Genomic DNA, 47,153 nt, shown 5'->3' on the forward strand with positions numbered 1-47,153 from the left:
ATAAATCATAGACTACTTATTCAAGCCTTAGCTCTTAAAGTTGGTTTGAATACCAAAGAAGAACACCTCGGATTACAAAGAGCCTTAGATTATGCAGATAAAGTTTCAAAAGACGGATTACAAGGTATAAAAAATAAACTAATAGAAAATAAAATTCCACTGAATATTGCTAATCAAATACTAATTGAAATTGAATGTTTTTCTAACCTTTTAGCTCAATATGAGGATTTACAAAATCAAATAAGTCAAATTGAAAAGTTCTTTAATTACTGTCTCACTTCTACAAAGGCGACAGCCGATTTGAAATTTATCCTCTCTTATTTACCAAAAAATGTTCAATCCAACATCAAAATTGATTTAACATTAGCAAGAGGGGCAGATTATTATACAGGCTATATATTAGAGGGTTTGGTTGTTGACTCTGAAATCGGAGCAATTTTAGGTGGTGGACGATACAATAATTTAGTTTCTGCTGTCGGCAATTTAAATGAACCAGGAGTTGGCTTAGCCTTTGGTTTAGAAAGATTATTATCTGTATTGAAAAGCCTAGATTATATTGACAAAAATATATTACTGCCTCATAAAATATTATTAGCTGATGCCAACGAAGAGTTCCATCCTAAGATTTTTCATATCGCTCGTGAATTAAGAAAATACTATGATGTTGACATTTATTATAATCACACTCAATTTGAAGATATAATCCATTTTGCTCAGGAAAATAAGCATCAAATAATTATAGAGCTTATTGGGGACCGTCCATTCATTCACTCTGTTATAGAGAATGAGACATTTAAGTTGGAAGTAACAGGTATTTTAAATAGTTTAGATTTTATATAATGATTCTCGACCTTGCTTTATATATGAGTATTACTTTAATAATTTCACGTATCAAATAATTTGAATTTTCTCTAAAATAAAAATGTACATTACTAAAAAAATTTAATTTAGTAATGTACATTTCTATTATATGCGCAACATTATATTCGGGTAGTAATGTACAATTCCCTATTTTTAATGTTACAAAGTAGCCAGCTAGAATTTACGACTTGCTCCGCCTCCAGCAGATGAACCACCTCCAAATCCACCAAAGCCGCCTCCACCTGAGCCTCGGCTGCCAAAGCCACCGCCAAAGCCTCCTGGATAGCCTCCTCTGCCACCTGAGCGTGGTCCTCTTCCACCACCATTAGAAATAATGGAGTAAAAAACAAGGACAATGACAACAAGGACAATAATCATCCATGTTGGCATTTCTTCCTCTTCAGCTGAATTTGTAGGAGTCTCCCCCTCCCAATTGTACTCCTCTGCAACAATTTGAAATACTTCAGCATATGTTGCTTTAAAGGCTTGATCAATATTACCAGCACTTGCATTAGGATAAAACGCTGTATCTAATATCCGTCCAAGTTTCCCATCTGGTAATGCTCCTTCAAGTCCCTGACCAACAGCAATTACGACATCATTATTGCCTTCACCCTGACCAAATGTTGCTAATAATAATACACCGTTATTTTTTTGTGCATTACCAATTCCCCATGAACGAATCATTTTAGTCGCATACATTTTTGGGTCCTGTCCATGAATAGATTCCACAGTGATCACCATTATTTCGGCACCTGTCCCTTTGTCTAGCTGCTCTGAATAATGATTAAGCTCCTCTTTTACTGAAGTGGATAATACATTAGCAAAATCGTGAATATACGTATTTTTCATGGGGGTTGGCATTGCTGCATCTGCCATTCTAATCAATACAAGAAATGAGAAACAAACAATTGCAAATTGCACAATAAAACGTTTCATTATTGCTTACCTGAATTACTAAAATCAATAGATGGTGCCTTTTCAGAACCTGCTGTAGCTTTAAAATATTCCTTCTGCTCAAACCCAAACATTCCTGCAATTAAATTTCCTGGGAAACGTTTTACATTTTTATTAAAAGTTTGAACCTCATTATTGTAGTCCTCACGAGCGACTGCTAGCCGGTTTTCTGTTCCAGCTAATTCATCCATTAATTGTCGAAAATTAGCGTCTGCCTTTAAGTTTGGATAATTTTCTACCACAACAAGCAATCGACTAAGTGCGCCATTCAGTGCATCATTTGCAACCGCCTGTTCCTCTGGACTACGTGCATTTCCCATTTGTGAGCGTGCCTCCGAAATACTAGCAATAATATCTTGCTCATGCTTAGCGTACCCTTTTACTGATTCCACTAAGTTTGGAATTAAATCATAGCGACGCTGAAGCTGGTTTTCAACCTGGGCCCATTTTGAATCCACACTCTCTTCCGCTGTAACAAGGCTGTTGTATTTAGGGATAAATAGTAAAGCTAATAGCACTAAAATAATAATGATAATGCCAATAGGTCCAAGAACTTTTTTCAAATGGTATTCCCTCCTTTACACACTTACTTTTCCTTACCTCTAATGTGCTGCAAAAAAACATCTCTATTCTACATATATGCAAATGGAGTTATAGCGTATGAAATATATCTAATTAGACATACTAAATACTGCAACAAAATAACATTTAGGAGGCGTTTTTTTTGTCACAATCATTTCACAATGAATCAGCTAACCAACCATCATTCAACCAACAACAAAGCCTAAATCATGGTGGACATGAAGTTATGGACATGCATGAAACACTTGGCGAAATCATTGCTGGTATGAATCAATCCATTATTCTACGTCCACATGTTAAGGACCCTGAGTTACTTAGTATTTTGGATCGCCAATATAACTTCACTTTAGGGATGTATAACACTATTGTGGAATCTTTTAAAACTGGACATGATCCATCTGTTCCAACTGGACGTTACCAAATGGAGACAGGCAATAACTTTACTTATGGATTAAATCCTGGGCAACCTAAAAAACCAATGCAAAATGCAAATGAAATGAATGATGAAACAATTTCAGGCTTCTTATTAGGTGCTCAAAAAGGTACAGCCAAATGTATGACAGCTGCTGCGACTGAGACTACAAACCCTGTTGTTCGCCGTGTTGTTGCAGATAGTATTCCCAACTGTATTGAAATGGCATACGAATTATCTATTTACCAAAATAAGCATGGCTACTATCAAGTACCTCAATATTCGCAGCAGGATATGCGTACAATACTCGATTCATTCGGTACAACTACAAATCCTCTTCATTAACAAAAAAGCAGTCTCACATGTGATCTAAATCACCGGAGACTGCTTTGCTTTGTGGTTATAAAACTTTTCCTAAAAATGCTTTTGTTCGTTCATTTTGAGGATTTCCGAAAATTTCCGCCGGTGCTCCTTCTTCTACAATATAGCCACCATCCATAAAGACCACACGATCGCCTACCTCACGTGCAAAGCCCATTTCATGTGTAACGACAATCATTGTCATTCCTTCAGCTGCTAGATTCTTCATTACATCTAACACCTCTTTTACCATTTCTGGATCAAGTGCTGACGTCGGTTCATCAAAAAGAATGGCTTTTGGTTTCATTGCTAAAGCGCGAGCAATAGCTACCCGTTGCTGCTGACCACCTGAAAGCTGTTCAGGGTAGTTATATGCTTTACTATCTAAACCAACCTTCTTAAGAAGCTCATGTCCTAATGCTTCTGCATCGGCACGACTCATCTTACGAATTTGCATTGGTGCCATTGTCACATTATCAATAACCGTCATATGCGGGAATAAATTGAATTGTTGAAACACCATGCCCACTTCTGCACGTATTGCATTTATATTTGTTTTAGGATCATTAATCTTCACATTTTCAATATAAATGGCACCATCTGTCACTTCTTCGAGCATATTAATACAGCGTAAAAAGGTACTTTTCCCTGAACCAGATGGTCCTATTACACAAACCACCTGTTTTTCTTGTATTTCATAATCAATACCTTTTAATACTTCCAGCTTGCCAAAATATTTGTGTAAATTCTGAATTTTAATCATCGTGCTTCCCGCCCTTCTGCCTTACGAGGGACATAACTATTACTGAATCGCTTCTCGATAAATGCCACAATTTTTGTTACACCATACGTTAAAACTAAATATAATAATGCTGCAACAATGTATGGCTCCCAGAATCGGAAGCTAGCTCCTGCTACTACTTTACTTGCATATAAAATATCTGGAGCTGCAATAACGGTTACTAGAGAGGAATCCTTTAATAGCGCAATGAATTCATTCCCTAACGGTGGAATCATTCGTCTAAATGCCTGTGGTAAAATGACTTTTCTCATCGCTTGGTTATGTGTTAAGCCAAGTGATCGAGCTGCCTCCATTTGACCTTTCGCAATACTTTGAATGCCGGCACGGAAGATTTCTGCATTATAGGCCGCACAGTTTAATATAAGTGCCGTGATCCCTGACACCATATAGCCTAAAGAGTGTCCAAAAATCGTAGGTATTACGGCTAAATGAATTAATAAAATTTGCACTAGCATTGGTGTTCCACGGAATAAATCAACATAAAGCTTACACGGCCAATAAATCCATTTTTTCGTTGATAATTTTCCGAGCCCTAAAAATAATCCTAAAAAAATACCACCAAAATAACCACTGAGTGTCAAAATTAGTGTTACGCCAATACCACGTATAAACATATCTCGGTAGTTCCAGACTATGTCCCAGCGTAAGTCAAAGATGTCCATCCGAAAACCCCATTTCCCCTAAAAAGTTACGAAAAATATGAAGACGCTAGCATAAGGCTATGCTAGGGGCACCATTCATTCTTTTCTTACTTAAAGTCTGAGCCAGTAATCTCTTTTAATTTACCGTTCTCTTTAATCTTTTGTAGACCCTCATTTAATAGGTTTAAGAGCTCTTTATTTCCTTTTTGAACCATGAAGCCATAATATTCTTTATCAAATGCATCATCTTCTATTACTTTTAGTTTTTGATCTGGGTGTGCTTTGATATATTCGTAAACTACTGCATTATCACCAATCGCAGCATCTACATTGCCATTTAGCATTTCTTGGATAGCAACTGGTTGATTTTCAAATGCCATAATATTTGTACTTGCATCACCCTGTAGCTTTTTCGCTGCTAAATGACCAGTCGCATTAATTTGAACTGAAACTTTTTTATCTTTGAGCTCTGCTAATGATTTAATCTTTGAATCCTCTTTTACAACGATTAATAATTGAGATTCATAGTATGGCTCAGTAAAATCGAATGATTGTTTACGTTCTTCTGTAATTGTAATTCCGGATGCCCCAATATCTGTTTCACCATTTTTAATTGTTTGGAATACAGGCTCCCAGCCAATATTTTGCCATTCTACCTCAAAGTTCATTTCATCAGCAATAGCCTGCAAAATATCGACATCAATCCCTACTATATTCCCTTTATCGTCAATCGATTCAAACGGAGCGAAAGTAGCCTCTGTACCTACCTTATAAACTTTTTTACCGCTTCCGCCATCCTCTGCCGGTGCACTACCTGATGATTTATCTTCCTTCGCGCCACATCCTGCTAGAGCTAGCATTAGTGCTGCCACGAGCATAAGTAACATAGATACTCTTTTTTTCATAGCATTTCCCCCTAAAATAAGTTTTTCCGAAATACGACTTCATTTTTCACAATTCGGAAATGTTAGACTATTAGGTCAATTATAGTAACATTATTGCTAATAGACAATAACTTTTCGTATAAAAGTAATTATTTTTTCATAAAAATTTATTTCCATGTGTTTTTTTAGCAAAAAACGGTATGAATAATCGAAAATAGCATTAAAAATGAATATTTATACATCAACTAATCATGCCAAAATTAGATAGTTTTGGGCAAAAAAAAAAGAATCCCCTCAGATAGGATTCTTTTTTTTCGACTAGATGGCTAGTCCTCACGTACAGTATGTCCACTAAAAAATAATTTGGAGTTGTTGCTTTTTTGAAGGTTTGAATGGAACAAATACGGGAATAATGCCAATTAGGGCAGTATTTCCACTATTTTCCCTTCTTTCTCCACTAAGCAGGCTGCTAAACTACTTATTAGGAGAATCGAGCTATAAAAGGTAATAAAATAATCAATAAAATGGCGCCCTCGGAGGGAATCGAACCCCCAGTGCAAGAACCGGAATCTTACGTGTTATCCATTACACCACGAGGGCATTAAACACAAAAAAAAAGTACTCACTCTAGGCTTTATGAAAAGCATGATGTAGATAATCCTCATTTTTTGAAGCATACCCGCAAAATAGTGTACCGTACTTTAATCTATGACCTTAACTATTATACAAACGTATTGCCAACAATTCAACTATAGAATGCAAAAAACAATTTATTTTTTTATTTCACTTTAGCAGGGTTAATATTTGACCTTCCCTGACTATAATGTGTATGATAGGGATACAGCTGAAATACAACGGAAGTTTTCAGCAAGAGTATTCGAATTTAGTTTTATTAAGGAGGATTTAACATGAATTTAATTCCTACAGTTATTGAACAAACAAGCCGTGGTGAACGTGCATATGACATCTATTCACGACTACTAAAAGACCGCATCATCCTTTTAGGAAGTGCGATTGATGACAACGTGGCTAACTCAATTGTAGCTCAGCTTCTATTCCTACAAGCTGAAGATCCAGATAAAGATATCTCACTTTATATTAACTCACCAGGTGGATCAATCACTGCTGGTATGGCCATCTATGACACAATGCAAATTATTAAGCCACAAGTACAAACAATCTGTATTGGTATGGCTGCATCTATGGGAGCATTCCTACTTGCGGCAGGTGAGCCTGGTAAACGATTCGCTTTACCAAATGCAGAAGTAATGATTCACCAACCATTAGGTGGCGCACAAGGTCAAGCAACTGAGATTGAAATCGCTGCTAAACGTATTTTATTCCTACGTGAAAAATTAAATGGTATCTTATCAGAACGCACTGGGCAACCGCTTGAAGTCATTTCAAGAGATACAGATCGTGATAACTTCATGACAGCTGAACGTGCAAAAGAATATGGCTTAATCGACCATATTATGGACCGTAGCGACCGTAAATAACAAAGTACAGACATCTCAGATTTAGTTCTGAGATGTCTTTCTTTATTTTGACGCTCTATCCATCACTTTTACATTTTCATCCGTCACTTTGACATTTCTATCCGTCACATTAGCTCCGCTATCCACCACTTTCGTTAAATAGAGCATAAAAAAACTGCCCAATTATTGGACAGTCTTTAAATTTAATCTTCTTTTTCGATTAACTCTGCCAATGCTGTAACCGCTTGCTCAGCATCGTTGCCTTCACTGCTTAACACTACTTCTGTTCCTTTGGCAATAGCTAAGCTCATTACACCCATAATGGATTTAGCATTAACTTTTTTCTCATCCTTCTCAAGAAAGATATCTGCACTAAAGCGATTTGCTTCTTGAACAAATAATGCTGCTTGTCTAGCCTGTAGTCCTAATTTTAATTTGACTTGGACTCTTCTCTCGGTCATTCTCAAAACTCCCCTTTACTACCGTTCATCTTATTAGTTTTATCTTACCTTACTTACTAGCAAAAGAACAATATGTGTTTACGCATCACATTCATACCTGAAAAGTATGAAAACTTAACCACCAATCTTTTCTCCACGTCTTAATGCATCCGCTATTTCGTCGATTTTCCGTAAACGATGATTGACACCTGATTTACTAACCGTTCCGCTTGATACCATTTCACCCAGTTCTTTTAGGGTGACATCTTGATATTCTACTCGTAAACGTGCAATTTCTCGAAGCTTTTCTGGTAATTGATCTAGGCCAATGGAATTTTCAATAAATCGAATATTTTCAACCTGACGCAATGCAGCACCTATTGTTTTATTTAAGTTTGCTGTCTCACAATTAACAATACGGTTAACGCTATTCCGCATATCTCGCAATATACGGACATCCTCAAATTTCATCATTGCCTGATGTGCTCCTACAATATTAAGAAAATCAGAAATCTTTTCTGCCTCTTTTAAATAGGTCACAAAGCCCTTTTTCCGTTCTATTGTTTTAGCATTTAGATCAAATTCATTCATAACATCCATTAAAGCCTCGCCATGCTCTTTATATAACGAATAAATTTCTAAATGGTAGGCTGACGTTTCTGGATTATTAACAGAGCCGCCTGCTAAAAATGCACCTCGTAAATATGCTCTTTTTTGACCACTCTTTTTAATAAGCTTTGGAGAAATCGTATGATTGAATTGAAAGTCGTCTGAGATGATTTCTAAATCAATTAGTAGCTCGCGCGCACCATCTCTTACACGGCAAATATATACGTTATTTTTTTTCAAACGCATTTTTTTTCGAACAAGTAACTCTACATTATATGGATACAACTTTTTCATAATCGTATAGAGTCTTCTTGCAATTGCAGCGTTTTCAGTTTGTACGTCTAAGCTTAACTGTTTATTCGCAAAGGATAATGAACCATTCATACGAATTAGGGCAGATACTTCTGCTTTCATACAATGATTGTCCGCTTCTATTTGCGTTAATTCTTTTTTTGTTTCAGAAGCAAAAGACATATCACGTGCCCCCCTTTCAACTTCAGTTCTATGTATATGCCATCTTATCATATACAATAAGCGCTTTATGATTGTATTTTTGGATTGTTTACTTTTTGTTTATAAATATTTGCGTATTCTACAAGCCATTTAGCAACATTTGTCGCATTATGACGAACCGTCCCATCTGATCGAATTGTGGCAATATCTCGCTTAATAACCTCTAACCCCATACTTTCAAGCTTTGCCACATCAAATGTTACAGGTTCCGCACATTCTTCCTTATAAAGCTCCTGTACAGGATGTGGTAATTTCTCTTCATTTACTAAAATAGAATCGATAAAGGAAGCGCCAACATGTTCGTAAATTGCTTTTACATGATCTCCTGCTGTATAGGAAATGGTTTCACCTTTTTGAGTCATTAAATTACAAACATAAATTTTTCTTCCTTTAGCTCTTACAACAGCTTCACCAATTTCTTTGACAAGCAGGTTAGGTATAATACTCGTATATAAGCTACCAGGACCAATTAAAATATAATCCGCACGCTGGATTGCTCGTATTGCCTCTGGTAACGGTTTCACATTTTCAGGCACTAGAAAAACACGACTAATGCGTTTTGTAGCCGTTGGAATTTTAGATTCACCTTCGATTGTAGAACCGTCCTCAAGCTCTGCATGTAAATTAATTTTTTTATTGGCAGCTGGTATAACACGACCATGGACCTTTAACACTTTTCCCATTTCACTAATGGCATGGTTAAAATCACCTGTAATCTCTGTTAAAGCAGTGAGCATTAAATTGCCTAATGAATGCCCTCGTAAATCTTGTGATGCCGAAAAGCGATATTGAAACATTTGCTCTACAAGTGGCTCAACATCCGATAATGCAGCAATAACATTTCGGACATCGCCGGGTGGTGGTATATCATAATCATCCCGTAAGCGCCCTGAAGAGCCACCATCATCCGCTACTGTTACAATAGCAGTAATATCGAATGGATGATGCTTCAGCCCCCTTAGTAATGTAGAAAGCCCTGTACCACCACCTATAACAACTAGCTTAGTGTGCCTTTTCCCCATTCACTCAATCCTTTCTTCGATTGATGTCACGATGCGTTATAACCGTATTCTCTTTTCCACTTAGATATGCCCCAAAATACTCTGCTAATGTTACCGAGCGATGCTGTCCACCCGTACAACCAAAGGCAATAACAAGCTGTGATTTTCCTTCTTGTCTATATAGAGGTATCATAAATTCAAATAAATCCTTCAATTTTTGAATAAGCGTTTGTGTATCCTCAAGCGCTAAAACATAAGAGGATACCTCCGTCTGTAATCCCGTCTTAGGACGCAGCTCTTCAACATAATAGGGATTTTTTAAAAAACGCACGTCAAACACTAAATCTGCATCTATTGGCATACCATGTTTAAATCCAAAGGACATAATATTAACCGAAAAAACATGATCTGAATCACTCGCAAACTCTTTGGCGATTTTTTCACGTAGTTCCTTAGGCTTCATAGTAGACGTATTATAGACAAAATTAGCCCGCCCTTTCACTTCAGAGAGCAAAATACGCTCTTGTTGAATACCATCTAATGGTAAGCCATTGACAGCTAATGGGTGCGAACGTCTTGTCTCTTTATAGCGTCTAACTAATGTTGCATCATCTGCATCCAAGAACAATATGCGTACAACAATATTCCCTTCTTTTTGTATATGGTCAAGAGCACCAATAAGAGAATCAAAAAAGTCACCGCCCCGCATATCCATAACAGCTGCAATACGTGTAGTATTTTTTCCCGAATCCCTAAGGAGGGTTAAAAAAGTTGTAAGTAACGCCGGTGGTAAATTATCAATACAGTAATACCCTAAATCCTCAAAGCTTTGAATAGCTACTGTTTTTCCAGCTCCAGACATTCCTGTAATAATAACCAATTCATGTGTTCTTTGTTGGCCTTCAACCACCACTGTCATGCAGCTCCTTTTATTGTTCTTTTGATATTTGTATTTTTTCATGCAATAATTCAAAATCAGTCGTATATTCAAATGTTCCATACTGAATGCCTGATTGTGAGATAGCAAATTGTAAATTTGTCCGATCACCTTCAGCCATTGGCAAATGGTTTAAATCCTCTACTGGGTGCCATGCAAGCTTGCCTTCTCTCGTTTCATCAAAAGGTATACCTTCTATATCCTTGGCAACAAACGTATAAAGCATCCATTCATCAACGACTGCATTATTTTCTTTAATAACCATTGTATAAACACCTTTTAAATGCGCATTTAATGGTGTGACATTTGTTTCCTCCTGAAACTCACGTACAGCAGCCTCATAGATGGATTCGCCGCACTCCATTTTTCCACCTGGAGCTACGTACCAGCCGCGTCTAGGCTTTTGAAGTAATAATACTTGACCGTCTTTAACGGCAATTAAGTTTGCAATTCTTTGCATAGGCACACCTCTAATCACTTTGCATTCTATCCTTCATTATAGCAAGACCCAACAATATTTGTCCTCCATTCAGAACTTTAGTGCCTGGCAATTTTCACTTTAATCGTATTATTAGTAATCATGAGTTTGTCATCATCCATGAATCTAAAAGAGCTGGCTCACAATTATTAATATCCTAACATAACAAAAATAGGTTGCCCCACCATATTAGGCGGAGACAACCTACTAAACAAAATAAAAGGGGGATTGCTAATTACACAATATATATTACACCTTTTATATGTCATTCAAGTTACAACAATATTAAAACCGTGTTAAAAATTGTATTTTTTTCCTTGGAACTTTTATTTACATTAAGCATTAATTTTCTCTAATAGTTCTTCTACATAATGCTGTACTGCTTGTGCGGCAATACTTCCATCACCTGTAGCTGTCACAATTTGACGAAGTGATTTTTCGCGTACATCACCTGCTGCAAAGATACCTGGTACAGTTGTTTCCATGTTTTCATTTGTTAAAATATAGCCTGCATCATTTAAAATACCTAAAGATTCAAATGGCTTTGTTAATGGTAGCATTCCGATATAAACAAATACACCATCAGCAACAAATTCAGATTCTGTTCCATCTACAGTAGATTGTAATGTTACACTACCAACTTTACCGTTAGCTTCATTTATTTCTTTCACTGTAGCATTCCAGATGAAATCAATTTTTTCATTTGCAAAGGCACGATCTTGAAGTATTTTTTGTGCACGCAATTTATCTCGGCGGTGAACAATTGTTACTTTCTCAGCAAAGCGAGTTAAGTATACCCCTTCTTCGACAGCTGAATCTCCTCCACCTACGACTACTAGGTTTTTTTGCTTGAAGAATGCACCATCACAAACTGCACAATAGCTGACACCGCGGCCACCTAATTCTTTTTCGCCAGGCACGCCCATTTTTTTATATTCCGCCCCTGTAGAAATAATAATGGCACGTGTTTTATATTCTTTCGCACCTGATTTTATTGTTTTATATTCTTCACCATCGATAATTTCAGAAACATCGCCGTAAGCATATTCTGCACCGAATTTTTTAGCATGCTCAAACATTTTTGTAGACAGCTCTGGTCCTAAAATCGTATCGAATCCTGGATAGTTTTCTACTTCTTCTGTATTTGCCATTTGTCCACCAGGGATACCACGTTCAATCATTAAAGTTGAAAGGTTCGCACGTGATGTATATACAGCAGCAGTCATTCCTGCAGGACCTGCACCAATTATTACAACATCATAAATTTTTTCTTCCGACATAAAATCTTCCCCCTACACAAATACTTTTTTATCCCGCCTACATGTACTGTAAGACCCCCACTCTCCCATTTAAGTGATGCAATTATGAAGAGGGAAATCAACTACCCATGAAAAGCTTGATTGGCTCAACTCTAACTGTTTGAAGTTTTACCTATTAATAACGATTGTAAGTTCATCGTATGTGAAAGTAAAAAGTTATTCAACTATGTTGCTCAGAGGTTACTTATGACCGTTTGGTAAGAACTTTAAAATTTCATCAATATACTTTGATAAAGTCGCCACAGATACCCCATATTGCTGAGCTATCTCTTTTTTTGTAACCTTGAGCATTCGAGATGAACGAAATAAAAAATCATTCGCTCCTGCAATAGCTGCTGGATTTGTAAAACGATAATTACTGTTAAGTGCCTGCTCACAGAGAACAAACCACATTTGAAACATTGGTGCAATGAGGGCCGTAAGCTTACCATACTGTTCTAATAAAATTTCTGGCACACTTACTGCTCGTAAAAAACTAGCCTCAACCTTATTTTTCATATCAAAGTGATGACCAAGTGCATATGCTAGGAATAACTTTTCAAACGAACCATATTGCTCAACGTCTATCCATTTGGGATGTGCAATAATTTCTTGCTTATGCGCTGTACAGCTCAATAAAAACAACCCAAAAATACGCTCACTAGTATAATTACTCTCTAGTTTTTCTACAATATAATCACGGTCATGTTCTAATGCATCGAGCTCATAATCATTTTCCTGTTCACGCCAAGGTTCAAAGCCTTCTTTGTCCGGATCTAGCTCTAATAGTTGCTCCCAAGCACTCTTAGAAATTTCCTTATGTCCTGAGAAGTATGCCGCATGAGATAACCAAAAATAAAAGCCAGCATCCCCTATATAACCACGTTTTTGCATACTACGTAACCATTTAAAGGCCAAATCGTATTGCCCAACTAACGCTAATGTTGCACCTAGCTTGTAGCGATGTTCCCAAGTGTAAGGCTGAATTTTAACAAGTACATTTAAAAGGTCCTTTAATTCTTCTTCATTTTTTTCATAATATGCAATAACGGTTAAATTACATAACGCATGTAAATTTCCCTTATTTTTACGCAAGACAGTATTTAAAAGTGCCTTTGCCTGTTCTGCCTCACCGACATAAAAATATGCAAGTGCTAAATTATTATAAGCTGACCAAAAATCTGGTCGATCTTCAATTAACTCTTCTAGAATATTAATAGCTTCGGGGAAGTCCCCTTTTTCCATACAACGCCTCGCCTGTTCCTGTCGATATAAATCCTCGCCAGTACCATCTAGCTCCTCAAAATCATCCTGCTCAAAAGCAACGAATTCTAATATTTCTGCCGCCTCATCTGCATAGGCACCATCTGGCTCTTTTTGCAAATATTGCTCCGCAAAGCGTTTAGCATCTTGTATCATACCAACACATCCTGAAACCTCTGCCATATAAAAAATGATTTCTAGATTCTCTGGATCAATTTGATAGGCATGACGAAGAAGATCATACGCTTCCTCGAAACGTTGACCCTCTAACTCCACGATTGCCAATTGCAATAAGATCATTGGATCATCTGGACTTAGATCTACCGCACGCTGTAAATATTTATAAGCTTTATTCATTTGTCCACTATTCATTGCTTGAATTGATTTTTTATAATAATAGTCGCCTGTTGGAATGAACGACACGACATTCGTTAGATTCTCTTTTTGATGTTTCTTTTCCAAAATATTTCCTCCGAAACAAGAAATAAGGAACGTTTTTCACGTTCCTTTACACAGTAACCTTTATTATACCATACAATTAGCAATATGCTGTTATTTCTCTTCGTGACGTTTTTCTAACACATGTAAAACATCATAAACGCTTACTTTTTGTTCTTGCAGTAGTACTAATAAATGGTAAAGTAAATCGGCTGCTTCCCATTTAACCTCTTCTGCATCTCGATTTTTTGCACCAATAACAACTTCCGTTGCCTCTTCCCCGACCTTTTTACAAATTTTATCGATTCCTTTATCGAATAAATATGTAGTATATGCGCCTTCTGGCATTTCTTGCTCACGTTTTGCAATAACGTTAACAAGCTTAGTAATAATCTCAACAGAGCCAACCTTCGTATTTTGCTGAATAAGCTTTGTAAAGCAGGAGGTTGTGCCATTATGACAGGCTGGACCAGCAGGGAGTACTTCCACAACTAACGCATCTCCATCACAGTCTGCTTTCATGGCCACTACTTTTTGTGTATGACCACTAGTTGCCCCCTTGTGCCAAAGCTCCTGACGTGAACGTGAGTAGAACCATGTTTCACCTGATTCAAGTGTTTTTTTCAGTGATTCTTTGTTCATATAGGCTACAGTTAATACTTCTTTTGTATTGGCATCTTGCACAACTGCAGTGACAAGGCCTTTATCATCAAATTTAATGCTGTCTATCATCTTACTGCCACTCCTTTTTCACGTAAGTATTCTTTTACTTGCGCTACGCTCGTTTCTTTGTAATGAAAGATCGATGCGGCAAGAGCTGCATCTGCATCAACATCTTCCGCTAATACTTCGTAAAAATGCTCGGCATTCCCTGCACCGCCACTAGCAATAACAGGAACTGTTACAGCCTCTCTCACTGCCTTAGTTAAGGCTAAATCAAAACCTGATTTTTCACCGTCCTGATTCATGCTTGTTAATAAAATTTCTCCAGCGCCCAAGCGAACCGCTTCCCTTGCCCACTCTGTTGCTTGCCAACTAGTTTTGTTGCGACCACCATGCGTATAAACCATCCATGTGCCGTCTTCATCACTATAGCGCGCATCAATAGCAACAACAATACATTGTGCACCAAAAAAGTCAGATCCTTCTTTAATAAGCTCAGGTCGCTCTAAAGCAGAAGTATTGACTGATACCTTATCAGCGCCTGCACGTAAAATGCGTTTCATATCACCCAATGTGCGAATTCCACCACCTACTGTAAATGGAATAGCAAGTGTCGCTGCTGTTTGTCGCACGACATCCACCATTGTTTCACGCCCTTCATGTGAGGCAGAGATATCAAGAAAAACAAGCTCATCTGCCCCCTGCTCATCATAAAACTTGGCTAGCTCTACTGGGTCGCCTGCATCTCGTAAAGACACAAATTGCACTCCCTTTACAACTCGCCCCTCTTTCACATCCAAACATGGAATAATACGCTTTGTTAGCATGAAGCCACCCCCTTCAACCATTGCTGTAATAAAAACACACCTAGCTCACCTGATTTTTCTGGATGAAATTGCATTCCCGTTACAGAGCCAGTAGTAACAATACCTGGAACCCTTATTCCATGATAATCTGCATAAGCGACAAGCTCTGTGTCATCTATGTCGGTTGCATAAAAGGAGTGAACAAAATACACATGCTTCGCTGGCGGCAATGCTGTTAGCCAAGTTGGACGATTAGTCATGATTAGCTCGTTCCAGCCCATATGTGGTACTCGATATGCCTGACCATCATTCACACCAGCAAAACGTTTGATGCTACCTTTGAAAAATCCTAAGCCTTTTGTCGCTGTCACCTCTTCACTTTCCTCAAATAGCAACTGCATACCTAAGCAAATACCCAGCAGTGGACGATTATCTGCTTTTACCCTTTGTAAATAGCCATCTAATTTTGTCTCAGCAAGCCGTTTCATAGCATCTGGAAATGCTCCAACACCTGGTAATAAAAGTGCATCTGCTTTATCCAACGCTTTTTCATCAGCCGTAACAACCACCTCACAGCCAAGTCGTACTAATGCTTGCTCTACACTAAATAAATTACCCATACCATAATCGATCACACCTATTTTCACGTTAACAGCCCCTTAGTTGATGGCACACCTTTAACACGAGGATCAATTTCCACTGCTGCATCAATCGCGCGTGCTAACGCCTTAAAAATTGCCTCTATAATATGATGTGTATTCTGTCCATATGGTACAATGACGTGAACATTCATTCTCGCTTCTAGAGCAAATTTCCATAAAAACTCATGAACTAATTCTGTATCAAAGCTACCCACTTTTTCTTTTAATTGTGGTACACGGTATTCTAGATGTGGACGATTAGAGCAATCTACAACAACCTGTGCCAACGCATCATCCATTGGTACAAATGCTGTGCCATAGCGTTTAATGCCTTTTTTATCACCAAGTGCTTCACGAATCGCTTGTCCTAGTACGATTCCAAGGTCCTCTGTAGTATGATGATCGTCAATGTAAGTATCACCATTCGCTTGAATTGTTCCATCAAAAAGTCCATGCTTGATAAATAAATCCAGCATATGATCCATAAAGCCAACGCCAGTTTTAATATCAGCCTTCCCTTCCCCATCTAAATCAATGGCTACCGAGATTTGCGTTTCATTTGTTGTTCGTTCTACTTTCGCAAAGCGTTTTATTTCTGTCATTGTGCTACTCCTTTTCCCATCCACGTGATTCCACTGCACGCGCATGCCCCTCTAGACCTTCCATGCGTGCAAGCCGTGCAATTTTTGGTGCATTTTCTGCCCAAGTTTTTTCGTTATAAAAAACAATACTTGATTTTTTCACAAAATCATCGACGTTTAAGCCACTTGCAAAGCGAGCAGTACTATTTGTCGGCAGTATATGGTTTGTCCCTGCAAAGTAATCACCAACCGGTTCAGAGCTATAACGCCCGATGAAAATCCCCCCCGCATGACGTATCTGTTCAGCCACAGCCTCAGCATTTTTTGTTACAATTTCTAAATGCTCAGGTGCTAGTGAATTAACTGCATCAATTGCATCTGCCATTTTCTCAGCAACATAAATCGCTCCAAATTTTTCAATAGATGCACGTGCTATCTCTTGACGTGGTAAAGTGGTTAATTGCTTCTCCACTTCATTAGCTACTTTTTTAGCCAACTGCTCAGAAGTCGTCACTAAAATGGCACATGCCAACTGATCATGCTCCGCCTGCGATAAAAGATCCGCTGCAACCTCATCCGCAAATGCAGTATCGTCTGCTAGCACCGCAATTTCACTTGGTCCCGCAATCATATCAATCGATACTTCACCAAATACTTCACGTTTTGCTAGTGCTACAAAAATATTTCCTGGACCAGTAATTTTATCAACTGGCGAAATGGTTTCCGTACCATATGCAAGTGCCGCAATGGCTTGAGCTCCACCAACTTTATATATTTCCTCTACACCTAAAATTCGCGCCGCAGCAAGTACACCCGGAGGTAACTTTCCATCTCGACCTGCTGGGGATGAAATAACAATGCGTTTCACACCAGCAACTTGCGCAGGAATAACATTCATTAAAACTGACGATGGGTACGCCGCTATACCTCCAGGAACATACAGACCCACTGCATCGAGCGCTGTAATTCGTTGCCCTAGCCATGACCCATTTTCTAGCTCTAAGCGATAACCTGATCGCTTTTGCTGCTCATGATAAAGTCGAATATTTTGAGCAGCTTCTGTTAAATCAGCATAAAGCTGTTGATCTATCGCATTTGCGCCTTCTTCGATTTCTTCCTGTGTTACACGTAGATTTTCAGGTGCAAAGCCATCCCATTTCTCTGTATAAAAACGTATAGCCGCGTCGCCCTGTGCTCGCACATCTGCCAATACTTGTCGTACTACCTTTAGCTGTTCTTCATTACCACTTTCAAGCTGGCGCTTTAAAGAAATACCCTTTGTTAGCTTTGTTATTTTCATAGGATTACTCCCCTTTTATCTTCATGGTTCTATTTTTTAGTTAACACATTCCTTTAAGCGTCTCACTAGATCGATAATACGGTCTCCCTTCATACGATAGCTTACTGGATTAGCAATTAACCGTGATGATACATCTGTAATAAATTCATATTCCACAAGACCATTTTCTTTAAGCGTTCGGCCAGTTGAAACAATATCGACAATACGATCTGCTAACCCAATCATAGGTGCCAATTCAATCGACCCATTAAGCTCAATAATTTCTACCTGCTCCCCAATCCCCTTATAATATTTCATAGCAATATTTGGGTATTTTGTGGCTATCCTTGGCGCTATTTCATTCATCGTTGTATTAGGCAGACCTGCTGAAGCGATATAGCATGTACTAATTTTGAGATCCAGTAATTCATGCACTTCTCGTTGCTGCTCTAATAAAACATCTTTCCCTGCTATCCCAATATCTGCAACGCCGTGTTCTACATAAACAGGCACATCCATTGGCTTAGCTAAAATAAAGCGAATTTTCTCCTCAGGAATTTCTATCATTAATTTACGGGACATTTCTACTTCTTCTGGTAAATTAAAGCCAGCCTCTAAAAGCATTTGGTATGCCTCTTCAAAAATGCGCCCTTTTGGCATAGCAATCGTTAATTCATTCACCGCCAACTTCCTCCTGTCCAACAACAACTACCTCTGAAAAATAAGCTAAAAATGCTTTTTCATCGATTAAGCTACTTCTTAATTGCAAGGTAGCCTGTTTACCTGCCGCTCGTAAAACCTGTACCTTTGCTAGCGCCTCCTCAAATTGCTCTTCCTCAAAAAGCACAACCACTGCTTCTTCACGCTCATTTGCGAGTCCATTAAGTGTTTCTAATAGGCGATCAACGCGAATACTAAACCCAGTAGCACCTACTTTTGAACCAAACACCTCAAGTAATCCGTCATAACGTCCACCGTTGCCTAACGGAAATCCACTTCCTAATGCAAACACTTCAAATAGCATGCCTGTGTAGTAGCTCATATGACTAGAAAGTGTGAAATCAAAGGCTACATAATCCGCTAAATTAGCAATTTCAAGTAGTTTAGCAAGCTGTTGCATATATTCTAAAGCGTCGTTTTTTCGCACATATTTTTCAATATCTTTGATTTCTTTTAAATTCATTGCTTCCTCAATAAATTGAAGTAATGCATCTGTTTTCGCTTTAGGCAAATCAAAAGATTCTACCGCTTCTTCAAACCCAACATAGTTCCGTTGCACAAGAAGTGTTCGAAGTATGTCTTGCTGTTCTACGCTTTCCGTATAATCTTGTAAAATGCAATTTAAGATGCCCGCATGACCGATAGTAACTTTAAATTGAGATAATCCATATTGCTGTAATAGCTCCATTGCCGTCACGATCACTTCAGCATCAGCAAACACAGAATTGTCTCCAATTAGCTCGATTCCCATCTGATCAAATTCTGCAGGACGCCCACCTTCAGTTTCTTGTGCACGAAAGACACTTGCAAAATAAGCAAGACGTATTGGTATCATCTCTTTTAATAATTTAGATGTGGCCACCCGAGCAATTGGTGTTGTCATATCTGGTCGTAGTACTAATGTGTTTCCCTGACTATCTACGAGCTTAAATAAATGGGCATCGGCAATCGCAGAAGCTTTACCTACTGTATCAAAATACTCTACAGCAGGTGTCATAATAAATTCATAACCCCTGCTGCATAAAAAGTCTCGTCCAGTATTTCTTACAGCCTCTACCTTTTCATATATTTGTGGAAATGTATCGCGCATTCCAAGTGGTTTCTCAAACATTTTAATTGAAGACATGTAGACACTTCCTTACGTTTCACTTTAATTCACTAGAGTATTAGAGAATTAGATTATGAAAGAATTCTAACTTATTTCTCTCATTCAGTCAACTTGAATTCTCTAACAATTTCAACACTGATTATTCTGTTAATTATACACATTTACTAATGGAAAATAATGAAATTCAAAATATCTCCAAATTTTAATTTATGAATAGAGATTTAGTCGCCACTGAGAATGAAAGTGAATAACCAGGAAGAACACAAACTATAAATTATGAGTATTCACAACAGCATGTCCATCCGTCCAACTGGGTGAACAAATAATCGTAGGTATTTGTAAAGGAGGGTTTTATCTGAAGACAAAATAGCATTACACACAACAGATTTCATTGATGGCACACTGATTAAATCAACTTTTGTAGAGTCCAAATAATTATGAATTTATGCCTGAATATAATTCCCAACAAAAAAATAAAACTGTTCCAGAAACAAAGGTACCATTGTTTTTGGAACAGTTTTTTCATTGTTCAACCTTATAGGTCATTTTTTCGGCGTACACCACTCTACCACTTCGTTGCGTTTACGTTCTGCCATTTGCTCAGCAGTATAAATAATTTGCATCGGATTACCACCAGCTAAACAGCCAGCTGGCACATCTTTATGTACAAGTGTAGCAGCTGAGACAATTGCACCGTCACCTATCGTAACACCAGGTAGTATGGTTGAATTGGCACCAACCATTACCTCATTACCAATCTTCACATCTCCTAGACGATATTCCTCTATTAAATATTCATGTGCTAAAATAGTTGTATTAAAACCAATTACAGTATTATTGCCAATGTGTATGCGTTCTGGAAACATGGTATCTGGCATAACCATTAAGGCTAATGAGGTTTGCTCGCCAATTTTCATTTTTAAAAATGTTCGATATAGCCAGTTTTTTACACGTAAAAATGGTGTGAAGCGGCCAATTTGAATGACAATGAAGCACTTCATCACCTTCCAAAAGGACACCGTATTATATATATTCCACAGGGAGTTTGCTCCTTCAACACGGTAGCGTTCTGTTTTACGTGCCATTTACTTACCCCGCTTTCACAATATCTAATAAATCTGTCATATGATGTAACATATATTCTGGCTTGAATTGCTGTAAATATTCCGGACCTTTAAAAGCCCATGCGACACCAGCTGCTCTAATTCCCGCATTATGTCCAGCCTCAATATCGTGAGAATTGTCACCAATCATAATGGCCTCTTCCTTGTTTACACCAAGTCGTTCAAGAGCAAGCAAAACTGGCTCTGGATCAGGCTTAACATTTTTTACATCGTCCGTGCCTATACGGACATCAAATAGATGATTTGCACCTAGAACTGATAGACCACGATCAATCATCCCATTTCGCTTCGTAGACACAATAGCTAGTTTAAGACCCATAGCTTTTAATTGCTCTAAAGTTGGGACAACATCAGGATATTGTGTGACAAGCTCATCGTGATGTAACTCATTATATTTGCGATATTTAGCAATCATTGCATCCTCTTCTCCAGGAGCAATGTCACTCATTGTCTGTTTTAAGGACGGCCCAAGGAATTTTAGACAATCTTTTGGCGAATATTGCCCAGGAAATCGTTCATTTAATACGTGCATAAATGTTTGGATGATTAAATCATTTGTATTTAGTAATGTACCATCAAAATCGAATAATAATGCCTTTATCATAACGTTCTGCACCCCTTATTTATTATCCAAATATTTCACTGCTGGTTTTACTGTTAGGCGTCTGTAAATAATAGCACCAAGACCTACTATTACACCAATGATGGAGACAACCTGTGCTGAGCGTAAGTCACCAACTAAATACAAGCTATCCGTACGCAAACCTTCTATATAGAAGCGACCAATTGAATACCAAATTAAATAACTGAAGAAAATTTCTCCTCGATTTAAATTCACTTTACGTAAAAACAGTAAAATAAGTAAGCCGATGAAATTCCACACAGATTCATATAAAAAGGTAGGATGCACATAGGTTCCTAATTCCTCAATATACATTTGGTTAATAATCCAATCTGGTAACATCAGATTTTCTAAAAACTCTTTAGATACTGGACCACCATAAGCCTCTTGGTTCATAAAATTTCCCCATCGACCAATGATTTGTCCTATCAAAATACTTGGTGCCGCTATATCCGCTACACGTAAAAAACTAATATTTTTCTTACGTGTGAATATGTACGCTGTTATAAATGCCCCAATTAGTGCACCATGTATAGCAATACCACCATTCCAAATTTCAATAATCTTCCCTGGATTTTCACTATAATAATCCCAACGCATTGAAACATAATAAATACGTGCACATATTATCGAAATAGGAACTGCCCATAGCAATAAATCGGCAAGAAAATCATCTGGTAAGCCTCGTTTAACAGCCTCTCTTTGACCTACAACATAAGCTAAAATAATACCTGATACAATTAATAACCCGTACCAACGAACGGGAATTGGCCCCAAATGAAAAGCAATTGGGTTAATTTGCAATAGTAATAACTCCATCAAATGCTCCTCTCAATTTCTATTCACTTTATAGGTCATTTTATCCTAATTATGAACAATTAATCATCTAACTCATCAGCGGAAGAGATCACCTCATCCAAACGTCTTGAAAACTCCTCTGCTGCATTAACACCCATTTTTTTCAAGCGATAATTCATCGCTGCAACCTCAATAATAACAGATACATTACGGCCAGGTCTTACAGGAATTGTTAATTTAGTTAACTCTGTATCAATAATTTTCATTTTCTCTTCCTCTAGACCCAAACGATCATAAACCTTTTCAGGATCCCAAATCTCCAGTTCTATAATTAAGGTAATACGCTTGTAGGGTCTTACAGCACTTGCTCCAAAAAGCGTCATAATATCAATAATACCAATGCCTCTTATTTCAAGTAAATGTTCTAAAAGCGGAGGCGGGCTACCAATTAAAAAATTCTCTGATTCCTGCCGAATTTCCACACAATCGTCAGCTACTAATCGATGGCCTTTCTTGACAAGCTCAAGAGCAGTTTCACTTTTTCCTACGCCACTTTTGCCGATAATTAACACACCAATACCATAAACATCCACTAACACGCCATGTGCTGCTGTCATTGGTGCTAAGCGTCCCTCTAAATAGTTGGTAAGCCTACTAGAAAATTTCGTTGTTGTCATATGTGTTTTAAAGACAGGCACATGCTTTTCATTAGAAGCCTGCAAAAGCTCCTCTGGTACCTCTAGGTCACGAGAAATAATAATAGCTGGAGTATCTTGTGAACACAGTAAACGCATACGCTCAAGCTTAACATCTGCAGGTAACATTTCAAAAAAGGACAGTTCTGTTTTTCCAAGCAATTGGACTCGATTTGCAGGATAATGAGTAAAATATCCTGCCATCTCTAGCCCTGGTCTAGATATATCACTAGTGACAATCGTCCTTCCAATTCCTTCCTCACCAGCTAATAGGTCTAACTTAAATTTCTCCATTACGTCTCTTGTTAATACTACGACCAATGTTAGAAGCCTCCATTCAATGGAATTGAATATTGTTTGTTCTGTTAACGGTCTCTACAACTGACCGTATTTGCTCATTTTTCACTAACAATCAGTCTCTCTGATTGCAGTATTACTTTATTTTAGCATGACTATGTATAAAAGAAATGTATTTACTCTCGCTCGCTAAAGGAAGAGAATTACTCTCTATAAAGCATAAAAAAACTAGCGGTTCTCCTGTCCGCTAGTTTATACTCTCTTATTTTTGAGTAGCTAACCATTTAGCCACAGCTTTTGCATCTTCACCTTTAACAATACCTGGAGGCATAGAACCTTTACCATTTTCGATAATATCTAAAATTTCAGTTTCAGATAAACGGGCACCTACATCTTTGATAGCTGGTGCATTATTTTGCCCCTGCAATTCGCCTCCATGACATGTGATACAGGATTTCATAGCGATCGCTTCACCATCTGGTGTAGCACTCGTTTTTGTACCTTCATTAGTCGTCTTACCACCGCCACAAGCGGCTAAAAAGATTGCTGAACCGAACACTAATGTTAACATTACCTTTTTCATTAGTACCCCTCCTCAAAATAAATAACTTCCACAGTAGTATACCAAAATTATGCACGTTTGAAACCTTCTCCTAATACCTCATATGCATCGGAAACGATAACAAACGCTGATGGATCAACGGTTTTAATGAGTTGTTTCAGCTTTGTGAATTCTGTTTGGTAAACAACAACCATCAGTACTGGTCGCGCCTCACCCGTATAACCACCAATTGCAGGTAATTGTGTCACACCACGATCAATTTCAGCATAAATGGCATCACGTACCTCATCTTGTTTCATCGTAATAATATAAACCATTTTGGATTGGCTAAAGCCTAGCTGAATAATATCGATCGTTTTTGTTGTCACAAATAATCCAATCAGGGCATACAAACCTTTTTCTAAGTCAAAAACAATTGCTGCACTAATAGCGATGACCCCATCAATCAGTAGTACACTAGTACCAAGAGATATTCCGGTAAACTTTGTAATAATTTGCGCTAGCAAATCAGTGCCACCAGTAGAAGCATTCCCTTTAAAAACAAGTCCTATTCCTAAACCGACAATAATTCCTCCAAAAAGCGCACCAAGTAAAGGATTATCAGTCCAGGGCTCCCAACTATTTGTTAATAATACAATGAACGGTAAAGTCACTGTGCCAACAAACGATTTTACCCCGAATTTTTTGCCAAGTAATAATACACCCGCAATAAATAGTGGAATATTAAAGCAATATTGAACAATCCCTGGATTCCAGCCGAATAAACCATGCAATATTGTACTTATTCCACTTACCCCGCCTGAAGCGACTTGATTTGGTAATAAAAAGACATTAAAACCAATAGCTATCACTGCCGCTCCGATAATTACATACACATACTCCACAATGTTTTCCCTAACATCATGTCTCATTTCCCCACGCCCACTTCAACTATCAGAATTTTTTAAGACGTGATGATTATAGCAAATAGTTTTGACGTTGAGAACTTCATCATGATGAAGGAAATAAGCAAGCATATTATTTACTTTCATCAATCCATATATAACAAATTATTCGATAAAAACAAAAAATAAGTACCTGAACGAGCATTTAAAGGGTACTTATTTCTGCTTTGACTATAATGATTTTTCAGCCCATTCGATTGCCTCATGGTATAAAAGATCAATACTTGTCAAATCTATATTGATTTTTGGAGCTAGCTCTTCTAGGCTATCCCAGTCCAGTTTCCCCAGTGCAACACTAAATTCTAGATATGGTGTCATCTCAGTTTGATACCCTAAAATGGTTGCTTTTATATCTTCAGAGAATGGAAGTTGCTGTAAAATAATATGTAATGGTCTTTGCAATAAAGTATCAATCAATGAAAACATGCCCACAAAAAAATACTCTGAAAAATTTTGTTTATAGGAGAGCTTCGCTAATTTTTCACATGCTTTTGCTCTAAATAATGATGTTCTCATTACTTCCTTAAAAAGATCCGAATCAGTATTCATATCTATTTCCCGCATGGCTAATAAGTAAATCCATTTGCGTAAATCGGCTATTCCAAGGATTAAAATCGCCTGTTTAATAGAGCGTACCTTCGATTTAGAACGCCTAGAAGAATTATTAACCATTTGTAATAATTTATAGGTTAACGAGATATCACGTTCAATATTTTCAGATAATAACTGGATATTAGGCTCCTCTTCTTTTAGCAGCGAAATAATATAAAAATACTGAATCGTATTCACTGGTATATCGGTTGCTTTTAAAATTTGAGGCTGTTCAAAAAAATAACCCTGAAATAACTCATAGCCTGAATGCTTCGCTACTTCAAATTGATTACGTGTCTCAACCTTCTCAGCAAGTAATTTAATATGAGGGAATTTTCCCTTTACTTTGTTCTCAATTTCCATACGTTCAAGTAAAGGAGACAATAGAAAATCCACCTTTATAAAGTCTATATGAACAAATAATTCGTCATAAATTTGTACATGCTCATCCAGTATAAAATCATCTAAAGCAATTTTAAATCCATATGATTTAAGCTCAATAACCCGCTCAACTAACTTCGGTGTCAAAGGGACATCCTCTAAAATCTCTATGACCACTTGAGATGGATTTAGGTATTCATTGATTGAGCTCATTAGCAGATTTTCAGTGAAATTGACAAAGCAAGGCTTACCGTTTGTAACTTCTTCTATTCCAATTGAAAGAAATGAGTTTACTAATACATCGACTGTTGCTGCATCTGAATCAACCATCGGAAAAGTATTCACATTTTTGCTTCGATATAACAATTCATATGCAACAACTTGTTCATGAAGATTAAAAATTGGTTGTCTGCCAATAAATACTTCCATATTGTCGCCCCCATTTCTCCATTATTTGTAATGAATATTATAACATTTTTTCATGACCATTTGCTTATCATTCATCATACATGTAAAAATGTTCTCCAGTTACACAAAACCTTATAACTACTTGTAAAAAAAATGCCTCCTTATTTGACATTTAATTTGATTTAAACTATAGTACATTACAACACTAATGCACTGTAATACTCTGAAATGAAGGGAGGGTTTTCATGCATATTCATCTAGACAGTACAACACCCATTTATATTCAAATTGCCGAATGGCTACAACATGAAATTATCGCCAATCGGTTACAGGCAGACGAAAAGGTTTATTCACAGTATCAGCTAGCTGAATTATTCAATATTAATCCCGCTACGGCCGGTAAAGGGCTGACCATTTTACTTGAGGAACAACTTCTTTATAAGAAACGGGGGCTAGGTATGTTTGTTGCAACAGATGCAAAGGATCGAATTTTATCGAAACGTCGCAATGAAATATTAACAAAGATGGCTCAAGAGATTGTTTTAGAGGCACAACGCTTACTTGTTTCTGATGAGGAATTGCTAGCACTAATTAAAAAAACACAGGAGGAATTGAAATGAATGTTATTCAATGTGAAAAGCTATCTAAAAAATTTGGGCGTCTTCATGCACTCCAAGATATTACTTGTACAATAAATGGCGAAAAAATAATCGGTGTTATTGGTCGTAATGGAGCTGGTAAATCAACATTGCTAACGATTATAGCAGGCTTTCTAAAACCGACTAATGGTTTCTGTCAGGTATTCAATGAGACTCCCTTTAACAATATTCAAACTGCTGCCAACACCATTTTAATTGATGATCGGTTAAGCTTTTCAGACTACTTATCCCTAGAGGAAATCTTAAAAATGGGGGCTGATTTTTATCCAAATTGGCAAAATGAGTTAGCATATCGACTGCTACATTATGCAAACATTGATCTTTCTGTTAAACATCAGCAATTATCGAAAGGACAAATGGCTACCTTTAATCTTGTCTATGGATTAGTAAGTCGCTGTGCATTAACTATATTAGATGAGCCAATGAATGGTATGGATGAGGCTATTCGAACAGATTTTTATAGAGCCATTCTAAAGGAATACATAGCCTTCCCTCGGACAATTTTAATCGCTAGTCATCATTTACAAGAAATGGAGTCCATTTTGGAGGAAATTCTGCTTATAGATGAGGGTACTGTCGTTACACATGCCTCCGTAGATGAACTGAAGGAACAATTAATTGCCTTGAGCGGACCAAGTGATAGGATGAAATCCTTGCTTTCAGAAACTGACGTTTACGCCCAACAGATTGTAGGTGGAGTGTCCACGGCAATTGTCGATGCAAGTAAACTTTTCATCACGGAGGAAATGCTTCGCACAAAAGGCATTACAAAATCAGCCCTTACTGCAAGTGAGATTTGCAGGTATTTAACCAATCATAAAGGAAGTGATATCGATGCAATCTTTGACTAATATGTCTTTTAAAACAATCATCAAAAAGCAAGTGAAATGGAAAGCCAAATTATATAGTTCAGCCCTTAGCTCTCTTATTATTTTGCAAGTTATTTTTGGCGCATTGCTTTTTAGCTCTGGGAGTGGTTCAAGTGGTCATGGACGCGGGAATTTAAATGTACAGTTCTCCATTTATTCGCTTGATACGTTTCTTTTTATTACTGTATTTTGGGCTTTTATAACAGCCATTCTCTTTACTACAAAGGCATATCGCATGGATGATTTATCTATTATTTCAAGTCGAACTTCAAGTGCAATCGCAAATATACTTGTACTTATTCTTTATAGCTTTTTTGCTGTCTTAATTATGTTAGCTAGTTACTATATACAAATATTAGGTTTGATGTTAATGGAAAAAGATACATTCATAATTGATAAACTTCTTATTTCACCATCAATTTTTATTTTGTGCATCTGTAGCATTTGTTTATTTAGCGCAATCGGTTTACTATTTGGTTACTGCTTCCAAGGCCCAAGCATCATAAAAATAGCATCGATAGTATTATTAGCAATTGGCATTATTTCACCGATTATTTTTCCCGAGTCTGTGAATCTTCAACCATTCATACAATTACCAGATCTCATGCTTAGCGGATTTTATATAATAGTATCTATATTGTGCTTTACTCTCTGTATTTGGATTGCTGATAAATCGGAGGTGTCTCGCAAATGACAAACGCTACAGTACTCCTACTCTCATTATTGATTACAATATTATTGCTTACCTTGGTCTTTTTTATAGTAAGAAAGGTAAGTAACAAAACCAAAAACTTCTGGACTCTTAAACGTCTATCAATTGGGATTACAGTATATATTGGAGTTGGATTATTTGCACTACTATATCTGAGCCTTTTTGCAAATTCATCCATACAGGTATTATCGAAGTCAGAATTAAAGAAAATTGAAAAGAATATTGAGTCTATCCAAAAATATGATCAGGAATATAACGCTTCTTTTTTAACAGACAACTATAAGAAGAAAACATGGGAATTTGATTTTCTAGGTGGTACATTGCCAGTAACAATAAATAACGGAAATGAAGACTCAAACCTTAATATTCGTCACCTTTATAATGATAATATTCCAGCAGGAAAAGCACTTGTTTCCTATTATCAATTCCCGGCTATTATAGATGGCATTGATATTTCAGATAAGATCCCATTACCAAATGTTTATATGTCACAAAATCAACTTTGGATTGAAGCTTTATCGAGGCACGAAGTTAATTATCATCGTATAAAAGCATCCATAGGTATTTTAGATTTCAATCGAGAGGAAGATTTTGATGACGACTATCCGTCTTCCATCTTCTATCTTTCTTCCAATTTTATTGTCATTGAGACACCCAATGGAACAGATATTGAGGATTCTCAGGGGGTTATACAATATTTAAGATAGACTAAAAGAAGGACAGTCCATGCGATTTTTTATCACCTTTGGACTGTCCTTGTTATTTTGCACTTTTTGATTTAATAGCTCCAATTACTGCTGGTATTACGGATATAAGGATAATTAAAATTAGCACTGTTGAGAAGTTATCTTTAATAATTGGAATATTACCAAAGTAAAATCCTAATAATGTACAGCTGAATACCCATAAAATTGCACCTACAACATTGTACATAATGAAGTAGCTATATTTCATTTTACTTGCACCTGCAACAAATGGTATGAAAGTTCGGATGAAGGGCATAAAGCGTGCAATGACAATTGTTTTCCCACCATGTGTATTAAAGAATTTTTCTGCGGCTTCCATACGTTCCTTTTTTATAACCCTGCCTAGAAAGCTCTTTGGTGGAATGGATGTTCCTACTTTATGACCAATATGATAATTCATCGTATCTCCTAAAATTGCAGCTACTAAAAATACGGGAATTAATATCCACATATCAAATGCGCCCATTGCTGCAGCTAATGTACCACTTGCAAAGAGCAATGAATCACCTGGCAAGAACGGGAAAATGACAACACCTGTTTCAACAAAAACAATGGCAAATAAAATAAGATAACTCCAATGACCAAAATCGCGAATAATTTCCTCTAAATGCACATCGATATGCATAATAAAGCTAATTAACTCCTTGATGAGTTCTATCATTTTTCCGAATGCTCTCTTTCAATTTAATTTTCTAAATGCTTTGACGCAAAGTTACGCCAAAGGGTTCCATTATTGTAGCAGCCTACTATAGACTACTTTCTCACTATATGACAAGCCTTGAAAAAGTATGTAACAGTTATCACAAGTTTGATTTTATCACTTCCTGATAGCTACGCTCAACTTATTTCCTGAAAGAGCAATTTCTTTTTACAAATTAGCATTATACAATAAAAAAAGCGCTACTATTTTCCAATAGTAGCTACTTCATTTTATACTTTTTCCTTTAAAGAGCGACGTAAAATCTTTCCGGTTGTATTCTTCGGTAGTTCATCCATAATTTCTATGACTTTAGGAACCTTATATTTCACCATATGTTTTGTACAATAGGCAAGTAGATCCTCTGTGGAGGTTGCTGCTACTTCCTTTAAGACAACATATGCATGAACAGCCTCTCCTAAATTAGGATCCGGATAGCCTATAACTGCCGCTTCAACGATATTGTTATGAGCAAAGAGTACTTCCTCAACCTCTCTTGGATAGACATTGAATCCCCCTACAATAATCATATCTTTTTTACGATCAACGATATAGAAATATCCCTCTTCATCAACCTTCGCTAAGTCACCCGTATATAACCAGCCATCACGTATAGCCATCGCTGTTTCTTCAGGCAGTTTATAATATCCCTTCATAACGTTAGGTCCTCTAACAATTAACTCCCCTACTTCACCGACAGGTACCTCTTGCCCGTTTACGTCTACAACTTTATTTTCAACATTGCAGATGGATGTCCCAATGGAACCTGCTTTACGATCGCGGTCCAATGGATTAAAGCAAGTTACTGGTGAAGCCTCTGACAAGCCATAGCCCTCCGAAACACGTACATTAAATTTCTTCTCGAAATTATGTAATAGTGCCACAGGTAATGAAGCGCCTCCTGATATTGCTAAGCGGATTGTCGAGAAATCTTCTGGATTGCCTTCAGGTAGTTGATATAAAAAATTATACATTGTAGGTACACCAGCAAATACAGTTGCTTTTTGCTCTCTTGCTAAGGCGAAAATCTCGGTTGGACTAAAGCGTGGTGCAAGTAATACCGTAGCTCCACTCAATAATGGTGCATTCGCAACAACTGTTAACGCAAATACATGGAAAACTGGCAAGGTTGCAATAATACGATCATCTGCTTTATAGCCTAAATAATGTGCAACATCTCGTGCATTAGAATAAATATTTTCATGTGTCAGCATGGCTCCCTTTGGAGTTCCTGTTGTTCCAGAAGTATAGAGAATAATGGCATTATCATCATCGGCCACTTCTACAGGCTGTAAAGAGTCTGATACGTTAGCAATCACCTGTGTAAATAAATGTGTTTTTACTTTTGCCTCTTGTGACAAGGCTGCAATTTTTTCTGCAGTATCTGCTGTCGTTTCACAAATAATAAATGATGTAACTTGTGGAAAAGCCTGTACACCCTTTTCTACTAGAGGTAGAAGGGCATCAAGTGCAATAACAGCCTTAACATCGCCATTATGCAAAATATAAGATATTTCATCCGGTGTATAAATCGGGTTGATTGGTATTGCAGTAGCACCTAAGCGCATCGTCGCATACAAGGCAATTAAATAATGCGGTGTGTTGCCTAATAAAAATGCTACATGGTCCCCCTTTTCTACTCCTAATTCTTGTAACCCCTTTGCAAAACGTCCAACTGTTAACTCGAACTCGCCATATGTTGTATCTTTCCCCATAAAATGATACGCAATTTTATCTGGCTGTTGCACTGCTTGTTGATGAACACTCGAAACTAAATTCAATTACACCATCCCCTTATCGTATCAATTTCGCCTAAGCGTAATTACGTCCGGATTTTGAATTGTGCCTGTACACTTCATTCCTTTGAAAATCCGTGACATCCGCTGGAGGCTTTATCTTCATTCAGTAGATATTTGGATATTCCTTAAAAAGGAATTACACCCGCATCCATATCACCACCTCAGAGGTGGGAGAAATCTATTGAATGAAAATAAAATGAATCATCATTCAGTATTATTATATAAGAAATATATCTAAAAGACAATGAGACTTTTTATTTCATGTCAAAAAAACCGTCAAATAATTCATTTTTTTCTCTTTTATACACCTACATTACGAACGAATATGGGAGATGTAGCGCCATCGAATTAGATAGAAATAGATTACTTGTATTAAAACAAAGAAACCAAATGCAAAGAAAACTTCCTTAACAATGGAAATATTAGCAATATCCTTTAAAATGCTTTGAACCATTAGAAAGGCAAAGGCACTATGCATCATTGCTACACCCCATGGCAAGAAAAATTGCGGGAAGAGATGCCGATTCACTAACTTTTTGAGCTCTGTATCTGTTAAGCCCATCCGTTTTAAAACATCAAATTTACGCTTTTCTCGTTCAAGAGAGGTATGCAATTTAAAGTAAATAAAACTGCCTGCCGCTAATAAAAATACTGTTGCCACCAGAACCCCTACTAATGTAAATAATGAGTAGGTAGCTAATATATAAGAATAATTTAATCCTGCGTTTTCAAAATAGAATGGACTGAATTTACCTTTCTTTTTGAAATATTGAGATATAGCTAATTCATCAATATCACTACCAATATCCTTTGTTTCCATCCATTGAGGAATATAAAAAGTAAATAAATGATAAACTGGTTGCTCAACATTTTTATTAATAATCGGCTTAACGAGCTTGGCAAAGTCCTCATCACTTATAATAATTGAATTGACACTAACGATAGAGCCTGGGAATATGATTTTAGGATAAACACTATCTATAGTGATTGGGATAGAATTTTCCTCTAGAATGGTATGTACCACTCTATTTTTTAATTTTTTTAAGGAATCCTCTGAATAGGGTATGAATACAGCTTCTCCTGGTGCCAAATCAAGCAATGGGTAGCTAAAGGAAGATAGTAATACGTTCATATCTGATTCTCTAAAAACTTCCACTTCATTATGTGTAAAAGAAGACGTTTGCTTTACTACAACGAAGCGGGATAAATGATAAGATAAACCCTTTTCTTCTAACTGAATCCGCAAAGAGTTAATATGACTTCGTTCATATGGATTATCCACATCTCCTTTATATACAAGCCCTAGTGGATTTAAACGATCATACTGCGTCGTATACGAAGACATTGTCGCTAATACACCAACCGATAAAAATGCCAAAGTTGATACCATCGTTACAACAAAAAACATTTTCACATTATCCATCATAATATGGGTTTGCTCAGCTAATGAAAGAAGGCGATAGCGCTGCCAATGGAATTTTCGTTTACCTCGGGCTACATCTAGAAAGCAAGGTAACGAATCACTGAAAAAATAATAGGTCCCGAAAGTCGCTGAAAACGGAATTAATAAAGTCAATCCAATTAATGATGTATTTGCAACGATAAACGCTAGAATATATGTGGATAAAATGAGGGCAATACCATATATTGCTCGTATTTTCGAATAAGTAGAACCTTTATTTAAATAGTCATTTCCTTTAATTAAATCACGTAACTTTCTTTCACGAGTAAAGTACACACTGATAAAAGAGATGACCACAAAGGCACTAGTAAAGACACCGATTGTTAGCAAAAATGGTTGCCAAGAAACATACAATGGCAATTGATCTAAGTGTAAAATTTCTCGCACAATCATGAAAAAGAATTTTGAGAAAGAGAAGCCAAATATAATGCCAACAATAATGGAGCCTGATCCTATAATCATCGTTTCTAAAAAAACTAATCTATTCATCTGACGTCTTTCCATACCTAGATGCAATAAAATCGCAAATTCATGTGATCGGGCCTCTAAAAACGCACTCATCGAATAATACAGAAAGAAAAGTGTAAAAAGAACAAGTACAATTTCAGCACCAATCATCCCAATTAGTGATACCTCACCTAAAATACCTCGTTCAATATCTGGATGAAACATTAGCATGGAATAGATAAAAAACACAGCCACAGAAAAAAAGCTTGCCATGAAAAAGGCTCCGTAAATACGGCTGTTCCGTACGACATTACGGTAAGCGAATTGTCGAAAGGTCACCTACTTGTCCTCCTCCTAGTAAGCTTAAAACATTTAATATTCGTTGGAAAAACATTTGACGGCGATCATCCTTATAAATTTCGTTGAAAAATTCCCCATCCTTAATAAATAACACACGATCACAGTAGCTCGCTGCAATAGGATCATGTGTGACCATGACGATCGTCGTTTGTTTTTCCTTATTGATTTTTGTTAAAAGTTCAAGTACATCACGCGAAGAATTCGAATCTAAATTTCCAGTTGGCTCATCTGCTAAAATCAAACTTGGATTATGAATTAGTGCTCGTCCAATAGCTGTTCTTTGTGCCTGTCCACCAGATATTTCATTTGGTCGTTTTTGCAAGAAAGAAGTTAAATCTAGCTTTTCCACAATGCTTGCCAAACGTTCCTCCATGATTTCTAATGGTTGTTGATCCAACGTTAGGGGCAACACAATATTTTCTTCAACTGTCAGCATATGCAACAGATTAAAATCCTGAAAAACGAAACCCAATTGTCTTCTTCTAAAGTAGGCCAGCTCTGTTGCATTTAGCTTATGCGGATTTAAACCATCTAAAATAATTTCACCGCTAGTGGGTTCATCAATGGTTGAAATAATATTTAATAATGTAGTTTTTCCGCTTCCTGATGGACCCATGACTGCTAAAAACTCGCCCTCCTCAACATCAAAGCTAAGTTGATTTAGTGCACGATGTGTTACCTTGCCTTCATAAACCTTTGTCACATCTTTTATTTGTAAAATAGACATAGCTTCTTTCACCTTATTTCTTAATTAGTTCCAGGGATTCTGGTAATAGCCATTGCAAGACTACCTCAAAACCAATTTGAAAATGTGGCTCTGCAATAGATGTCTGATCATCGTCCTCAACAAGACTAAAGCAATGATTGCCAACAACAACATCCCAAGCATCCATTTCCCCTTCAATAACTTCTCCACATACTGTATAATGTCCGCTATACATCACCTGTTCACCATCTACAGGAAAAGCATTTAGTAAAGTTGGTTTTTGTAAGTCTAACCCAAGACAATTTGAAAAATGCATAACTTCTGCATCAAGCAAAAGACTAGCCTTACGAAAATTTTTGCAGGAAAGACATTCACAGTCACCATGATTTGATTCGATAAATGCTTCCGTTTTTTCGCTCTCGATATTCAAAACCCATTCATTAAAATGTACCTCTTTCATCCTTGCTCCCCCTAATTCGTAAATGTCACTGTCACAATTGTTCCTTTTCCTACCTCTGATGTAATGTTTAATTCGTGCCCTAGCTTTTCACAAATCTCCTTAGCTAAATATAAGCCCATTCCTGTAGATTCCCCTGTTTTACGACCATTTTCTCCGGTAAAAAAGGCTTTTGTGACACGCGAAAGATCTGAGGCAGGAATACCAATACCTTCATCGCAAATGGCTAATTGCACATGGTCATCCCTTTCCACAGCAGAAATAACTATTTTTTTATTGGCTTCAAAGGTATATTTAACAGCATTGGTTACAAATTGTCCGATAATAAATCGAAGCCATTTAGAGTCACTTGCTACGATTAGGTCATCCTCGATATGAATTTCAGGAAAAACTCTTTTCGTAATAAATAAACGTTTATTTTCATTTACAGTTGCAGTAACAATTGTTTTTAATGCCACTTGCTCTACTTGCATGTCCTCCTCAAAGTTCTCCAATCGAGCATTCACAAGCACCATGTCCAAGCCTCTTCGTAAACGATCAATCTCCTCCTGCACATTCCTTTTATCAAGTGGGCGCTCATCCTGCAATAAAAGCTCAATTACAGATATGGGTGTTTTCATTTGATGCACCCATTGATTCATAAATTGATCGTGCCGTTTTTGACTTGCATACAATGAGTGGAGCTCATGCTGATAAAGTCGATAAAGCTCATGCATATATTTTTCAGTCTGTATCGCTTCCGGCGTTTTCGCGTTTTTTTGGAGTACATCCTCCATAGTTTTTGGAAGCTGCGAGATTTTCAATAAATAACGCTGACGCATTAAATAGCGGACAAGTAAAAAAGAGGCTAGCAATACTAAACTAATACAGAAGGAATAAATCGCAGTATCAACGTTTCGAAAACCGTCGAGCCCATATAAGACCATGATGAATCCAACTAATAGTAGCTGGAACACAATGAATGATGCATAATCACGCAAAAATAATTTCCATCCCACTATAGCTCACCTGCGCTTAACATAAAGCGATAGCCAGCACCGCGCACTGTCTCAATCGTGGAAGAAATATGATAATCCGCAAGTTTTTTACGTACTCGTGTCATATTCACGTTCAATGTATTTTCATCCACAAAAGCCTGATCATCCCAGAGCTCTTCTAGTAATTGCTCACGAGTAACTACTTTTGGAGCATTACCCATTAGTAGCTCCAAAATAATACATTCTTTTTTCTGAAGGGGTATCTCTAAATCATTTTTATGAAGCTCCATTCTCTCTAAATGAAGAATTAGCTGTCCCTGCTTAATCGTCCGTTCTTCTTGTCTTGCTGCATATTCACCATATGTACGGCGCAAGTGACTACGAATCTTTGCCAGCACAATCTCATAGTTAAACGGCTTTGTGATAAAATCATCACCACCATTTTCCAATGCGAATATTTGGTCCATTTCCCCTGAACGGGCAGAAATAAAAATGATTGGACAAGTTGTATGCTGACGTAATTGACGACACCAATAATAGCCATCGTACGCAGGTAAATTTATATCAAGCAACACCATATGTGGGTTAAATGCTGTAAACTCTTCAATGAGATGATCAAATTCTTTAATTGTTTCAACTTCGTATTGATATTTTCTAAGCGTTTCCGCAAGTAATGATGCAATCTTTACATCATCTTCGACAATAAATATTCGATGCTTCTCCATATGAACACTCCTTTCTACTCTTTATTGTATCAAAAAAAGGTTCGACGACATAATTGTCTGCGAACCTTTATCGGAAAAGATCATGTAATTCGAGTGCGACGTCTTAGGCATGCGTCTTTTTCGAATTAGCTTTACTTAATAAATTAATTGTAAAAACTCTTCAGTTGTAATTCCACCAAAGTATGTTGGAATATCAATATCCGCTAACGCTTCAGCAATTGCTGCTCGATTATAGTTTGTCCCAACTAGTCGTTGTGCAACATCCGCCATGTCTCCTACTCCAAAAAAATCACCAAAAATATGCGCCTCTTCAATAATGCCGTGATTTACCTCTAAGCGAATATCAATGCCTCCTGTTGGGAAACGATGTGTTTTTTGAATATTAAAGCGTGGAGATTTACCGTAGTTCCACTCCCAAGTTTGATAACGTTCTGCAGATAGTTTATGGATATTTGCCCAGTCTTCCTCCGATAGCTCATAGTAACGAATATTTTCCTCACCATTAAAAATGGATTTCAAAATTTCTAATCGGAACGCTTCAACAGTCATCTTATCCTTCAAAAATTCTGAGATATTAGCCACTCGTGAGCGAATTGATTTAATGCCTTTGGATTCTATTTTATCCTTCTTCACTTTTAAAGCAGATACAACAGCATCAATTTCTGTATCAAACATCAATGTGCCATGACTAAACATTCGCCCCTTAGTAGAGAATTGTGCGTTTCCGGAAACCTTACGTCCCTCTGCCAAAATATCATTACGCCCCGAAAGCTCTGCATTGACACCCATTGCAGCCAGTGCTTCAACAACAGGCTGCGTGAATTTTTTATAATTCATAAAGCTTTCGCCATCATCTTTGGTAATAAAGCTAAAGTTAAGATTTCCTAAATCATGATACACTGCACCACCACCAGATAGTCGTCGCACAACAATAATGCCGTTGTCCTCCACGTAATCTGTATTAATCTCTTCAATAGTATTTTGATTTTTTCCAATGATGATGGAAGGCTGGTTTATGTAAAAAAGGAGTACAGGTTCCTTTTCAACATCCATTGTTTTTAATAAGTACTCCTCAATGGCAAGGTTAATGCGTGGGTCATGAATTCCTTTATTATCAACAAAAATCATTGTTTGCTTTTCCTCCTTCACAAAATATCCATATTTATTTTAACGCAAATTAGGCATTTTGTGTTGACGAAAAGCATCTGTTATAATACACTAGAAAATATCAAAACAGTAATAGTACAGATGAACTTAAAGGAGGAGTCCACAATGTTAGAAAACGTAGTTGAATTTTTCAAGAACCTACCTGCAAAGCAATGCACAGAATGCGGTGAAAAAATTGAAGAACAAAGTGAATGCTACAGCAACACTTGTGAAAAATGTAACCACCTATAAGCATTTGCCTATTCTGTAATTTTGTCATTTACGTGCCCCACACGTACTATTAATGACACTCCTCATCATTTTTGATGAACCCTTAATTAAATCTCTTACACTTACGAAACAACAGCTGATACGCTCATATCAGCTGTTGTTTTTTTATTGTTGTTTCTGGGATCTAGCAAATTTTTTAATTTCCTGGGTAGAGGAGACTTCCTGCCTGAGCGAATCCTTTCTATACCCGAGCAGGTTGCCTCCCACCTGAGCGAATTTTCTCTCGACCTGAGCTGTTCTTTCTCTCACCCGAGCGAATTTCCTCTCAGCCTGAGCTGTTCTGTCTCTCACCCGAGCGAATTTCCTCTCAACCTGAGCTGTTCTGTCTCCTACCTGAGCGAATTCTTCCCATGCCTGAGCGAATCTTCCCTCCACCTGAGAAATTTCTCACAATAGCCAAGCCCTTGAAAATACTCAATACAATAGCAACATAAAAACACCCACCATTTAATTGGTGGGTGCATAGTAAGTTAAATTTTAATTTTCTTCAGCTACTTTGGAATAGCGTTTTGTGTGTAGTAACATGAAGTATCCGAACGTAATTGCTAAGAATGCAACTAGGAAGCCTAATAGAACGCCGTAGTTTTGCATTAAGAATGTCATATCGCCTGTAGAAATACTTGTTTTAAAGGCTTGAACAGTATATGTCATTGGTAATAGTTTGTTAAATACTTGTAACGGTGATGGGATTAACTCCAGTGGGAATGTTCCCGCACTTGTTGTTAATTGTAAAATTAGTACAACAATTGCTATGAAGCGTCCTGGATCACCGAAGATAGACACTAACATTTGAATTAATGCTAAGAAAACATAGCTTGTTAATAATGCTGTTAATATGAAGTATCCTAAATTATTTACTTCAAGACCAAGTCCCCATTTAACAATAACCACTGTTAATATAGTTTGAACTAAGCCGACGAATGCTAATACTGACACCTTACTTGTAAACCAAGCTGCTCCATTTTTCGGACGAATAGCTGGCTCTACAAGTGGGAACACGATGGAAATTAATAATGCTCCGACGAATAGGCCAAGGGAAATAAAGTATGGAGCGAAGCCTGTGCCGTAGTTAGGTACATGGTTAACAGATTCCTTATCGACTTGAACTGGGCTACCTACCATATCATATGTGTCTTTATTCGCATGAACTTCATTTGCTTTCTCACTTGCTTCACCTAATTTGCCAGATAAAGTTGATGTACCATCTGCAAGCTCCGTTGAACCATCTGCAAGTGTTGCAGAGCCTTGTGCTAGCTCACCAGATTTTGAGGCAAGTGTAGATGTACCTTGATTTAAAGTTGTTGTACCATTCGCTAATTCGTTTAAACCAGACGCTAATGTTTTAGAACCTGTTACTGCTGTTTTCACGCCAGCATTTAGTTCACCTAATTTTGCTGCTAATGTCGTATTACCTGCTTGAAGACCCTTAGCGCCTTCCACTAATGCATTACTTTTTGCAGTTAGTGCGTTTGCCCCTGCTAACACTTCTGCCTGACCTGCTGCAATTTGAATAGCTCCAGAACTAACTTGATTTGCACCAGCTTGTAATTTTTCTGTGCCTGCAGATAACGAATTTAAACCATTATGCACGCTTGCACTTCCAGCTTGAAGCTCTGCTAATGTTTGCTTTAATACCGCTGCTTGCTCTTCAGGCATTGAAGCCATCATACCTTGTAATTGGTTAGATAAGGCTGTAATTCCTGCTTCTACTTTTGCAGAGCCAGATGTTAATTGGTTTGCTGCACCATTTAATGCACCAGCGTTCTCAGCAATAGAAGCTGCGCCTGAACTAATCTGTTGTTGTTTGTCATTTAAAGTGTTTAAACCTGCTTCTACTTTCGCAACACCCTGTGTATATTGCGTTAAACCTTGCTCAAGACTTGTAGCACCATTAGCTGCTTGTTGGGCACCTTTTTGTAATTGCACTGTACCATCCTGAAGCTTTACTAAACCAGTAGATAAATCATTTGCACCTTTGGCAGCATCTCCAGCACCTTTTGTGATTTTATCTGTACCATTTGATAACTCAATTGTGCTTGATGCTAGTTGCTCAAGATAACCTTTTAAATCTTTCGCACCATTAGCTACTTTTTGAGCACCTTCATCTAGCTTATTAGAGCCGTCAGCAGCCTCTGTAAAGCCGTCTCCAAGTGTTGCAATGGAATCAAATAATTTTTCTGCATAAGTCGCTGAAACCTGTGAATTTACTTCTGCACGTACACGATCCATTGCTGTTTCACCAATCTGTGCACCAAGGAAGTTTAATCCTTCATTCGGAATATAGTTCATCACTAATTTAGAAGGTTTGTCATCTAATAGTGTTGTTGCATGATCAGAGAAATTTGTTGGAATTTCTAAAATCATGTAATAGTCACGGCCATTTAAACCTTTTTCAGCCTGTTCTTTAGATACTTCAATAAAATTAAATTGCTCACTATCAACAAGCTTTTCGACTAGGGTATCACCTAAGTCTAATTTTTCCCCATCCATTTCAGCACCCTTATCTTCATTGACAATTGCTACTGGTAGGTTAGGTAGGCCTGCATATGGATCCCAGAAAGCCCATAAAAACATGCCTGCATACATGACTGGGATAAATAATACAGCGATGATTGACACAAGCATTTTTCTTGTTTTCAAGATTTTCAGCCATTCAGCTTTAATCATAAAATTACCTCACTCCTATACTAGTTGACCGAAAACGTCAGTCGGTCATTTTAATCCAAAAAATTGAAACCTTCCATGAGTAGACTGGTGCTTGATCCAGTAATCAAGTTAAAATTAGTCCACGAAAGATTGTTTCTTTAAAAAGATTTAAAATCTTTTCCTCGGGAATCATATCACCATGTAGTTCATGCCAATCAACGACAAATGCTAGATATGCCTTTAGCAATAGATAGCTTACCAATTCTGCATCACAGTCTCGAATCTCACCTTTATCAATACGCCTTTGAATTAACTCAGCAACATACGATAAAATCTCAGTCTCGATACGGATGAGAACTTGTTTGACAACTGGCGTTCGTAATTCTTTTTCCTCCTCTAATAACTTCGCAAATAAAAGATGTTTTTCACGGAACTGAAGCATTTTCATTAAAGCATTATGTGCATTGTCCATAAAACTAGCTGATGCATCCAACACTGCATCTGCTTCTGCCTTCATCTCTCGTACAAGTGACATAGCTATCTCTTGAAATAAAATTTCTTTATTTGCAAAGAATGTATAAATCGTACCCTTACCGACATTAGCAATTTTCGCTACTTGCTCCATCGTTGTCGCCTTGTAACCAAACAATGTAAAAGATTTTGCAGCTGCTTCAAGAATTTCCTGCCTACGATCCATTAGTAACATCCTTTCTTGTTATGTTATGTACATTCTTAGTACACAGAAACAAAATGACCAGAAAACCATTCCGGTCATCTGGTCATTATCATATTCCTATTTTAACAATAATGCAAGTGTTTAATCATGATTTTTTTCATTTTTTTCTTCATCACTTTGCTCTGTATCTTTACCATGGTTCATCATATTATTATCCATGCTGTTTTTCGCTTTGTCATCCTCTGGTACAACCTTTGACATATCTGGGTTTCCAGCTATAATTTGTTGCTTAGGCATATTATGTACGCCATTAGCAGTTGTATGAGCGTACATATAATAAACACCATCATGGTCGAAAGTCGTTGTTGCTTTATAAACGCCATCCTTCTCTAAATTTCCTTCAATCAATTGTCCTTCATCACGTTTGCCAGATTCCCAAACCTCAAATTCTACAGCAGCATTATCGACATTTTTTCCACCCTGCTCAACATGTGCGGCAAGTTCAATTGTTTCATTAATTGCTACTTCTTTTGCTGTTAAAATTTCAACATCTGGTATTTGAGGTACCTCTGGCTCCTTTAATGTTGTCGGTTCTTTTTCCCCACACCCAACTAATAATGTAGGTACTGCTATTAATGCAAACAACCATTTTTTCATTTATTCTTCCTCCATTAATGGCAACGTAATCTTCACCGTTGTGCCCTTTTCTACTTTACTTTCAATTTCAATTTTACCGTATAGCTGCTTTAAAAGCTGCTCCACAATTGATAGGCCTAAGCCACTACCACCATCTGCTCGACTACGGGCCTTATTGACACGATAAAAGCGCTCAGTCACATGTGGTAGATCCTCCTGTGGAATACCAATTCCATAATCCTTTATTATAATCTGAGCATTGTTATGATTCTCCACAGCTACTATTTCTATCTTTGACTGCTCATTCGAGTAATTAATAGCATTTTCTATTATATTAATAAAAATCTGCTTCAGCTTGATTTCATCTGCTTTGATAATTAAAGCATCGTCAGCATCTAAATGGAGTACTATCCTCTTTTTTTCTGCCTGATGAATTAATATCTTTTGAACTTCACGTAATGTTTCAGCAAGTGGAATTGGATATAGGGTAATTTCTTTTTGCTCATTCTCCATCCGAGCTAGTTGAAGCAGTTCATTTGTTAAACGCTCCATACGATTTGCCTCGCGTACAATCAGCTGAATAGTTTCTTCTTTCTGTTCTTCCTGTATGAAACCATTATGCAATGCTTCACCATAGCCCTTCACATAACTAATAGGCGTCCGTAATTCATGAGAAACGGTAGCTAAAAACGTTTTTTGCGCCTCATCCTCTTGCTGTATAGAAGCTGCCATTTTATTAAAGGTACTAGATAATCGCCCAATCTCATCTCTTGAATTAACCGGCACACGAGTTCCATAATTTCCATCCGACATTTCTTCTACTGCCCTTTGCAATTCACTTAACGGTCGCATTATATGGCGAATCCCTTTATAAATTAAAAAACTTATTACGAGTAAAAATAATAGGGCGCTTCCAACTAGAAAAATAACCTGTTCATTTGCTAACTCACTAATTTTTGCCAATGGAAAGTAAATATAAATGATGCCTTCAAGTCTATTCTGATCTACTAATGGGAGTACTACAGAAATAAGCTGTCTGTCAAACCGAGGTTCATACCCTATTTTCTGTACATAATGACCTGCTAATAATTGCTGGCGATCCTCTGGACCAATCAATGTTTCATAATCAATATCGAATGGTACACAAGCGCTAAGCTCACGAGGATTTCTAACTGCAAAAATATTTAAATTTGAATAATTACTATAATGTTCAATATCTGCAATAAATTCATCAGTTACTTTTCCGCCTGCATACATAGTTTGTAATTTTGTACCGACCTCAATCATCATATCTTCTGTGTCTTCCACATAAAGTCGTTCATATAAAAAATCAGTCAAAACATACATGAATACGACTGTTATAATTAAAAAAGTAAAAATTAATATCCAAATACGAGTAGAAATCTTTTTCATTCGTTTGCGTCAAAACGGTAACCTACTCCCCAGACGGTTTGTACATATGCCGCTGCTTCCTTTCCAAGCTTCAGCCGTAACGTTTTAATATGTGTATCCACAGTTCTTGTTCCACCAATATAATCAATATCCCAAATGCGTTCTAACAATTGCTCCCTCGTATAAGCATTTCCTGGATTTTTCATAAATAGATGCAATAGTTCAAATTCCTTTAGCGTAAGTGGGATACTTTTATCATTCACAGAAACTTTTCGAGATATTTCATCTAACTTAATCGGTCCAATAACAATATATTTTTGCTGTATTTCCGTAATTCTTGAGCCAGTTCTTCTCAAAACGGCACGTATACGAGCTAGTAGTTCCTCTACTGTGAATGGTTTGACAATATAATCATCCCCACCAAGCGTAAGCCCCTTTACCTTATCTTCATTTGCGTCCCGGGCAGTTAAAAATATGATTGGTACATTCGACATTGCTCGGATACTTTGACATACTACAAAGCCATCCTCATGCGGCATCATAACATCAAGTAGAACCAAATCAATTTGTTCACGAACAATAATATCATATGCCTCCATACCACTTGCTGCAGTAAAGGTTTCAAAATTAGAATTATTAAGCATCATCTCTATTAGATTGCGCATATCTCGCTCATCATCAACAATTAATACAGTTGTCACAATTTTTCCTCCCTCACTAACAGTTGAAATGCACCTTTTCCAACATCCACTGTTTTTTCTACATGACCATCATTAATAAAATACAATGTGTGATCATCATACCCAGCAACCACAATATAGTCCTTAAATTGATTAACAACAAATGGATTAGCCCCTACCTCTAGCTGCCATTTCACCTTACCATTAAAGTCAGCTACATATAATTCATTATGTCCATGACTAATTACAAGCACTGAGTCTTTCGTTTTTGTTAATCCCACAGGCATTAACGGCATCTCTATTTCTCCATGCAATTCGCCTGTAGCTAAATCATAACGCTTTACGGAGCTATTAGGTTTACTGCCATCACCATGCCCTCCAACCCACAGTTCATTTGTCTCCTCTATTATCGCTAAACCATGAGCTGATTTTGGAATGACCCATTCCTGTTCAACCTGCAGATCTTTGACATTTAAAATTGATAATTTGGTATCTTTAAAATTTATGATATATAGCTTTTCCTTAAAAGCTACCATGGACATAGGGTAATTACCTAACTGCTGTGAGGCAAGCTCATTTCCCTTCTCATCAAAGCTTGTCACTGTATTCGTGGTGCTATTCGTAATAAAGAATTGTTTATCATTTTCGGAATAATAAACATTTGTAGTACCCATCTTCACTTTTTTTGAATAGAGCTTTTCCCCAGTTGATAATGTATAAACATCAATTTTATCTAACTGATGACCGAACAATAATATACGATTGTCTCCCAGCAATACTGCACCAGTATAAGCTTTATCGAACAACCATGTGGCAATTACCTTCCCCTGTTCATCTATAAAATCTAATGATGGTTCTTGTATATTTAAAGACGCAATAAAGTTCTGTTTGCTCTTGATAGGCTTAAAGGATAAATCCGTACAGCCAGCCAACCATACCACTAGAAGTAAAGAAAGAATGAAGAATGCAAACCTTTTCAACATCATCACCTCTGCTTCTTAACTATACTTCACATTTGTGAAATCCGAGTGAAACTTGATTGGTAATTCTATGACAAACCAGCGGCATTGTCAGATTCATTATAAAAATAATGCTACTAACAAACATTTATCCAACTCTCCTCTTTTAGAAAACATATACTACATAGATTCTGGAAAGGAGGTTATTTTAGTTATGGTGTCAATTAGCTTATGTATGATCGTAAAAAATGAAGAGGATGTTATTGGTAGATGTTTAGCATCCGTTAAAGACTTGGTTGATGAGATTAATATTATTGATACGGGTTCTACCGATAGTACAAAGGAAATCGCTAAACAATTTACTGATCGAATTTTTGATTTTAAATGGATTCATCATTTTGCAGCAGCACGAAATTTTTCATTTCAACAAGCAACAAAGGAGTATATTTTATGGCTTGATGCAGACGATGTATTTTTAGCGGAAGATCAGGAGAAATTCAAATCTCTAAAACAATCATTAAACTCAAATATAGAAGCAGTTTCAATGAATTATCACTTAAGTTTTGATAGTGAGGGCAATGTAAGCTCTCTAATAAGAAGATATCGTTTAGTAAAAAGGGATAAACACTTTCAATGGATAGGAGCTGTCCACGAATATTTAGAGGTAGGTGGCCATCTTTTAGATAGTGATGTCGCTGTCAGCCATTTACCACTTAGTCATGATCATACTCGAAATATTAATATCTATAGGCAACTCGTCCAATCTGGAGAACCTCTTTCCCCCCGTGATACATTTTATTTCGCAAATGAATTACTAGATCATGGACAATTTGAGGATGCCCTATTTTACTATGAAACATTTTTAACCTCTAAATTGGGCTGGGTAGAAGATAATATTCAAGCATGCTACAAATTAGCAGATTGCTATTCCCATTTAAATGATACAGAAAATTATTTGAGCTCTATATTAAGAAGCTTCGAATATGATATTCCCCGCCCAGAAGCGTGTTGTAGACTAGGATTCCACTTTATGGAGAATTTTAAAAACTACGAAGCTATATTTTGGTACGAACAAGCCCTCGTCATTAAACAAAACCCAAACGCCCCATTCCAAAATAAAATCTATACTACATGGTTACCGCATTTACAACTTTGTGTACTTTTTGATCGCTTGCAACAATATGAACTAGCCAATGCCCATAATGAATTAGCCAGATCGTTTATTCCAAATGATGAAAAGGTTTTACACAATAAAAAGTATTTTGAACGAATCTTAGGGAAAGACCATAAGAGCTCGTAATATATTAATTTAATTAAGTTTTTTAAAGTTATAATCTGGCACAAAACAACTTTTCAATAAAACTTCCAAAAAATAAACTATGAACAAATCCTATTTATCAAAAAAAGAGGTAATTATCTATTTCTTCTATCATCTCAATGAATACGATATCTGAGAAAGGAGGTGAGAAAATGGATTTTGCAAATTTTAAAAATAGGATTTGTAGTAGATGTAACTCATTTCCTTGTAATTGTAAAAGAAATTTCCCTCAAAATTGTCCTATTTGGCCAGTTAAACCTACTGGACCTACCGGAGGAATTACAGGACCTACTGGCGCGACTGGCGTGACTGGTCCTACTGGAACGACTGGACCTACTGGCATTACTGGGACTACTGGCGTTACTGGAGTCACTGGACCTACTGGGGTTACCGGAGCTACTGGCTCTACTGGGGCTATTGGCGTTACTGGGGTCACTGGTGCTACTGGGGTTACCGGGGCTACTGGGTTAACTGGGGTCACTGGCGTTACTGGTGCTACTGGACCTACTGGTGTTACCGGAGCTACTGGCTCTACTGGCGTTACGGGCGTTACCGGCATTACTGGTGCTACTGGGTTAGCTGGAGTCACTGGACCTACTGGTGTTACCGGAGCTACTGG

49 protein-coding genes, 1 tRNA gene and 1 pseudogene (1 of these 51 only partly in view) are annotated in these 47,153 nt (G+C 37.2%); 10 read left to right on the forward strand and 41 right to left on the reverse strand.

Features of this window, described 5'->3' with window-relative positions:
- Positions 1–840 carry the 3' portion of a histidine--tRNA ligase gene (locus AC2CGN_RS18380; RefSeq protein ID WP_484515446.1) on the forward strand. It extends 489 nt beyond the left edge of the window, so 840 of the gene's 1,329 nt are visible here — the last part of the coding sequence; the start codon falls outside the window, past its left edge; the stop codon is at positions 838–840.
- A 195-nt stretch (positions 841–1,035) separates the two neighbouring features.
- Here AC2CGN_RS18380 and AC2CGN_RS18385 read toward each other — a convergent pair whose 3' ends face one another.
- Both AC2CGN_RS18385 and AC2CGN_RS18390 read right to left on the reverse strand, forming a co-directional pair.
- Positions 1,036–1,800 carry a TPM domain-containing protein gene (locus AC2CGN_RS18385; RefSeq protein WP_429986059.1) on the reverse strand — a complete coding sequence of 255 codons (765 nt, stop codon included), beginning with the start codon at positions 1,798–1,800 and terminating at the stop codon, positions 1,036–1,038.
- The gene (locus AC2CGN_RS18390) at positions 1,800–2,381 is read right to left on the reverse strand and encodes a LemA family protein (protein WP_283869469.1); all 582 of its coding nucleotides are present in this window, start codon (positions 2,379–2,381) and stop codon (positions 1,800–1,802) included. The genes AC2CGN_RS18385 and AC2CGN_RS18390 overlap by 1 nt, the downstream gene beginning before the upstream one ends.
- 161 nt (positions 2,382–2,542) lie before the next feature.
- Here AC2CGN_RS18390 and AC2CGN_RS18395 point away from each other — a divergent pair, with 161 nt between their 5' ends.
- On the forward strand, positions 2,543–3,157 hold the full coding sequence (locus AC2CGN_RS18395) for a spore coat protein (protein WP_283869470.1): 615 nt from the start codon (positions 2,543–2,545) through the stop codon (positions 3,155–3,157).
- A gap of 55 nt (positions 3,158–3,212) precedes the next feature.
- Here the strand turns inward: AC2CGN_RS18395 and AC2CGN_RS18400 are convergent, their stop codons facing one another.
- The 4 genes from AC2CGN_RS18400 to AC2CGN_RS18415 all read right to left on the reverse strand — a co-directional run bounded on the left by AC2CGN_RS18400 (position 3,213) and on the right by AC2CGN_RS18415 (position 6,099).
- Entirely contained in the window at positions 3,213–3,935 is a 723-nt protein-coding gene (locus tag AC2CGN_RS18400; RefSeq protein ID WP_283869471.1) for an amino acid ABC transporter ATP-binding protein, read from the reverse strand.
- Complete coding sequence (locus tag AC2CGN_RS18405) at positions 3,932–4,636, reverse strand: amino acid ABC transporter permease (RefSeq protein WP_283869472.1); 705 nt, start codon at positions 4,634–4,636, stop codon at positions 3,932–3,934. Before AC2CGN_RS18405 ends, AC2CGN_RS18400 begins: the two co-directional genes overlap by 4 nt.
- Positions 4,637–4,722: 86 nt before the next feature.
- Positions 4,723–5,520, reverse strand: a complete 798-nt coding sequence (locus AC2CGN_RS18410; RefSeq protein ID WP_429982951.1) for a basic amino acid ABC transporter substrate-binding protein — start codon at positions 5,518–5,520, stop codon at positions 4,723–4,725.
- 504 nt (positions 5,521–6,024) lie between these two features.
- Positions 6,025–6,099, reverse strand: a tRNA-Arg gene (locus tag AC2CGN_RS18415).
- A 308-nt stretch (positions 6,100–6,407) separates the two neighbouring features.
- Here AC2CGN_RS18415 and clpP point away from each other — a divergent pair.
- Positions 6,408–6,998, forward strand: coding sequence for an ATP-dependent Clp endopeptidase proteolytic subunit ClpP (clpP, locus tag AC2CGN_RS18420; protein ID WP_054770443.1), 591 nt, complete (start codon positions 6,408–6,410; stop codon positions 6,996–6,998).
- A gap of 182 nt (positions 6,999–7,180) precedes the next feature.
- Here the strand turns inward: clpP and AC2CGN_RS18425 are convergent, their stop codons facing one another.
- The 21 genes from AC2CGN_RS18425 to AC2CGN_RS18525 all read right to left on the reverse strand — a co-directional run bounded on the left by AC2CGN_RS18425 (position 7,181) and on the right by AC2CGN_RS18525 (position 26,195).
- Positions 7,181–7,438, reverse strand: a complete 258-nt coding sequence (locus AC2CGN_RS18425) for an HPr family phosphocarrier protein (protein WP_283869474.1) — start codon at positions 7,436–7,438, stop codon at positions 7,181–7,183.
- A gap of 114 nt (positions 7,439–7,552) precedes the next feature.
- Positions 7,553–8,500 (reverse strand): DNA-binding protein WhiA, encoded by a 948-nt coding sequence (whiA, locus tag AC2CGN_RS18430; protein WP_283869475.1) that lies wholly within the window; start codon positions 8,498–8,500, stop codon positions 7,553–7,555.
- Between the two features lie 65 nt (positions 8,501–8,565).
- A complete protein-coding gene (locus tag AC2CGN_RS18435; protein ID WP_286925443.1) occupies positions 8,566–9,561 on the reverse strand; it encodes a gluconeogenesis factor YvcK family protein in 996 nt (331 codons plus the stop codon).
- A 4-nt stretch (positions 9,562–9,565) separates the two neighbouring features.
- The gene (gene rapZ, locus AC2CGN_RS18440; protein ID WP_286925444.1) at positions 9,566–10,459 is read right to left on the reverse strand and encodes an RNase adapter RapZ; all 894 of its coding nucleotides are present in this window, start codon (positions 10,457–10,459) and stop codon (positions 9,566–9,568) included.
- 10 nt (positions 10,460–10,469) lie between these two features.
- On the reverse strand, positions 10,470–10,937 hold the full coding sequence (locus tag AC2CGN_RS18445) for an NUDIX domain-containing protein (RefSeq protein WP_286925445.1): 468 nt from the start codon (positions 10,935–10,937) through the stop codon (positions 10,470–10,472).
- A 353-nt stretch (positions 10,938–11,290) separates the two neighbouring features.
- On the reverse strand, positions 11,291–12,235 hold the full coding sequence (trxB, locus tag AC2CGN_RS18450; protein ID WP_286925446.1) for a thioredoxin-disulfide reductase: 945 nt from the start codon (positions 12,233–12,235) through the stop codon (positions 11,291–11,293).
- Positions 12,236–12,454: 219 nt separating this feature from the next.
- The gene (locus tag AC2CGN_RS18455; protein ID WP_484515453.1) at positions 12,455–13,978 is read right to left on the reverse strand and encodes a tetratricopeptide repeat protein; all 1,524 of its coding nucleotides are present in this window, start codon (positions 13,976–13,978) and stop codon (positions 12,455–12,457) included.
- A 90-nt stretch (positions 13,979–14,068) separates the two neighbouring features.
- Complete coding sequence (gene hisIE / locus AC2CGN_RS18460) at positions 14,069–14,686, reverse strand: bifunctional phosphoribosyl-AMP cyclohydrolase/phosphoribosyl-ATP diphosphatase HisIE (protein ID WP_484515455.1); 618 nt, start codon at positions 14,684–14,686, stop codon at positions 14,069–14,071.
- Positions 14,683–15,444, reverse strand: a complete 762-nt coding sequence (gene hisF / locus AC2CGN_RS18465) for an imidazole glycerol phosphate synthase subunit HisF (RefSeq protein ID WP_429982959.1) — start codon at positions 15,442–15,444, stop codon at positions 14,683–14,685. Before hisF ends, hisIE begins: the two co-directional genes overlap by 4 nt.
- On the reverse strand, positions 15,438–16,070 hold the full coding sequence (gene hisH, locus AC2CGN_RS18470) for an imidazole glycerol phosphate synthase subunit HisH (RefSeq protein ID WP_484515457.1): 633 nt from the start codon (positions 16,068–16,070) through the stop codon (positions 15,438–15,440). Before hisH ends, hisF begins: the two co-directional genes overlap by 7 nt.
- On the reverse strand, positions 16,067–16,666 hold the full coding sequence (gene hisB, locus AC2CGN_RS18475) for an imidazoleglycerol-phosphate dehydratase HisB (RefSeq protein WP_283869483.1): 600 nt from the start codon (positions 16,664–16,666) through the stop codon (positions 16,067–16,069). Before hisB ends, hisH begins: the two co-directional genes overlap by 4 nt.
- Positions 16,667–16,670: 4 nt before the next feature.
- A complete protein-coding gene (gene hisD / locus AC2CGN_RS18480; protein WP_429982961.1) occupies positions 16,671–17,945 on the reverse strand; it encodes a histidinol dehydrogenase in 1,275 nt (424 codons plus the stop codon).
- Between the two features lie 36 nt (positions 17,946–17,981).
- On the reverse strand, positions 17,982–18,605 hold the full coding sequence (gene hisG, locus AC2CGN_RS18485) for an ATP phosphoribosyltransferase (protein ID WP_286925454.1): 624 nt from the start codon (positions 18,603–18,605) through the stop codon (positions 17,982–17,984).
- Positions 18,598–19,770, reverse strand: coding sequence for an ATP phosphoribosyltransferase regulatory subunit (locus AC2CGN_RS18490; protein WP_429982962.1), 1,173 nt, complete (start codon positions 19,768–19,770; stop codon positions 18,598–18,600). Before AC2CGN_RS18490 ends, hisG begins: the two co-directional genes overlap by 8 nt.
- Before the next feature lie 524 nt (positions 19,771–20,294).
- Entirely contained in the window at positions 20,295–20,837 is a 543-nt protein-coding gene (locus AC2CGN_RS18495; RefSeq protein WP_286925456.1) for an acyltransferase, read from the reverse strand.
- 4 nt (positions 20,838–20,841) lie between these two features.
- A complete protein-coding gene (gene ppaX / locus AC2CGN_RS18500; RefSeq protein WP_484515460.1) occupies positions 20,842–21,480 on the reverse strand; it encodes a pyrophosphatase PpaX in 639 nt (212 codons plus the stop codon).
- Positions 21,481–21,495: 15 nt separating this feature from the next.
- Positions 21,496–22,317, reverse strand: coding sequence for a prolipoprotein diacylglyceryl transferase (gene lgt / locus AC2CGN_RS18505; protein WP_484515462.1), 822 nt, complete (start codon positions 22,315–22,317; stop codon positions 21,496–21,498).
- 59 nt (positions 22,318–22,376) lie between these two features.
- Positions 22,377–23,312 carry an HPr(Ser) kinase/phosphatase gene (gene hprK, locus AC2CGN_RS18510; protein WP_283869488.1) on the reverse strand — a complete coding sequence of 312 codons (936 nt, stop codon included), beginning with the start codon at positions 23,310–23,312 and terminating at the stop codon, positions 22,377–22,379.
- Positions 23,313–23,550: 238 nt separating this feature from the next.
- Positions 23,551–23,871 (reverse strand): cytochrome c551, encoded by a 321-nt coding sequence (gene cccB / locus AC2CGN_RS18515; protein WP_484515464.1) that lies wholly within the window; start codon positions 23,869–23,871, stop codon positions 23,551–23,553.
- A 47-nt stretch (positions 23,872–23,918) separates the two neighbouring features.
- The gene (locus tag AC2CGN_RS18520) at positions 23,919–24,761 is read right to left on the reverse strand and encodes a YitT family protein (RefSeq protein ID WP_484515466.1); all 843 of its coding nucleotides are present in this window, start codon (positions 24,759–24,761) and stop codon (positions 23,919–23,921) included.
- Positions 24,762–24,965: 204 nt separating this feature from the next.
- Complete coding sequence (locus tag AC2CGN_RS18525) at positions 24,966–26,195, reverse strand: EAL and HDOD domain-containing protein (protein ID WP_484515468.1); 1,230 nt, start codon at positions 26,193–26,195, stop codon at positions 24,966–24,968.
- Positions 26,196–26,419: 224 nt separating this feature from the next.
- Between AC2CGN_RS18525 and AC2CGN_RS18530 the strand changes: the two genes are divergently transcribed.
- The 4 genes from AC2CGN_RS18530 to AC2CGN_RS18545 are packed head-to-tail and all read left to right on the forward strand — an operon-like array spanning position 26,420 to position 29,121.
- On the forward strand, positions 26,420–26,794 hold the full coding sequence (locus AC2CGN_RS18530; RefSeq protein WP_429982968.1) for a GntR family transcriptional regulator: 375 nt from the start codon (positions 26,420–26,422) through the stop codon (positions 26,792–26,794).
- A complete protein-coding gene (locus AC2CGN_RS18535; protein ID WP_484515470.1) occupies positions 26,791–27,684 on the forward strand; it encodes an ATP-binding cassette domain-containing protein in 894 nt (297 codons plus the stop codon). Before AC2CGN_RS18530 ends, AC2CGN_RS18535 begins: the two co-directional genes overlap by 4 nt.
- A complete protein-coding gene (locus AC2CGN_RS18540; protein ID WP_429986066.1) occupies positions 27,668–28,396 on the forward strand; it encodes a hypothetical protein in 729 nt (242 codons plus the stop codon). The genes AC2CGN_RS18535 and AC2CGN_RS18540 overlap by 17 nt, the downstream gene beginning before the upstream one ends.
- Positions 28,393–29,121 (forward strand): hypothetical protein, encoded by a 729-nt coding sequence (locus tag AC2CGN_RS18545; protein ID WP_484515472.1) that lies wholly within the window; start codon positions 28,393–28,395, stop codon positions 29,119–29,121. The genes AC2CGN_RS18540 and AC2CGN_RS18545 overlap by 4 nt, the downstream gene beginning before the upstream one ends.
- 52 nt (positions 29,122–29,173) lie before the next feature.
- Here AC2CGN_RS18545 and AC2CGN_RS18550 read toward each other — a convergent pair whose 3' ends face one another.
- From AC2CGN_RS18550 to lplA, 8 genes are all read right to left on the reverse strand, one after another.
- The gene (locus AC2CGN_RS18550; protein WP_283872917.1) at positions 29,174–29,818 is read right to left on the reverse strand and encodes a VTT domain-containing protein; all 645 of its coding nucleotides are present in this window, start codon (positions 29,816–29,818) and stop codon (positions 29,174–29,176) included.
- A 272-nt stretch (positions 29,819–30,090) separates the two neighbouring features.
- Positions 30,091–31,638 carry a fatty acid--CoA ligase family protein gene (locus AC2CGN_RS18555; protein ID WP_484515474.1) on the reverse strand — a complete coding sequence of 516 codons (1,548 nt, stop codon included), beginning with the start codon at positions 31,636–31,638 and terminating at the stop codon, positions 30,091–30,093.
- Between the two features lie 331 nt (positions 31,639–31,969).
- Positions 31,970–33,904, reverse strand: a complete 1,935-nt coding sequence (locus AC2CGN_RS18560; RefSeq protein WP_484515476.1) for an FtsX-like permease family protein — start codon at positions 33,902–33,904, stop codon at positions 31,970–31,972.
- Positions 33,876–34,652, reverse strand: coding sequence for an ABC transporter ATP-binding protein (locus AC2CGN_RS18565; RefSeq protein ID WP_286925470.1), 777 nt, complete (start codon positions 34,650–34,652; stop codon positions 33,876–33,878). The genes AC2CGN_RS18560 and AC2CGN_RS18565 overlap by 29 nt, the downstream gene beginning before the upstream one ends.
- Positions 34,653–34,665: 13 nt before the next feature.
- A complete protein-coding gene (locus tag AC2CGN_RS18570; RefSeq protein WP_484515478.1) occupies positions 34,666–35,091 on the reverse strand; it encodes a hypothetical protein in 426 nt (141 codons plus the stop codon).
- Between the two features lie 11 nt (positions 35,092–35,102).
- On the reverse strand, positions 35,103–36,086 hold the full coding sequence (locus tag AC2CGN_RS18575) for a sensor histidine kinase (RefSeq protein ID WP_369593726.1): 984 nt from the start codon (positions 36,084–36,086) through the stop codon (positions 35,103–35,105).
- A complete protein-coding gene (locus AC2CGN_RS18580) occupies positions 36,086–36,790 on the reverse strand; it encodes a response regulator transcription factor (protein WP_283869501.1) in 705 nt (234 codons plus the stop codon). The genes AC2CGN_RS18575 and AC2CGN_RS18580 overlap by 1 nt, the downstream gene beginning before the upstream one ends.
- A gap of 135 nt (positions 36,791–36,925) precedes the next feature.
- Positions 36,926–37,918 carry a lipoate--protein ligase gene (gene lplA, locus AC2CGN_RS18585; RefSeq protein ID WP_429986070.1) on the reverse strand — a complete coding sequence of 331 codons (993 nt, stop codon included), beginning with the start codon at positions 37,916–37,918 and terminating at the stop codon, positions 36,926–36,928.
- 144 nt (positions 37,919–38,062) lie between these two features.
- Here lplA and yhfH point away from each other — a divergent pair, with 144 nt between their 5' ends.
- Complete coding sequence (gene yhfH, locus AC2CGN_RS18590; RefSeq protein ID WP_012292204.1) at positions 38,063–38,188, forward strand: protein YhfH; 126 nt, start codon at positions 38,063–38,065, stop codon at positions 38,186–38,188.
- A 516-nt stretch (positions 38,189–38,704) separates the two neighbouring features.
- Here the strand turns inward: yhfH and AC2CGN_RS18595 are convergent.
- From AC2CGN_RS18595 to AC2CGN_RS18620, 6 genes are all read right to left on the reverse strand, one after another.
- Entirely contained in the window at positions 38,705–40,894 is a 2,190-nt protein-coding gene (locus AC2CGN_RS18595) for a YhgE/Pip family protein (protein ID WP_484515482.1), read from the reverse strand.
- A gap of 103 nt (positions 40,895–40,997) precedes the next feature.
- The gene (locus tag AC2CGN_RS18600) at positions 40,998–41,570 is read right to left on the reverse strand and encodes a TetR/AcrR family transcriptional regulator (protein WP_054772371.1); all 573 of its coding nucleotides are present in this window, start codon (positions 41,568–41,570) and stop codon (positions 40,998–41,000) included.
- A 120-nt stretch (positions 41,571–41,690) separates the two neighbouring features.
- A complete protein-coding gene (locus tag AC2CGN_RS18605; protein WP_429988049.1) occupies positions 41,691–42,206 on the reverse strand; it encodes a FixH family protein in 516 nt (171 codons plus the stop codon).
- Positions 42,207–43,598 (reverse strand): sensor histidine kinase, encoded by a 1,392-nt coding sequence (locus AC2CGN_RS18610; protein ID WP_429986072.1) that lies wholly within the window; start codon positions 43,596–43,598, stop codon positions 42,207–42,209.
- Positions 43,595–44,278: a response regulator transcription factor gene (locus AC2CGN_RS18615; protein WP_286925478.1), complete on the reverse strand. Its 684-nt coding sequence runs from the start codon at positions 44,276–44,278 to the stop codon at positions 43,595–43,597. Before AC2CGN_RS18615 ends, AC2CGN_RS18610 begins: the two co-directional genes overlap by 4 nt.
- On the reverse strand, positions 44,275–45,240 hold the full coding sequence (locus AC2CGN_RS18620) for a YncE family protein (protein WP_484515485.1): 966 nt from the start codon (positions 45,238–45,240) through the stop codon (positions 44,275–44,277). The genes AC2CGN_RS18615 and AC2CGN_RS18620 overlap by 4 nt, the downstream gene beginning before the upstream one ends.
- 190 nt (positions 45,241–45,430) lie before the next feature.
- Between AC2CGN_RS18620 and AC2CGN_RS18625 the strand changes: the two genes are divergently transcribed.
- Both AC2CGN_RS18625 and AC2CGN_RS18630 read left to right on the forward strand, forming a co-directional pair.
- The gene (locus tag AC2CGN_RS18625) at positions 45,431–46,516 is read left to right on the forward strand and encodes a glycosyltransferase family 2 protein (RefSeq protein WP_484515487.1); all 1,086 of its coding nucleotides are present in this window, start codon (positions 45,431–45,433) and stop codon (positions 46,514–46,516) included.
- 170 nt (positions 46,517–46,686) lie between these two features.
- A pseudogene (locus AC2CGN_RS18630) lies at positions 46,687–47,153 on the forward strand (collagen-like protein); the annotation flags it as partial.

The sequence above is a fragment of the Lysinibacillus sp. DFXJR4 genome, assembly GCF_057196045.1.

Bases quoted from the DNA above. Each gene is read 5' to 3' on its own strand.
- AC2CGN_RS18385 (WP_429986059.1), bottom strand. From the start codon at position 1,800: ATGAAACGTTTTATTGTGCAATTTGCAATTGTTTGTTTCTCATTTCTT.
- AC2CGN_RS18400 (WP_283869471.1), bottom strand. From the start codon at position 3,935: ATGATTAAAATTCAGAATTTACACAAATATTTTGGCAAGCTGGAAGTA.
- AC2CGN_RS18405 (WP_283869472.1), bottom strand. From the start codon at position 4,636: ATGGACATCTTTGACTTACGCTGGGACATAGTCTGGAACTACCGAGAT.
- AC2CGN_RS18410 (WP_429982951.1), bottom strand. From the start codon at position 5,520: ATGAAAAAAAGAGTATCTATGTTACTTATGCTCGTGGCAGCACTAATG.
- clpP (WP_054770443.1), top strand. From the start codon at position 6,408: ATGAATTTAATTCCTACAGTTATTGAACAAACAAGCCGTGGTGAACGT.
- AC2CGN_RS18425 (WP_283869474.1), bottom strand. From the start codon at position 7,438: ATGACCGAGAGAAGAGTCCAAGTCAAATTAAAATTAGGACTACAGGCT.
- whiA (WP_283869475.1), bottom strand. From the start codon at position 8,500: ATGTCTTTTGCTTCTGAAACAAAAAAAGAATTAACGCAAATAGAAGCG.
- AC2CGN_RS18435 (WP_286925443.1), bottom strand. From the start codon at position 9,561: ATGGGGAAAAGGCACACTAAGCTAGTTGTTATAGGTGGTGGTACAGGG.
- rapZ (WP_286925444.1), bottom strand. From the start codon at position 10,459: ATGACAGTGGTGGTTGAAGGCCAACAAAGAACACATGAATTGGTTATT.
- AC2CGN_RS18445 (WP_286925445.1), bottom strand. From the start codon at position 10,937: ATGCAAAGAATTGCAAACTTAATTGCCGTTAAAGACGGTCAAGTATTA.
- trxB (WP_286925446.1), bottom strand. From the start codon at position 12,235: ATGTCGGAAGAAAAAATTTATGATGTTGTAATAATTGGTGCAGGTCCT.
- hisIE (WP_484515455.1), bottom strand. From the start codon at position 14,686: ATGATAGACAGCATTAAATTTGATGATAAAGGCCTTGTCACTGCAGTT.
- hisF (WP_429982959.1), bottom strand. From the start codon at position 15,444: ATGCTAACAAAGCGTATTATTCCATGTTTGGATGTGAAAGAGGGGCGA.
- hisB (WP_283869483.1), bottom strand. From the start codon at position 16,666: ATGACAGAAATAAAACGCTTTGCGAAAGTAGAACGAACAACAAATGAA.
- hisD (WP_429982961.1), bottom strand. From the start codon at position 17,945: ATGAAAATAACAAAGCTAACAAAGGGTATTTCTTTAAAGCGCCAGCTT.
- AC2CGN_RS18490 (WP_429982962.1), bottom strand. From the start codon at position 19,770: ATGTCTTCAATTAAAATGTTTGAGAAACCACTTGGAATGCGCGATACA.
- AC2CGN_RS18495 (WP_286925456.1), bottom strand. From the start codon at position 20,837: ATGGCACGTAAAACAGAACGCTACCGTGTTGAAGGAGCAAACTCCCTG.
- ppaX (WP_484515460.1), bottom strand. From the start codon at position 21,480: ATGATAAAGGCATTATTATTCGATTTTGATGGTACATTACTAAATACA.
- lgt (WP_484515462.1), bottom strand. From the start codon at position 22,317: ATGGAGTTATTACTATTGCAAATTAACCCAATTGCTTTTCATTTGGGG.
- cccB (WP_484515464.1), bottom strand. From the start codon at position 23,871: ATGAAAAAGGTAATGTTAACATTAGTGTTCGGTTCAGCAATCTTTTTA.
- AC2CGN_RS18520 (WP_484515466.1), bottom strand. From the start codon at position 24,761: ATGAGACATGATGTTAGGGAAAACATTGTGGAGTATGTGTATGTAATT.
- AC2CGN_RS18525 (WP_484515468.1), bottom strand. From the start codon at position 26,195: ATGGAAGTATTTATTGGCAGACAACCAATTTTTAATCTTCATGAACAA.
- AC2CGN_RS18530 (WP_429982968.1), top strand. From the start codon at position 26,420: ATGCATATTCATCTAGACAGTACAACACCCATTTATATTCAAATTGCC.
- AC2CGN_RS18535 (WP_484515470.1), top strand. From the start codon at position 26,791: ATGAATGTTATTCAATGTGAAAAGCTATCTAAAAAATTTGGGCGTCTT.
- AC2CGN_RS18540 (WP_429986066.1), top strand. From the start codon at position 27,668: ATGCAATCTTTGACTAATATGTCTTTTAAAACAATCATCAAAAAGCAA.
- AC2CGN_RS18545 (WP_484515472.1), top strand. From the start codon at position 28,393: ATGACAAACGCTACAGTACTCCTACTCTCATTATTGATTACAATATTA.
- AC2CGN_RS18565 (WP_286925470.1), bottom strand. From the start codon at position 34,652: ATGTCTATTTTACAAATAAAAGATGTGACAAAGGTTTATGAAGGCAAG.
- AC2CGN_RS18570 (WP_484515478.1), bottom strand. From the start codon at position 35,091: ATGAAAGAGGTACATTTTAATGAATGGGTTTTGAATATCGAGAGCGAA.
- AC2CGN_RS18580 (WP_283869501.1), bottom strand. From the start codon at position 36,790: ATGGAGAAGCATCGAATATTTATTGTCGAAGATGATGTAAAGATTGCA.
- lplA (WP_429986070.1), bottom strand. From the start codon at position 37,918: ATGATTTTTGTTGATAATAAAGGAATTCATGACCCACGCATTAACCTT.
- yhfH (WP_012292204.1), top strand. From the start codon at position 38,063: ATGTTAGAAAACGTAGTTGAATTTTTCAAGAACCTACCTGCAAAGCAA.
- AC2CGN_RS18595 (WP_484515482.1), bottom strand. From the start codon at position 40,894: ATGATTAAAGCTGAATGGCTGAAAATCTTGAAAACAAGAAAAATGCTT.
- AC2CGN_RS18600 (WP_054772371.1), bottom strand. From the start codon at position 41,570: ATGGATCGTAGGCAGGAAATTCTTGAAGCAGCTGCAAAATCTTTTACA.
- AC2CGN_RS18605 (WP_429988049.1), bottom strand. From the start codon at position 42,206: ATGAAAAAATGGTTGTTTGCATTAATAGCAGTACCTACATTATTAGTT.
- AC2CGN_RS18610 (WP_429986072.1), bottom strand. From the start codon at position 43,598: ATGAAAAAGATTTCTACTCGTATTTGGATATTAATTTTTACTTTTTTA.
- AC2CGN_RS18620 (WP_484515485.1), bottom strand. From the start codon at position 45,240: ATGTTGAAAAGGTTTGCATTCTTCATTCTTTCTTTACTTCTAGTGGTA.
- AC2CGN_RS18625 (WP_484515487.1), top strand. From the start codon at position 45,431: ATGGTGTCAATTAGCTTATGTATGATCGTAAAAAATGAAGAGGATGTT.